Here is a 57,671-nt window from a genome sequence, read left to right on the forward strand (position 1 = left end):
TTAAAGCAAGGTGTAAATTTATGACTTATAATCTATATATAGGTTAGTAGAAAACCAACGCCAAGGTACATTCCTTCACCAAGCCTGTCGGGCTAAGGTTCAGGAACGTCGGCAACAAGAAACGTTATGTGACATTTTAGGTCTATCTGAAATTATCTTGTCCAGTTAATTGTTTTTAGCTATTATAATATAAATAATAGGTCACATTGGTATTTTATTGCTATAATTCTATATAGAATATAGGAAGCGGTTATTAAACGAATAATCATATATTTGAGTTATTAACTGAACTTAATACTCATGGAAAGGAGGGTGATAATAGTGAAAATTAAAATAATTGGTTCGATTATTGGAATAATACAATTTATTATCATGCTATTCATCATAGTAAATGTCTATAAAGGTTCTTTTAGATCTGTAAGTATGTTTATTTTATTATTAATTATATTTCAGGCTGCTTTTTATAATAGGTTATTAAGTAAGAACCGAAAAGTATTGATACAGAAAATAGTAATAATTAATATTTTCCTGATTATTGTAACTTTTGCTTTGTTACCGAAGTATACCTATACTGAAGCTAAAATAATTGCAGAGGACAAGTATAAAAATGAATTAGATTATTTTGTTGAGTTTGAACCATATTACAATAATACTATACCTGTTAGAGCTGATGGTATAGAAGAAATATTTATTCCAAGTAGATTTTATTATTTTTCTTTTGTTCGAATTAATGGTGAGAAAAAACATATTATGATAAATCCTCTGAAAGGCAAGATTGTAGAGTTAGAGGACTCATATTGGAAAGAGTGATTTTATGATTGCATTGTAACAAACATAGCATTTCTCATTCATAACTATGCCAGTATACGCACTAAAAGAAAGTGGAAATCTATGAGAAAAGAATTAATAAGTATCATGGTTATATGTTTCATTGTATTTATTTAATTTGAGTGGATGTAGTTATTTTTCAAAAAAAACTCAATACTATAAGTAAACCAGAAGGAAAAGACTTGTGTATGAATCATATTTAAAGAAAACACGGTTGGTATTGTGGATAAATCTATGCATAAGGATAGTAAAAGACCTGAAACATCACATAACAAAATGTTGCCGTTCGCCTTGGCTGGAGATTCTGTCTAGAAGGGACAATCTATATAGAAAGTGTTTGTTTTGACTAAGAAAATCAAAATATACCGCCAAGGCACATTCCTTCACCAAGCGCGTCGCGCTAAGGTTCAGGAACGTCAGCAACAGGTCACGTTAGGCGACATTTAAAAAAAGACCCCGTTGGGTCTCGTGTTACAATCTTAATATTTGTTTTTTATGAAAAACACGCAGTACAGTGCACAAGGTATTATCTGAACTAAGTGTAAATACTACAACAAATGGCAATGGTGACAATATGCATATTCTAACATTTTCATTGTTTATGCTTTTTTCATGAAATCGTTGAGGCATATATGATACCATAGAATTAAATATATTTCTAATTTGAAGCTTATTTATACCGTCAAGGGAATCTACATAATTAAATGTATTAATTGACCAATTAATTATCATTGTTTACAGAAATACTCCTCAAATTTATCATTGGATATTATTTTGCCTTCTTTTGTTTCTTTTAAAGCAATTTTAATTTCCTTAATAATTTCTGGGTCAAAATTGAAAATTTCATTGTCACTATATTTATTATTGATAGTTTTTTTAACTTGTGGGTGACTCATAACATCTACCTCCTTAAATAAGGTATGCCTCTTGACTAAGTATCTATACAATTATTATAAACGAAAATTGGAAAGTTGTACACCGATTTTTAAAAAAAAGAAAAGACGTCGCCTAACAAAAACTCCCATTCGTTTCGGCATGAAAAGACTGCCAAAACACATTCTTTCTCCAAGCGCAGTCGCGCTATGGCTCAAGAACGTTTGGAGTTAGCAACGTTATCTGAAACGAGATGTTCATGATATTTTAGTTCTATTACTAAAAAGTGGTAATTTGTATTTTTAAATTAATGCAGATTAAGACCATATATATACTAGCAATGTGCGATAAAATGAAAAATTGAAGTAACCTATTGTTTTAATGAGTTTAAAATAATATATTAATTTAGGTGATTGGAGGGTAATAATGAATGATTATACAATAATAAGTGATTATATGGATAACGAAAAATATAGACTAAGCTTTAATAAATTATCAATGGATATTTTTGCATCTAATCCTGAGAAATGGTACGAAAAAAATCTTTACTATAATAAATGTATTTTTTACTCCTATATATATGATGACAAAGTGGTTGCAAATATATCTGTGAATATTATGGATTTAATTGTAGATGGACATAAGAAAACAGCATTACAACTATCAGGTATAATGACACATCCTGACCATAGAAACAAAGGTTTATCCGCATCACTAATTAATTATATTATAGAGAAGTATGAAAATGAATACGATATTTTTTATCTTTTTGCCGAAGATAGTGTTTTAAATTTTTATACTAAATTTGGATTTAAGCAAATCATTGAAGATTCCTATGAATTAGATACCAATCTGATACACAGAACAGAAACCATGATAAAAAATCTTAAAACCGATGATGAAAATGATTGTAACATTATTTTGAGAATTATAGAAAATAGACAACCTGTATCTGAAAAACTAGGGGTATACAATGATCTTTGGCCTCTACATATTTTTTGTATGTATGTATATACCGATGATATGTATTATTTAGAAGATGAAGATACTATAGTAATTGCAAACAGAGAAGATGGCTGCCTTCATATATATGATATAGTAAGTCAGACACTTATTAATCTAGATAGTATTATTGAGAAAATTGTATCTATAGATGATGAAAAAATAGAATTCCATTTTATACCTGAAAGTAACAAATATAATATACTTAAAGTTTCAAAAGAAAGACCAGATGACTGGTTGTTTGTACGGTCTAATAATACTTCATTTAAAGAAATATTGTTTCCATCGACTTCCCAAATGTAATATAAATACAATTATAGGGTTTTTAGCGTTAAGTAAAAAAGTAGAGTTTAGATTCACAACAGTAGATTACTAGGTAACAGGTAATAGCCACAATAGGCTGATGGTTAAGAGATATCGATTAAAATAAGAAGAGAACATATCCCCTCAGATAACAAAAAGGTAATTGTTCATAAGTTATTTGGAATAATCTTTTAAGACGTAGCTGTAAATATATTAATACATAAATATTATAATGCATAAATGCAAAAGTGAGGGAATGTAAAATGGTAGTTTTAAATGGCGGTTCTTATTACCCAGATTCAGAGGAAGTTGATTTGGCGTGGATTTCAAAAATTAGTAAAGATGATTTAATTATGTTTATTCCTGCTGCAACAATTAGATCACAAGAAGAGTATTATAGGTTTTTAAACAAAAAATGAGTTGTTATAATCTTGAAAATATTGAATATGTAAATTTATATACTGAATGGAAAAGAGCCCGTGATGCAAAGGTCTTATATATTGCTGGTGGTAATACTTACAAACTCATAGATATTGTTCGTAAATCTGGTTTGGGAGATTTTTTGAAAAGTGAAATGGATAAACGTATTATTGTAGGGAATAGTGCAGGTGCCGTAGTTCTTGGAAGTGATATTAGAACTACAAATGATAATGATATAATTGGAGTAGATGATACAAATGGAGTTGGGCTAGTAGAATATTCTATTTGTCCACATTATAGCAAGGATAAGGAAGATAGACTTGTAAATCTATCAAAATTTTTACCGTATGGAATAATGGGAATATCTAAAAAATCTGGAGTGGTGATTGAAAATAAAATAACTAGAAAAATTGGTTTGACCAAAGAAATAGGGTTTACTAAGGAAATTGGTTTATACTTAAAAATATAACTGTAATTGTATACAAACTGTCTGTATATCGAGTTTATATGCAAACTAGCGTTAAGACGTAAGCTGAATGGATTTGAATTCAGATGTTGAGCCGATAAAACTATCACCATAATTATATACTAATAGTGATAGTCACTAAAATTGCTCAATTTTTGAAACGAGATTTAGAACGATGCTGTATTTTCCGTTACTATTCACATGTTGAGAAACAATTATTATGGAGTAAGGCTCATATTCTAGGATACCTGGAGTAGGTCTTGCTCAACGTGTAGCGGCTAAACGACCTATAACAAAATGTTGCCGTTCGTCTTGGCCGAATAGTCCTTTGAGGAAGGACAATCTATACAGAAAATGTATGTTTCAAACTAAGAACAATAAGCTGTTCTATAGTTGCAAAGTCTCTTATGTTACCCTTTAAATCTAAGTTTTCATTTCTCCATTCTTTTGCGGTCTTACCAAACAACGCCATATTAAGCACATCTGCTTCATTCGCATAAGTGATTGATATTGCCTTATTGGTTAAGTCATTAGAAATTAAATTCTCTTTTATAGCATCTGTATGCATTTTATAGTTTAATTTAGAAAGCAAACGATTAACGTTCCATTCAAGCGATAATCTACTGTTTTCATCACCTTTTAATCTTTGATAATCCTTTATAATATATAATTTAAATTCTGGTGAAACCCACGAAGCAAATTCAAATGCAATATCTTTATGAGCAAACGTACCACCATATCTACCTGATTTTGAAATAATTCCAATTGCATTAGTTGTTGATATCCATTTTTGTGGTGACAACACAAATACATTAGCACCAGCTTCATTTTTAAACTGGTCGAATTCGACTAGTTTAAAATCCGGATTATTCATCTGTTCCCACAAACCTAAAAACTTTATAGTACTTCTGTTTCTTAACCAATTCTTAACTATATCAGCAGGTGAATCTATATTTTTATATTTTGCAATATCAGTTAGACTAATATAATCATCTTCATTTCCCTTAGAAACAATAGAATCTCTGCTCCATTAGCATTTATATTTGCTTTATACTCTTTACTTTTAGTCATTAGCTCCACCTCACTATTTATCATTTAATAATATTTTACCATAAAACAATTCAGCCTGCTCTACTTTTTCTTTGAAAGCTCAGTCTACTGCTAAGGTTCTAATCCTCATGTTGATTTAGCGATCTTTTTATCCACACTGTTATTGCTAATTTTGAAAATAATGTTAATTTTATGTTTTTTAATTGTCATGTTTTTACAAATACGATTTTATGAATTCTACTCTATAGTCAAATTTCACATCTTTAAGTAGTGAAGACTTCTTGTTTTTTACCATTTTTAGTTCGCCATGTTGGCAGCAGTTTCTCTTGCTAAATGTTGTATCATAGGTGTAGAACCTTTTCAAAAGGTTACTAGGTTGTTGGAATAATGTGGCGTGGTAGCAAGCGTGTTTAATAACTTTGAAAATAGTAGCGTAAAAGGCTTAAACACGGTAAACCAAGTAAATATGCTTCAGCAGGAGAAATAAAAAAGCATTGGCTTCACAAATGCAAATAGCAGTATACTATTAGTTCAAAAAAAGCTTGAGAAATCAATTGATGATTGTTTAAAAAGAACGAAGGCTGAAAAACTTATTGATTTAATCGATGAATTGAATAAAAAATATACTTATATTTAATTCATGCGATTCTTATATTGTGCAACATTTATTATAGAGTTATGATCATCATCTAGGATAACTGGAGTATGTCTTGCATAAAGTATAGTGGGTATTATTATTTAATCGCCAAGGCACATTCCTTCACCAAGCCCGTCGGGCTAAGGTTCAGAAACGTCGGCAACAGGTCACGTTATCTGACACCCATACTCGAGGAATTTCTTAGAGGTCAAAGAAGTGATAAGTAGTTTTGTTTGCTTGACAGAACTCTCATTATTTCGATAATAGAGAGATTATCATTTACAATATAGAATACAATATATGAATCAATAATAAGCATACGATATTTTTTTGATTTTAAATGATAATCTTTTGGAGAAACACCTTTGTATGGAAATTGTGACAAAGAACTTATAGCGTAATCTATCTTACTAATTAATTAAGAGCAGCAGGTGGATTATCAATTGAAATATAGTTTAAAATATTGTAAACATCATCAATAGCTATAGGGAAATATATAACTTTATATAAATTAAGCGCTATATTTACTCTTTAATATTTTCATGAAATCCTCATGTGATACTGTAGGCGCACCATTAGCTTTTTCTGCTTCAGCAACAGCCAGTTTATCGTATAAGTCAATCTTTGCTTGAATTTGTTCAAAATAAGCTAAACTCATAACAACAAGATTACCTTTCCCGTTCTTAGTAATGTAAACAGGTTCAGCATCTTTATGACAAGTTTCAGAAATTTCATTAAAGTTATTCCTTAAAGCAGATATTGGAAGAATTTTTGGCATTATCGACACCTCCTTATCATGATTGTGATAAATAATAAAATTGTTTAGTGTAAAAAAATTATAATAATTGAAGGAGAAAGTATGTAGGGCGTGACAGATAGTATATAATAAGTTTTACAGAATTTTAGTTTATGTAATGAAAATTTACGTAAGCAGCCATAATACGCTACTTACTCCCCACAAATTTATATAGCATGAATAAGTATGAACTTTCTCTGAAGTGACTTGCAATAAGAAACGATAACACTATTAAATTTGATTTAGTAATTCTTCTTTTGCAAATATAAAATCACCGTAAGCCTTCCAGGACGGAAGGCTAGCGAACCCGAAGCAGGATGCTGAGTTTGAGTGTTAGGGGATTTTATATTTTCAAAAGATTAGAATTTCTTAATCAAATTTCTTGTTTAGAGTTCTTATTGCAAGGCACGCAGGAGAAATTTCATACGACCCTATTTATAAGCCCACTTCATTGCTAATCATATCTTTGTAAGTTTGTCTTTTGCATATAAGTCTATGCTTACCTTCACTTACTAAAACTACAGGAGCCTTAGGTATTTTATTATAATTACTGCTCATGGAATATCCATAAGCACCCGTTGAAAGTACAGCCATAATGTCTCCACTATTAACCTTTGGTAATTTTACGCCTTCTATTAATATATCTCCACTTTCACAGCATTTTCCAGCTATGGTAACTACTTCTACGCAAGGTTCATTTACTTTATTTACGAGTACGCATTGATATTCTGCATTATATAAGGCTGGTCTTATATTATCTGTCATTCCACCATCTACTGCCACATACTTTCTGATCTCTGGTATATCCTTTATAGATCCTACAGTATATAAGGTAATCCCAGCATTAGCTACAATTGATCTCCCTGGTTCTATTACAAGAATGGGTTGATTTATTCCATACTCTTTGCACTTGATTTTAGCTTCCTCAATTATAACTCTACAGAATCCCTCTATTTCTTTAGGCTCATCACCTTGATTATAATAAACACCAAATCCTCCGCCTAAATCCAATTCTTCTATATCGTAATTAAACTTTTCTTTAATATTTTTACTCAGTGATATCATTATTCCCACAGCATCTCTATAAGGTTGTAACTCGAAAATTTGAGATCCTATATGACAGTGTAGTCCTGCAAGTTTTATATTTGATAAACTTAGAACGTTGGTTATAACCCCTTCTAACTCATTGTTCAATATAGTAAATCCAAACTTAGAATCAATTTGTCCGGTCTTTATATAATCATGAGTATGGGCTTCTATTCCTGGAGTAATCCTAAGGATAACCCGTTGTATAATACCCTTTTCCTTTGCAGCTTCATTTACTAGTTCAATTTCCTTAAAATTATCTGCCACAAAAGTTCCTACTCCAAGCTTTATTGCCATGTCAATTTCATCAATAGTTTTATTATTACCATGGAAATATACCTTTTCCAGTGGAAAATTAGCCTTATAAGCGGTATATAATTCTCCTCCTGAAACTACATCTAAAAATAAACCTTCTTCTTTTACAATTTCACACATGGCTATAGTTAGAAATGCTTTTCCCGCATATGCTATCTTATTTTTTCCTTTGGAATCTTTAAAAGCACTATAAAATCTTCTACAATTATCTCTAATAAGCTGCTCATCCATTACATAAAGCGGGGTACCATATTCCTTAGCTAAATCTTCCGCATTAACCCCTGCAATACTCAATTTATTATTATCATCCTTTATATTACCAAAAAATTTCATAAAATCACCCCTCTTATTTATAAATTAAATTCCTTTGCAATAAACTGTATAGCCTTTATTTTATCTTCTGTTTTAATAGCACAAGTAATTCTTATTTCTGAAGTAGTAATCATTTTAATTTCTATGTTATTTTCATTAAAAACCCTGAACATTCTAGCTGCTACTCCAGATGTAGTCTTCATTCCAAGTCCCACCAAAGAAAATTTAGTTATGTCCTCGTCAACTATAACATTATTATCTACAATCAGATCACCTATAATCTTTAAACTTTCTTTTAAGCTTTCTTTTGGAATTGTAAAAGATACATTCACTTTACCATCCATAGAAGAGGTTTGACTTATCATATCAATATTAATTCTTTTATATCCTATATTTTCAAAAATAGTTGCTAATATATTTACATCTTTAGGTATATGTTGCAAAGTTACTGCCACATCTTCATCACTTGTCGCCATCCCTGTTACTGGTTTCCTTTCCATATTCACGTTTTTTACCTCCCTAATTAATGTTCCTATAATATTACTATTACTACGGCCTACATATATGGTTATCCCATATTTTTGAGCAAGCTCTATTGACCTTGAATGCATTACCTGAGCTCCCAAACTTGCCAGTTCTAACATCTCTTCATACTCTATTTCTTCTAATTTCTTAGCCGCACTGTATGCTCTAGGATCAACACTATATATTCCGTCAACATCCGTATATATTTCACAGCTGCCTTCTAGCTTCACAGCCAGCGCTACTGCAGTGGTATCCGAACCACCTCTGCCTAGCGTGGTGACATCACCGTCTCCATTTATCCCTTGAAATCCAGCAACTATTACAACCTTGCCTTCTTTCAAACGTGTTTTAATCTTCTTATCCTGAATATCTTTAATTAATGCTTTACCATATTGTCCGCTAGTTTGAATACCAATTTGATGTGCAGTATAGCTTATGGCATCATACCCCAGACTCTTAATTGCCATAGCTAAAAGTGCACTTGAAATGATTTCTCCCGTTGATAATAATGCATCTAATTCCCTCTTATCTGGTTCTTCAGTAATATTTTTTGATAGTGATAATAAATCATCTGTAGTGTCACCCATAGCAGATACCACTATCACTAAATCTACATTTTGCTTTTTTCTATCCACTATACCTTGCGCAATACTTTTAATCTTTTCTGTAGTACCTAAAGAAGAACCCCCATATTTTTGAACAACTACTGCCATAACTTAACCACTCCAATCAATATCTAGTGCGTCTAACTTGTACACCGATTAATTTCACCTTATTAAATAAACTTCTAATAATTCTAGAATTACTTCTACAAATATTTCCACATTGTTTTCAAAAAAAAATAAATGCAGCAAAGGAACACCTTTGCTGCATAAAAATACATGTTTTTATACAAACTTCGTGTACCTTGTAGCTCTCCACTAAAAATCAGTGACAAGTTTACACATGTTATATGCAAACCCAGAAAATATTTTAACATATATTTTCTTCGGCTGTATATCCTTTTCTTATTCATCTTAGCCTGTCAGCTCCAAATAAGTACTCTTAGATACAGCACCTCTACCCTAGGTAGTTTATCTTTTAAATTAATTATTAGTTTAGCACAGTATGATTATAAACACAAGCACCTATTATATCCTTTACTATAATATAATATTTTTACTAATAATAATACACTTTCTAAAATAATTTTAATTTAATACTAACCAATTTCACTATCTCTGAATATTATATATGGATACGATTATATGGAGTGTGATGTTTATCAAAGGTACAGTTAAGAATATTTTCCCTGGTGGCAATACTTCAAGAGGCTTCCATTCCTTCTATAGCTATATAATAAGTCAAGATGAAGCACGAAGAATAATATGCATAAAGGGCGGACCCGGTACCGGCAAGTCCTCCTTAATGAAAAAAATCGGTATATACTTTAATGAAAAAGGCTACAACATAGAATACCATCATTGCTCTTCTGATAATAACTCACTAGATGGTCTAGTTATTAAAGGACTTAATGTAGCAATACTTGATGGGACCTCACCACATGTAGTTGACCCTAAAAACCCAGGTGCAGTAGATGAAATTCTAAACATGGGAGACTTCTGGAATGAGGAAGGTTTTAAGATATATAGGAATAAAATAATCAACATAAATAAAAAAGTAGGCAAAACTTTCAAAAGAGCCTATAGGTTTTTTGGAGCAGCCAAATTAGTTTATGATGATTGGTATACCTATAACAATGAAGCCTTAAACATTAATAAGCTAAACTTACTAAAAGAAAGTCTAAAACAATCATTATTTACTACCTCGCCATCTAATATAGGTTTTGATAGGCATTTATTTGCTACAGCTTTTACCCCTAACGGTATTGTAACCTACATCGAAAACTTATCCTCAGATTTTAAAAATATTTACGTATTAAAAGGCGGCCCTGGTACTGGCAAGACAAATGTATTACAATTTTTATCTGATGAAGCCTTAAAGAGAGGATTCTATGTGGAAATTTTTCATACGCCCCTAATTCCTGAAAAAATTGAACACATATTAATTCCTGATCTAAATGTTGCAATTTTAACCTCTAATGAGATAAATAATCTAGATTTACCAGGTAAAATAATTGACATGAACGACTTCCTAAATAGTAACATTCTTCAAACAAATAAAATTGAAACTCAGTATGATGCAACCGAATTTTATACACTATTAAACAAGGGTTTAAAAGCAATAAAAGAAGCCAAAGGTCTACATGATGAACTTGAGACTTTTTTTATACCAAATATGGATTTTGCTAAATTAGATGCAGTGTACGCAAAAATCATTAAAAAAATTGACGGATACGAACACGACTATTTAAATAACAGATAAATTTTTAAGAGCTGTGCACATGTGCATAGAGCTATACACATGTGCAAAAATCTGTGGTTATCCATAGCTTTTGTCTATTAAAGATAGATGTCATAACCTTTTGAAACCTTGTCACAATATGTTATAATATTAAAATAGTCAAGTTAAAATAATTGGAGGCAAACTAATGGAAAAATCAAAAGTATATTTCACAAACTTAAGAACAAAGCCAGGGCACAGTCTACTCACTAAGCTTCAAAAACTAGTAGTAGAAGCTGGTATTAAAAATATAGATTTTACTGATCAATTTGTAGCTATAAAAATCCATTTTGGCGAACCAGGAAATCTTTCCTACATAAGACCAAATTATGCTGCTACAATTGTGAAGCTTATAAAAGAGCTTGGCGGCAAACCTTTCCTAACTGATGCAAACACACTCTACTCTGGAAGAAGACATAATGCTGTAGACCATATTGAAGCTGCTATGGAAAATGGTTTTAATCCAATTTCTGTAGGATGTAATTTAATTATAGCCGATGGTTTAAAGGGTGGAGATTACAGAGAAATTCTAATAAACCAAAAACATTGTAAAACTGCTAAAATAGGTTCAGCAATTGCAGATTCTGATATAGTTATTTCTATGACTCACTTTAAAGGTCATGAAATGACTGGCTTTGGTGGTGCATTAAAGAATTTAGGTATGGGGTCAGGTTCAGTAGGTGGCAAGCTTGAAATGCATTCCGCTTCAAAGCCATTTATGAAACATAGTAAATGTGTAAGCTGTGGAGTCTGTATAAAAAATTGCCTACATGAAGCAATTTCCTTTGATGAAAATAAAAAAGCAACTATAGATTATGATAAATGCATAGGCTGTGGTCAATGTGTTGCTGTATGTCGTTTTGGCTCTGCCACAATAAAGTGGAATGAATCTGCTGATAGTGCCAATGAAAAGATTGCAGAATATACCTATGCAGTTATTAAAGATAAGCCTAATTTCCATATTAGTTTTATTATGAACGTTTCCCCTAATTGTGATTGTTCACCAGAAAATGACGTGGCAATCATTCCAGATATAGGTATGGCTGCTTCCTTTGACCCAGTAGCCTTAGATCAGGCTTGTGTTGATATGGTTAACAGTGCAACTGCATTAACTTCAACTGAACTCTCCGATAGACATTATCATGAAGGACAAGATAAATTTTCTCATATACATCCAGATACAAACTGGAAAGTCGGTCTAGCCCATGCAAAAGCTATCGGCATTGGTACTGATGAATATGAATTAGTAATAGTGGAATAAAAAAAGTGCTATAAAACTAACAAAAGGAGAAAGTGATGCTGATATCACTTTCTCCCTTTTTATAAACTTAATATTCAACGTTCCTTAACGCTAGCCCTTTTGTTTTCGCCATCAACGTATATTTAGACTCTGTTTTTTCAATTAGAAGTGTCTCTATATCCTCTAACGTAAGCTTTCCTTCACCTATATCTAAAAGACTTGCTATAACAATTCTTACCATATTCCATAAAAAATCATTTGCATTAATTTCTATTTCAATCATACCATTTTTTTCTACTATATTTATATAATTAATTGTTTCAGTAGTGGATTTAGTATTATCTGTTAAAGTAGCAAATCCTTGAAAGTCATGATGTCCAACTAAAGTCTCTGCTGCAATTCTCATTTCATCGATATTAAGTTTGTCCTCACTGTGATATACATATTTTCTATTGAATGGATTTCTGAGTTCATTGTTATTTATTTTGTACACATAAGTTTTTGATTTTATGTTATATGCTGCGTGAAATTTTTCACTTGCTTCTTCCATAGATTTCGCCACTATGTCTCGTGGTAAAAATTCATGCAAGAAGTCTAACATAGCTGTTATACTTAAATCACAATTAGTATGAAAGTTCGCCATGTAATTTTCAGCATGCACTCCTACATCAGTTCTCTCACAACCATCAACCTGAACCATTTCTCCTGCCATTTTAGACAAAACACTTTCTATTTTACCTTCCACAGTTAGTTCGTTATCCGCTTGTTTTTGGTATCCTTTATATCTACTTCCATCATATTCTAATATCATCTTTATATTTCTCATATATATCCGCCTCTTACTAATTTGATTATTCATATTTTAAATTTACCCAATGAACACTTTAATTATATCATATATCCTTGTTTCATAAGGTCTTAATTTTATACTTTTGCTAACCTCGCCTTCTACCACATAGTTCGATAGTAACAATTCGGTTCTTTCATACTCAATATTCCTTGGAAACTCGAATATAGGTTCATTCCCAAAAAAATTAGCTATAATTAATACAGTCTTATCCTCTAATTGTCTTAAATAAGCATATATCTCTGCGTGCTCTCTACTAATTTCCTGGAAGCTTCCATACACTAACACATCACTTTTTTTTCTTAAAGCGATTAATTTTTTATAGTAATTCAATATTGAATTGGGGTCATCTATTTGCTGCTCCGCATTAATTTTACTATAGTTCGAATTAATTTTTATCCAAGGCTTACCAGTAGTAAAGCCAGCATTTTCACTATTACTCCACTGCATCGGTGTTCTTGAGTTATCCCGGGAAGTAAATCGAAGTCCTTTTAGATAATTTTCTTCACTTACTAAGCCACTTTGGACTAAATCCTTATGTTTGTTAAACGCTGCCACATCTCTATAATCTTCTAATTTAAAATCCCAAGCATTGGTCATTCCTATTTCGTCACCATTGTAAATAAAAGGAGTCCCCCTTTGAGTCAGTTGAAGACAAGCTAACATTTTTGCAGATTCTTTCAGATAATTTTTCTCGTCACCAAGTCTTGATATGGTTCTTGTAGTATCGTGGTTTGAGTGAAATAAGGGACACCACCCTTCTTCCTCTGGTCTTACTTGCCATCCAGTCATTTTTTCCTTAATATCTTTTATTAAGTTAATAGGTTTTCTTTCCCAATCCTTTTTTCCTCTGCCTACACTATGCATATCAAAATGAAAAGTAAAATCTAATTCACTTTTATCTGTTCCTGTATAAATATAGGCATTTTCATGATTTATTCCACCAGTCTCACCAATTACCACATGATATCCAGTGTTGAATACATCTTTTCTTAATTCCTTTAAGTATTCATGCACTTTCGGTAAGTTTTGTACATATTCTATAAAATTTCCATATATATGTCCTTCTTCTATTTTTCCATTAGGAAATGAATGATCTTTTTCTAGATGATTAATAGCATCCATTCTAAAACCATCAACACCTTTATCCATCCAATATTTTATCATACATTTTATTTCTTCTCTTAATTTTTCATTTCTCCAATTTAAATCAGGTTGTTTTTTCGAAAATATGTGAAGGTAATATTCTTCTGATATTTCATCGTATTCCCAAGCACTTCCACCAAAAAACGAACCCCAATTGTTTGGTGGATTGCCCTCGCTTCCTTTATTCCATATGTAATAATCTCTGTATGGATTGTCTTTGCTTTGTCTACTCATTTTAAACCAAGGATGCTCATCGGATGTATGATTAATTACCAGATCCATAACCAACTTCATTTGTCTATTATGAAGTCCACTAACCAAATCATGAAAATCCGTAAGCGTTCCAAATTCATCCATTATGTCTCTAAAATCGCTGATATCATATCCATTGTCATCATTAGGTGACTTATTTATAGGATTTAAGTATAATATATTTACTCCAAGGTCTTTCAAATAATCTAGCTTTTGTATTATTCCTTTTAAATCACCTATTCCATCACCATCAGAATCCTTAAAACTTCTAACGTAGACCTGATACGCCACTGCTTCTTTCCACCATTTTCTATCCAATTTTATCACCCTCTTAAATGTTATATTTTATTAACTATGCGTAATTGTTATTTCTGTAGTGAGTTGGTGAAACCCCTACTATCGATTTGAAAGTTCTACTAAAATGGCTTTGGTCATAAAAACCTAATAAAATTCCGATATATAAAATACTTTCATCTGTACTTAGTAGTAAGTTTTTTGCTCTATCTATTTTTATTTTTTGCACGTATTTCATTACTGAAATACCCATATTTTTTTTAAAGCAATCGCTTGCATAACCTACAGAAATATTTAAGTCCCTAGCTAGCTTATCAAGAGATGAGTGATTTTCTATATTAACATGTATGTATTGTAACATTTTATTAATCATAAAATTATCCGTGACCTCAATATCATTTATTAAAATATTAAAATATGCTATAGCCATGCTAATTTCTAATTCTTGTAACTCCATTAAATTATTAATAGCTTGGATTTTATAATAAAATTTATTATAAAGTGGATGGAGAGCACTTTTTGATACACCATTTTTTATAATCTCCTTAGTGTATATAGCATTCCATATAATTAAATCACTTTTTTTATTACGGGTTGTCTGCCCATTTTCTTGTTCCTGCTTATGTTTTTCTTTTAAGATGTACAACACTTTAGGTATGTTTTTTGATTGAATTAAAAAGGATATATCATTATTAAAAATATAAATATCAGATTCAAAGGTTTCTATCATTATTTCACCTCTCAAATATAAAAAAAAGTTCTAATGCAATTTTAACATTTCTAAAAATTAAGGTCAATAATCTGACGCATTAATTATTAAAAGTCACATTAAATATATACATATTTAATGAGTTATATACAATTACACTAAAAATCATTATGCTATAATTGCACCATAAATAAAAGTGAGGTAGATAAAAATGAACAAACATGCAATATATCATATTACTGAAACGCCTTATGCCTATGGTAAAGATTTAAACACTCTAGTTTTACGTATAAGAACGGCAAAAGACGATATTAAAAAATGTAATTTATATTATAAAGATAGATACAACTGGGTGGATCCATATGATGTTAAAGAAATGGAAATAACTTCACAATCTGAATTATTTGATTATTACGAAACAATGGTATCCGTTGAAAAAAACAGATATAGGTATTACTTTGAGCTAATTGATTTAAATAACAACACCACATATTTTGATGAGAGAGGTTTTAGAACTAATTCACTAGCCGAAAATGAGCAAACAGCTTTTCAATTCGCCTATTTAGCACAAGGCGATTTATATGAGGAAGCTACATGGCTACAAGAGTCAGTTGTATATCAAATTTTCCCAGATCGTTTTTGTAATGGTAATGAAAGTAATGACCCAAAAAATATTACACCCTGGGGAGCCCCAGTAAAAACTAAATCTGTATTTGGCGGAGATCTGCAGGGAATTATTGATAAATTAGATTATTTAGATGACTTAGGTGTTAATTTAATTTACTTAACTCCAATATTTAAATCCACCTCAAACCACAAATATAACACTGCAGATTATTATGATATAGACCCACAGTTCGGAACTTTAGACACAGCAAAGGAATTAGTACATAAATGTCATGAAAAAGGAATGAAGATTATTTTTGATGCTGTCTTTAATCATTCAGGAAGTGACTTTTTTGCCTTTGAAGATTTACTAGAAAAACAAGAAGCTTCAAAATATAGTGATTGGTATTTTGTAAATAGCTACCCAGTTAGCACCAATAATATAAACTACTATACTTTTGCAAATGACGTAAAAAATATGCCCAAGTTAAACACTCATAATAGTGAGGCAAGAGAATATTTATTAAGTGTTGGAGAATATTGGGTAAAAGAAATAGGAATTGATGGTTGGAGACTGGATGTTTGCGATGAAGTTGATCATGATTTTTGGAGAGCATTTAGTAAAATAGTAAAAGCAGCTAATAAAGATGCAGTTATTGTTGGCGAAATAATGCATGAAGCAAATTCCTTCTTAAAAGGAGATCAGATGGACAGTATAATGAACTATCCTTTCAAATCTGCACTAGTAGATTTTTTTGGAAATAGAAGTATCTCTGTAGAAGGATTTAACGATATATTATCCTCTAATAGAACTCTTTATATGGGTAGCATCACGAGGCAACTCTGGAATCTACTCGGTAGCCATGATACTAAAAGATTTTTATCTGAATGTGACAATAACGTAGACAGAATGAAACTTGCAATTGCTTTTCAGTTTTGTTATCAAGGCGTTCCATATATCTATTATGGAGATGAAATTGGTCTTAATGGTGGTGATGACCCTCAATGTAGAAAATGTATGGTTTGGGATGAAAAGCATCAAAATACGGAACTTCTTAAGCTTTACAAGACTATGATATCTATTAGGAAAGACAATAAAACTCTAATTTATGGAGGTTATAAAAAACACTATTGTAAAGACAATGTATTAGTTTTTGAAAGAAGTTATGAAGGAAAATCTCTTTTAATTGCTATAAATAATAGCGATACAGAGTCCACTGTCAATATCGATTTAGATGAAACTCTTGTAGATATATTCACTTTAAAGCACACTAAGTTAAATAATGGGTTAATTTTACAACCAATGGGATTTAAAATATTTAAATTATAACTACAGTTCAAAAGAGAGCTCCAATTATACAGTTGAAGCCCTCTTTTAGTTTTATAAATGTTATAATGAAGTAAGAAATTGAAGAAATAGGAGGTGGCGGTGGTTATTTTAGAGATAAAATATATAAAACAAATAAGGGCAAATATCTTATTTTGATAGGTAAAAATCCTAATATGAAAATTGCATATACAAAAGTAACATTGGAAAACAAGGAATATAAAATTAGTATCCCACAGCAGGAATATTTTATAGCCTATTGCACAGTTCCAAACGAAACACAAAGTATATATCCTGAGACTAGAAACATCAAATTTTATGATAAGAATGATATTGATATTACTGATGAAACGTTCAAAGTTTTATTAAGCAGCCTATAATATTCTTGAAGTAAAAATTAAGAGGAGCCCAAGTGGCTCCTCTTAAAATTTTTCATATTATAGCACCATTACTAAACTATCGAATTCCAAGTTTTAGGTTTATTTTTCTTATACTGCTATCAAGTATGAATTTCTCCGAAGTGACTTGCAAACGAAACGCCGAAAACATTAGAATTTCTTAACCAAATTTCCAGTTTCAAGTTAGTTTGCAAAGCACGCAGGAGAAATTTCATACCTCCCCACCCTAGATTATTGGTTCATGATTATTCCCAGAAAATCCATCCACCATTACATCCAATCTATCATCATTGTCTTCCTTTATTTCTACTGGTTTTAATTTTTTTACAGTCCCAACAGGCTCAATTAATGAAAGTTTATCGCCACGTCCTGATATAACCCACAATACTTTATAACCTTTTGGCATCACACCTAAAGTTTCTTCACCCTTTCCATCTGTAAAATATATTAGTATATTTGTATCAGTACTATTTACATACTGAATCACCGGTGTAAACTTCGTACCACCACCAGTAATACTACGTTCTCTTACAGAATTCGCTGATTTCACCTTGTATGATTGCCTTATTTCTGTATCACATTCAATAAGTGTTATTTCATGCTTATAAGTTTTTACAATATTAAAAACTTCCTTTATTGCGCCATAAAATTCCTCATCGCTTATGCTACCACTTATATCTATAGCGATGGTGATTTTAGCTATATGCCCCCTAAGTTCCCCTCTTAAATCTAACCTATTAGGTTGACGTCTGCTCCTACGTGTAATAGTCTTTTTTCTGTCACCTTCTAATGTTCCCATTAACTTTTTCAAATACATATTCCAAGGAATTTCAGAACTCTTACTCTTTAATCCTTCAAGAATACCCTGCAAAGAAAGAGGAACAGAACCCTTTTCGCAGGTTTCTAGCAATTTTTCAGTAAAATCTTTAAGAGTAGCATCATCTACCTCCGTAGACTCTTCCCACAAATCATGAGTACTTGAAACATCGTATTCTTTTTCTATGTCAATAACTTTAGATTCATCCACTTCACTTTCATCTTTTTCCGAGAGTAAATTTAATGCTGCTTGAATTGTATCCGCATAATACTCCATAGTCATATAAGGCTTTAACTCTAAACTATACTTATGGTTTATTCCAGCCAAAGTTGTAGCATAAGGTGGTAGATAATCTAAATGCTGATTCACAACTATATCCATTGCCATATTAATAGCCAAGTTACTATATTTTGTTTTAAGACTCCTTGCACGATTTAAGTGAAATGATAATATGTGATAAATCTCATGTTTTATAGTGCTTTTCATCTGATCCAAAGGGAGATTTAAAAATATATAGGGATTAAAGTAGATCACATACCTAGATAGCTTAAAGTTAACAGCTGTAGGTGAGGTTATATCATACTTTAATTCCCTAGACATCTGAAGTAAAAAATAGCCGAAAAAATTTTCCTTATCCTCTATGAGCATAAAATTTAATTGTTCCAGGAGTTTAAAGAAATCTTCTGTAAAATTCTTTGGCATATCTTCAATTGTTTTCACATTAGAAATTTCGTCATAAAGTGCACTTTTAAGAATTTCAAATTTTTTTCCCACGATTTCACCTAGCCTTTTATTTCATTGTAAGACTTAAAATACAGTTCAACAAAAGCCTCATTTTCTATACATAACTTATAAACTTTTTTATGGCTTTCTTTAATATCTTGCATAATACCTACACCTAAGTCCACAGGATATATCTCTATAAATTGTACAAACCTTTTTATATCAAAACTTAAAAGTTCCTTATTTTCCAGTGCACTCAAAATATTCTTTGCTATCAAATATAATCTAGTATGACTTTCTGTTTTAACCTTTTCTCTTATATCTTGTGACAATTTTTCAAAAGCAAATACCTCTTCATAAGAAATAAGTGGTTTATTATTCTCCTGTGAGAAAGCCAAAAACTCATGAGCTATTCTACTTCCTAAATTTCCTTTTAATATGTTTAAAAATACTCTTTTTGGAATTGTATCTTTATTTTTCTTATAAATCTTATAGCTCTTAGAAACCCGTTCAAAGCTCCTAGGAGTTGCTTTTAATTGCTCTTCCTTTTCGCTGCTATGTAAATATTCTGGAAAAGTGGATATAAACTCTATAACTTTTCCATCTATATTATTCTGGGTAGCCCAGCTTAGCCAAGATTTCGAATCACTTTCCATATATAGCCAAACAAATCTATTTTCTTGTGCTGCATCCATATCAACTACTTGATAATCAACATCTTCTCCATACTTACTAGAGGGGTTCATGGCAGCTGTAATTTTCACTTTATCATCCAGCTTATATCCATTAATATTTCTATTTAATATAAGATTCATAAGTTCCTGTTGCACCGTATGCTCACAACGATTTATTTCATCAATAAATAAGAGAACCTCTTTGCCCTCATGTATTAAATTATCTATTTCCTGTAACTTTGTGTGAATGGCATAAACAGTGCTTTTTTTAGTAGTAACCTGCCCTGTAACATTTTTCATACTATAATCTTCAACTGTTGGCAGTCCGCCTATTTCTCCTTCTTTCAAAAGGTTTCCATCTATAGTAACTAAGCTCCAACCCTTTTTTTTAGCAAGTTCTTTAGCTAATGCAGTCTTTCCTATACCACTTTCCCCTACAATTAGAGGTACTTCATTAGTTTCTATAACGAGCTCAACGCTTTGTAATGTATCTTTAAAATTCATTTTCTATCTCCTCTTACATCATTTTAAGTTTTTCATCAACTGCTATTTTTTTACATACTTTACTGCCATATTTATAAATAAAAATAATTTTGTCCGATGATATATTCCCATATTTCTCATTTATGCTTTCGCAGTTTATAAAGTCTCTTACATATTTCTCTGAAACATCTTCTTTAGATAAAACCTCTCTAAAAGCAGCTTCCACCGCCTCTATATGTAATTCATTGTTAAAATATTTCATTACCAAAACATTGTGTTTTAAAAACAATATTTTTTTATTTTCATCTATGTTTAAAATAAATTTTATAGCAGATTCATTTTCAGAAATAGCCAATATCTCTGCACTTAGACTTGCATTCTCTATATATCTTAAACAAGAATAATTTCTTTTTATAGCCAAAAGTTGTATTTCTTCAATTGGGTTATCTATATATTTTATAGAGTCATAATCTTTTTCTATAGCTAATCTTTGAAGTTTAATACTTGGACTTTCAGAATATTTTATTGCATATCCCTTTTGCTGAATACCTATTTTTATAAGTTCTTCACAAGGACTTTTAATAATCCCCAAAGTATTCCATATCTTTGATACAACATATTTTTTCATATCATAAGTTGGATTTTCTATAAATTCAATTGACCATGGGTTACTTTTTATTGCCAAATCCTTCATTTCTTTTGTAGGATTCTTAATATATCGTAACATTGCCCCATCTTTCTTTATAGCTAAAAGTTTCAATTCATCGCTAGGGTTATCAATATTTTTTATAATAATTGGATTAACCTCTATCATTTGAATAGCCTTTTCTTCTGTCATAAAACTCCACCTCTTTACTAATCATTTGAAATAATTATACCACACAAAAAAAGAGATATTTCTATCTCTTTTTATAAACGAACCAAAAATTTTTAATTCATAATCCAAGGTACCGTTGCCCCGATTTTTACACCTATCTTTTCGATAGGTGGGTGTTCTCAGAGATGCTTAGCAGTCCTTGCCAATTCAAAATTGGACTTATAGGCCTATTCCACACCACGATCTTGAACTCCCGTATAAATATTGTAGGTTGAAAATAAGAGCTTCACGAATATCTCAGAAATAAAAATTTTTGAAAGTGTTTCATATCTACTTGTTAACTTTATTATATCAGATTAAAATTAAAATTCAATAGTAATTTGTGGTTTTTTATTTATTTTTTTTTAGGATTATGTGGACTAGCACTGCATTTTTTTCATAGTCTTCAATATAACAGTATCTGTAACACTCATACCATCAACAGATAAAGTTCCTAAATTTTTAATTGTATCTTCTGCTGTTTCTGCAACAATTCCGTTTCTTCCAGGTACAATACAATTATGCATAGCCAAAACTGCTGATTGTACAGCAACTGATGCTGAAGTCGAAAGCTTAAGTGAACAACCTTCCTTTGCACCATCACATATCATACCACTAGTGTTTGCAATAGTATTCTTTATAACTCCATCTATTTGGTCATAATTCGCACCCATAAGCCATGCTATAGCTACACCCGAACCAGTTCCAGCTGCAACACCACAAGCACACATTGCAGATAATCTCCCTATATAATATTTTATATAACTATTTACAATATGACTTATAGCAACCGCCTTAGCTAATTTTTCATCATCTACCTTGAATTTATTTTTATATGCAACAATAGGTAAAATCGCTGTAAGTCCATTGTTTCCACTACCATTACTACTCATAACAGATAAATTCATTCCCGACATTCTAGCATCACTAGCCGCTGCTGTTAACATCATTGCAGCAGTCATTAAATCCTCTGACAAAATTCCTTGCTTTATGCTTTTTTTAATGCCATACCCAACTCCCATTCCCAGTTTTTCATTGAGTCCAGCCATAGCTGCAGTTTCATTCATAACTATTCCCTCTAACATAAATGCAATATCTTCATGTGGAATCTTTTCAATCTCCGCTATAATATCTCTTATTTTCATATCATACAAATCATTTTTTTCCTTGTAAGTACCCATGTCTTCTTTTTTTAAATCCACAAGAACTTCTCCTAATCTCTCTATATAAGCAAATCGATTATGTTTTCCACTAATAATCACTCTACAATTACCACTATCTGTTTTAAGATTTACTTCTATATAAATTTTCTCATCAGTATCTTTAATATCCAGTGACAATTTTCCACTATGCACAAGCTCTTTTGCAAATTGCACCTGTACTTCATCAATGCCCCCAAGTACTCTTAAATCATTTTCGCTTTTCCCACCTACAAAACCTAAAGCAGCTGCAATATAAAGACCGACTTCCGCAGTATTTGGTATACCCACTGACAATCCATTTTTATATATGTTAGGACTAACGAAAATTTCAGCACTTACTATATAATTAAAATTTATTAACTCTTTAGCCTTTGCACATGCAAGTGCAACAGCGACTGGTTCAGTGCATCCCATGGCAGGAACGACTTCTTCTCTAAGTGTTTGAACTATAAGATTTCTTAATTTCATAAGATCACTCCTCTAAGTATTATCTAATATATATTAGAGCAAGTTCCATGCCAACAATTTCACACTTAAAACAACGCTTTCCACACTATCTCTTCTCAATATGAGAAAAAACAAAATAGAACAGTATCATAATGAGAATTAATTCTCATTATGATACTGTTCTATTCCATATTCTTTTAGTTTTCTATATAGTGTTGCTCTACTTATTTTTAACGCCTCAGCAGCCCTTGTAATTGACTGCTTGCTATGATCAAAACAATCCAGTGCCTTTTGAATTTCCCTTTTTTCTAGTTCTTTTATAGGTATAATTCCTACATCCTCACAACACTCTGATATAATTTCTGAGCTCTTCATCCTTTTAGGCAAATCTATAGATTTTATAACGTCATTACCACACATATTTACAGCATATTCTATAGTATTTTCCAGTTCACGTACATTTCCTGGCCATCCATAATTCATGAAAATCTCTAAGCAAATATCATCTATTTTATTTATATGCTTTCCTAACTTAGAATTACATTTATCCAAAAGATAATCAACAAGAATTACTATATCCTCTTTTCTATCTCTTAAAGGCGGTATAATAAGAGGAATTACATTTAACCTATAAAATAAATCTTGCCTAAATTCACCTTCCAATACTTTTTTTCCTAAATCCTTATTGGTAGCTACAATAATTCTTACATCAATAGGAATGGACTCTTTTCCACCAATCTTCTCAATAACATGTTCTTGTAGTACCCTTAGCAGTTTAGCTTGAAGATGAATTGGCATATCCCCAATCTCATCCAAAAATATTGTACCCTTATTGGCAAGTTCAAACTTTCCTGCCCTACCACCTCTTCTTGCTCCTGTAAACGCACCATCCTCATATCCAAAAAACTCACTCTCTAGCAAGTGTTCTGGTATAGCCGCGCAATTTATCGGAATAAAAGGTCCCTTAGATCTATTACTATAAAAATGAACAGCCCGTGCAAATAGTTCTTTCCCAGTTCCACTTTCTCCCTGAATAAGCACAGTAGAAGTAGATTTGGAGGCTTTTTCTGCTTGTTCTTTAACCTGTTCTAAGCAGTAACTATTACCTATGATACTGTCAAAAGAAGTAACAATAGTCCCTGTAGTAATTTTATTTACTGTTTTTAATAAATCTGAAATATCACTAAATGTACATACTATACCAAAGCTTTTATCTAAAATACTAATAGTCTTTGCATCAAAAACCCCTCTAAAACTATGGTTACTCCCCTTATAAGTAAATTCTCTATTTTTTAAATTCTTATGATTTTCAATAAGTGTGTTAAAATCTAAGCTTCCAATAAGATTCTTTATATTTGTACTTAAAATCTCATTACCCTGAAGATTAAATAACTCTACCGCTTTAGTATTATAATGAATAATATTTCCCTTGTGGTCCGCTGCTATAATTCCTCTATCTACAGAATCGATAACTATTTCAAGTTCTTTTGCCAAAAGCTTTATATGCTCTGTATTTTCCTGTTCTGTTAGCTTTGCTGAAATTAAATCTGCCATTCTATTCAAGAAATTCATTAAGTTTGTTTCATTATTTATAATAGCATTTCGCTGTTCTTCTTCAAAAGCAATAAGTCCAATTACTCCAACAGTTTCATTACCTACATTAATTGGGCAACAAACCTCTGCAAGTTCTTCGCAATTTTCAATATTTTCGCACTCTGTGCAGATAAAATGTTTTCTAGGATTTTTTATAATAAGACTTTTCCCCTGGGTTAAAGCAAATCCAAAAGCTGATTTTTCATTCACTTTTTCAGACAAAGAATTTTTATATCTTCCGGTCCCTGCTATTCTAATATAATTATGGTCTACAACTGTCACATCTACACTTATAACGCTAGCTATTGCCTCAGAAATCTTCTGAACATTTGAAACTATTTTTATTAAATCCATACTTATCATCCTTTTTTTGGTGCCACCCCAATTTAAATTGGGAACCTACATGGCAAGTGGCAAGTTTATTTGTTAAATAATATAGCTATTAATTTAATTGTAATTCAACTTTGGAAGTTTAACAACTAATTAATATATTTCAACTAAAATACGTAACATTAATACAAATAATATTTTTGGAGATAATACTATTGAAGGAAGGTGCTATCATGGATGAGGGTTTAATAGTACTCGTAAGAGGAATAATCGGTTTTTTTACTTTACTTATATTTACTCGTATTCTCGGAAAGCAACAGGTTAGTCAGCTGAATTTTTTTGATTATGTAGTTGGTATAACTATAGGTTCCACAGCCTCAACTCTAACTACCGACTTAACTAGTAGCGCATGGTCTCATTGGGTAGGGTTACTTACTTGGACTGCCTTATGTTTTATTTTACAATTATCAACTATTAAATCAAAAACCGCTGAAAAATTTCTTGATGGTGAACCCACAATTGTTATTGTAAATGGAAAAATACTTGAAAAATCCATGAAAAAATTTCGTTATACTATAGGAGACCTTCTAGCCCAGTTAAGAGATAAAGGAATTTTTGACTTAAGTGAAGTTGCTTATGCGGTGCTTGAAAAAGATGGTCAATTGTCTATTCTAAAAAAGCCTGAATTTGATTCAGTTACATCAAAGGCCCTAAATCTTAAAACTCCCACCGCTGGTATTGATGTTGAATTAATTTACGACGGTTCTATTTTACAAGACAACTTAGATAGTATTAATAGAAATAAAAAGTGGCTCATGACAAATTTAAAAAAACAAGGTATTAAGGATGCAACTGAAGTGTTTTTAGCCACCTATAATACCAATAATGGCTTATTTATAGATCTTTACGAAGACGGGTTAGAGGATAATAACAATTAAAACATAAAGGGGTAGTCTGAACTTATGAAAAAATTTATATCATATACTATACCAATAATTACTTTAACAGTATTTATATTATTAATGCTTAGTGGTAATTATTTTTTAAAACCTCGTAATTCTTCAGAAGATGTGATTGCTTTTGCCCAAACTTCTATAGAACATGCAAAAGCTGAAAAGTGGGATATGCTTGATCAAGATATTACTAGTATTGATGCAGCCTGGAAAAAAATCATACCACGCATTCAATTTAGTGTTGAAAGAGATGAAATATATAATGTAAGTTTAAATATAGCCAACCTTCGTGGCTCCATAGCTAGTAAGGATAAGGTAAGTACGATGATAACATTATATGAAATTATAGAAAATTGGCATGAACTAACACGATAATTAATAACTTCTGTACTATTACACCTTTGAACACATATTTCTAAAATAACAATATTATTGTTGAATTGAACTTTTTTTCTTGGATTATGCTAACAAAAGTATATATTGCGAAGCGAACGCATTCAAGCAATATATACTTTACCTTATAGCATAATCCAAGAAAAAATTTTAGTTCAACTTAAAATGACTTTTTTACCACAACATGAAGTTCATGTAGCGCCCTAGTTGCCATAACATATCTAAGTTTATCCTCTTGTTTATATTTGCCCATACTACCTGGTTCATCTAACGCCATTATAACAGCATCAAACTCAAGACCCTTAGCAAAATATGATGGAATTACAACAATTCCACTATGATACACTGCATTTTCAGTATTTATAATCTTAATACCAGCAATGTCCCGAGTTATATCAAATACTTTTTCTGTTTCTTTTATATCTTTACAGATAATCGCAACATTCTCATAACCCTTACTTTTAAACTGCTCTGTCTTTTGAATAATAAAACTTTTAAGTTCATCCACATTACATATTGAATTTTGCGTCACTTTTTCACCATTTCTTACTATTGGAACAATAGGATCTGAATTTAAATATTTATTAGCATACTCCATAATTTCTACAGTAGACCTATAGCTAGTTTTCAGTCTAAACTCTTCAACATTTAATTCTGGAAGTATATTTTTTATATCAAGCATAGGAATATTCCCATCATACGGAATCATTCTTTGGTTACTATCTCCAACTATAGTTAGTGAAGTGCACCCCGTTAATTCCTTTATTACCAAGAACTGTAATTGATTATAATCCTGTGCTTCATCTATTACTACGTGTTTTATTTCCTCAGAAATTTTTATTCCCTCTAGCTTAATTTTGATATACAAAATACCGGCTAAATCATTTTCAGTTAACCTTTTATATCCATTTACTTTGTTATATAACTCCACGCAGTTTCCATTTTGTATCCAAGTAAGGTTTCTTTTTAATTCTATCATCGCTTTAACAACTTCTCGAATTTTAATTCTTCTATTAAAGTCCAAGTTATTCACTTTGAAATCTCGTTCTTCCTCAGTTAAGGACTGCACAGCTTTTTCATATTCCTTTTGTATAGCTCTAACTTTTTCATCCCTAGCATTGCTAATTTTAGAATAAATAATCCTTTTAATTTTCTTACTTCTTCTAAAGAGTGGCATAGTTTTATAATGATAGTGGAACATTTCAGTTATGTCTTCTTTAGATAATATTTTTTGTTCCATAAAAATCAAATCTTCTATTTTAAAGTAATCAACATCTAATTTTTCTATTGCATCATCAAGTAAATATTTATATTCTTTAGAATTCTTGTACATAATATCTTGTGCAAACTCACTTTCGCCACTAAGAACTTTTTCCATGTATTCTTTTAGGCTCATCACTTCGTCAATTTCTAAAATATCGAAAGCAAAGTCTCTAAAAGTTGTTTGCTTAACTCCTGATTCTCCAAGACTTGGAAGCACCGTAGATATATATTCCATAAATACATTATTAGGACCTAGTATCAAAACCTTATCTTGGAGTACCTTTCTATAATTATAAAGCAAATAAGCAACCCTATGAAGCGCTATCGTGGTTTTACCACTGCCTGCCACTCCATCCACTACAATAGTCTTAATTCTTGGTTGTCTTATTAAGTCATCTTGTTCTTTTTGTATTGTCATTATTATATCTTTTAGCTTTTCAGAAGCATTACTACTAAGTACCATTTGAAGTATTTCGTCCTTTATATCCAAAGCTGAGTCAAACATGCCCATAAGTTTTGCTTTTTTTATAATATACTGTCTTTTAGCTAAAATATTCACTAGTATTTTTTCTTTAGGAGCATCATAAGAAGCCTCACCTAAAGCTCCGGTATAATAAAGTGATGCAACTGGGGCTCTCCAATCTACTATTAATGGCTCAAATGTATTTTGTGGAGTAACTCCAAATCTACCTATATACATTTTTTCAATACCAAGATCCTCTTCTGAAAAATCAATTCTTCCAAAATAAGGTGAAGTCTTAAGTGCTGTTAGTTCTTTAAGCCTTCTATCAATAGTTTTAAAGGCTTCTTCCATAACATATCTCTCATGATCAAAATATTCTATAACCATATCTTCATCATCTCTATAGTCTTCAATTACTTTTTTTCTATAATCTAAAATATATTGTAATATCTCTTTTCTCTTTTCTATATAATTAAGAATTTCTTCACTAATAATTGCACTAGCACTCTTTAATTTTTCCTCTTCTATATTAAATTCCAACTGCTTCTTAAGTTCCAATTCTATGAGACTAGCATCCATATTAAATTCATTAGTATTCAAACCTGTCACCCCGTTTAAATCATTTTATTTTTTATAAATTTCACAATATTTATAAAATTTCTTGCCATCCAATAATATCGCAAATTCCAAGTCCTGGTGAGTCATTAACAGTTATCTTATTTCCGATAACAGAGGCTCCACCAATTACTGAATCTTTCTCAAAACATAACATAGTATCTAAATCCGCCTTAACCATATTAGACCTGGACGCTGCAAAACTAGCTGCTGCAGTTATGCCTATTCTACTTTCCAGCATACATCCCATCATGCATCTTATACCCATGTTTTCTGCCATATTATATATCTTTATTGCATTATTTATTCCTCCACACTTCATAAGTTTTATGCTTATAAGGTCCGCAGCTCTTTTTTCAATTATCTTAAAGGCATCTGATGGGCCAAAAACTGATTCATCTGCAAGAATTTTTGTTTCCACGTTATCTGTAACATATTTTAGTCCATCTATATCCCAAGCATTAACTGGCTGTTCAACAAACTCAATATCCAGATCCATATCTTCAAACTTTCTAATAATGCTTACAGCTTCCTTTGGTCTCCAACCTTGATTAGCATCTACTCTTATTTTTATTCCTTTCCTAACTGCTTTTCTTACTGCTTTAACTCTCTCTATATCATGATCTATATCATTTCCAACTTTAACCTTTAAATAAGTATAATTATCCATTATGGCTTCTAAAGATTTACTTACCATTTGTTCTACTGAACCATTTGCTATTGTGATATCTGTAGTTAATGTAGTTTTATATCCCCCCAGAAATTTATAAAGTGGAATTCCATATTTTTTACAAAGCAAATCATATATAGCCATATCAACGGCTGCTTTAGCACTATTATTTGCATAAATAGAATTATGGATTACTTTCATAATTTCTTCTAGATTATCAATATCTAAACCTAAAATATCATGTTTAATATAATTTATTGCGCCCATAATTGAATACTCTGTTTCACCTGTTATTAGAGGCGTTGGGGTTGCACTTCCGTATCCTATTTCCCCTGTATCTGTAATTATCTTTAAAACAATTTCATCAGAAAAATTAAGAATTTTCTTTCCTATTTTATATGGTCTTAACAGCGGAGTATTGATCTTACCCATTTTAATATCTTGTATTTTCACAACTATCCCTCACTAATACTTTTATATTTTTATATTTATAGTTCAATATTTGATTATACCTCTATATCCTATTTAATGCTATGAATTTTTATAAATTTTAGACCTATATCTTTTAATAAAAGATATAGGTCTAAAATTTACTTATTTATTATTTTGCTAGTTCATAAAGTGCATGAGCATATATTTTAGCATTTTTAATTAAATTATCTATTGTTATATATTCATTTCTTTTATGAATAGTATCTGGTTCTCCTGGAAACATTGGTCCAAAAGCTACAGTGTTAGGCATTTCTTTAGCATAAGTACCTCCACCTATAGATATTAATTTAGCTTCTTCTCCAGTTTGCTCAGTGTAAACTTTTTGAAGTGCTTTAATAATTGGACTATCTGGTGAAAAGAATAATGGTCCTTTATGTTCAAACTTTTCTATTTTTATTCCAGTTGATTCTATTCTACTATTAAATGGATTCATCATATCTTCTAACTTGTTTGTTACAGGATATCTTAAATTTAAAGTCATGGTAGCAGAATTTTCATCCATATTTACTACTCCAACATTAAATGATAATTTACCTGAATTTTCATCTTCCAGACAAACACCAAAAGACTCTCCATGTATTTCCATACCAATGTTTTTATTTAAAAATTCTACAAATGATGAAACATCATTTGATCCAAGGTCCATAGTTCCAAGGAACGCAAATAGTTGCATTATAGCGTTGGTCCCAAGCTCTGGTAAACTTCCATGAGCTGCTTCACCTTCAGATTTAATTATCACCATACCTTCTTTAACTTCTGAAGTAAGCTTATAATTCATATCTTTTGCAAAAGATTCTAATTCTTTAACTATATTTTGTGTATCCACAGCTACAACCCCAGCTTCGCAATATTCTGGTACTATGTTAGCTACTGTGCCACCCTTAATATATTTTATTTTATTTTCACTTTTATTCTTATTATTAAAATCTTTAACAATATTAAAAATAGTTATGCCCTTTTCTCCGTTAATTATAGGATAATCTGCATCAGGTGTAAAACCAGCAACTGGTGCTTTTTCTCTATCTAAGTAATATTCAAGCTCCTTACTTCCTGTTTCTTCGTTAGTTCCAAATAAAACTCTAATTCTTTTAGAAATAGGAAGTTTAGCATCTTTAAGTGCTTTGAGTCCATAAAGCGTCGCCATTATAGGCCCTTTATCATCTGTAGTTCCACGTCCATACATTTTACCCTCGTGAATTTCCGCAGCATAAGGTGGATGAATCCAACCGTCTCCTTCAGGAACAACATCTAAATGGCCTAATGCTACAACATAATCTTCTCCTTGCCCGTACTCTGCATATCCAACATAACCATCTAAGTTAACTGTATGAAATCCTAATTCTTTTGCAGTGTTTAAAGCACATTCTAACGATTTAGATACACCTTCGCCAAAAGGCATACCCGGTTTTGGTTCACTCTCTACACTCTTGATTCTTATTATTTCCTGTGTAGATTTAATAATATCTTGTTTCATAGCGTCAATTAAATTATTTAATTCCATAATGTTCTCCTTCCATTAATAACCTACATTAGTAGTTAATTTATAGTATAACATATCATATCATTCTATATTTTGTTATTTTCAAAAGTTATCCAACCACTTCTAGATAAGTACCTAACAAACATAATTAATTTATCAATAGACTCTTGCTCAGTGTCATGAAATTTCCCCATCATGGTTTGAGCTATATCATAAACAGTATTATTTCCATCACAAAGTTGCCATACCATAGAACTCCGCGGGTCAAGTTCTATATCATTAATATTTGATTTTTTTATAAGCCATCTCATTAATTTTTCTATATGCTTATTATGGTGAAAAAATAGTTTTACCTTTTCATCGTTTACTTCCCAATGTTCAATTTTTCTTAGTGGTCTATAAAGCAAAAAATTTTCTTGTGCTTTTTCTTTTTTTTTGTTTTTAAACATACCTATCACCTACAAAACAGTTAAGAGCCATAACGGCCCTTAACTTATATTTTATTTTTATTATGTCTTAATTTAAATAATATATACTATATGTTATTAAACAGCAGTTTTGTCTATTTTCGAAGCAAACAAGTAAATCCATAATCCTAATGCAAAGAACATTATTATAGAAAATTCATTACTTGAGGCCAACCCTTTAAATAGTTTAGCTCCAAATCCTATGTCAAGGCCTATCGTCGCAATTGCTGCAACAACTATACCCATTAGTGCATCTCCTGCAACCAAGCCTGATGATAGTAGAATACCTTTTTCCACTTGGGTCTTTTGTCGCTTCTCATCTTTCTTAAATCTCTTTTCAATTGCTAACCTAATAATACCGCCTGCTAGAATAGCTGAACTTAAATGTATTGGTAAATATAGTCCAAGTGCAACTGGTAGTATTGGAAGTCCCGCAAGTTCACAAAATACTGCAATTGCTATTCCAACATATACAAGAGCCCATGGAAGATCGCCAGTAAGCACTCCTTTTATAACCATCGACATTAGTGTTGCTTGAGGTGCAGCAACTTCTTTGCTACCTATACCATATGTGTTATCAAGCATTAGTACTACTGCCCCAACTACCGCTGCCGATGCAACTATCCCTAAATACATACCAATTTGTACATTTTTAGGCGTACCACCAATAACATAAGTTGTTTTTAAACTTTGTGCAGTACCACCAGCAACAGCGATAGCAACACAAACTATACCACCTATAACAACAGCTATAACCATTCCACTGTCTCCAACTTTACCTGTAAGCTTCAATATTGTTGTTACAAATAATAATGTAGCTATAGTCATTCCTGAAACTGGGTTGTTTGACGCTCCAATTATACCAACCATTCTAGCTGATACAACTGAGAAAAAAAATGAAAATACAACTACCATTATTGCACCAATTATACCAACGTTTATTATTGGTAATAACCATGAAAGTAAGAATACTAATACTGCTGACCCAATAACCCAAGTTAGTGGTGCGTCAACTTCTGTTCTTTTTTGAACTTTTGAACCAGCTGCTCCAATACCAGACATAGCTGACTTAAATGATTTTATAATAGTTGGAGCCGATTTCCCTAGACTTATAAATCCACCTGCTGCCACAGCTCCCGCACCTATATATCTTATATAATTACTCCAAATTTCCCATCCTCCCATTTCACTTATAATTTTAACTGATGGAAATAATGGTGCTTGAAGTCCATTTCCAACATACATTATTAATGGCATAAGTCCAAGCCATGCTACTACAGCACCACCAAACATATACATTGAAACTCTAAGTCCAACTATATAACCAACACCCATAAGGGATGCTAATGTACTAACTCCAAATATTGTTCCTTGGAGCGGCTTAATTGTCCATTCAGCTTCTTCAAGCCAGAATTTAAAACCGCCAGAAAATATCTTATAAGTTGCTCCTGCTATAAGACCTGTTAATACTGTCTTAAATCCTGAACCGCCCTCACTACCAGTAACAAGAACTTCTGCAGCTGCCATACTTTCTGGATAAGTAAGATTACCATGTTCCTCAACTATTAAGAATCTCCTCAGTGGTGAAACAAACAATACTCCTAAAAGTCCTCCAAGAAGTGTTACAACAACTATAGTAGAAAGTTTTAATTCCATTCCATAAAGGAGAATTGCTGGAAGTATAAATATAACTCCACCTGCAATGGATTCGCCCATTGCAGCAATTGAAGCTACCATATTGGCCTCTAATATATTATTTCTTTTAAATAAGCCTTTAAGTAATCCGGTTGCCAAAATTGCTCCAGGAATACCAGCTGAAACGGTTAGCCCAACTTTGAGTCCTAAATAAGTGTTTGCTGCTGCAAATATCATTGCAAAAATCATACCTATTATTAAAGATATTGCAGTTGTTTCTGGCATTGCTTGACTTGTTGGTACAAAAGGTAAATAATCGTCACCTTTAATACCACCGTAAGCTGTACTAGAAAGTTTTTTATTTTTATCCATGATATATCCTCCATTTCTCAAATATTCTATTAATATATATATTTTGTTTAATAAAGCTAAAAGATACTAATTAATTTTTTCCAATTTTTCTTATTAATCAGTAAAATAGTGTTTTAACCCATTACTAAATAATTTTCAAAAAAAAATTAAAATAGCAGAAGTGTAAAATTTCATTTTACACTTCTGCTATTTTTTTATTTTAATTTTCCAAATCTACTAAAAGGACTAATTACGATCCTTGCTTTTCCCATTATATCACTCTCATCTATAAACGGTTGTTCCCAATATCTTGCATCTTTAGAGTTTGCTCTATTGTCTCCAAGAAAAAAATAGCTATTTTCTGGTATTTTAAATTTTATTCCTGCTTTCCCACCTGGATATAAAACATAATTCTCATCTGTTTTTGTTCCATTTATATATACTGATCCATCTTCTTTAATATCAATTTCATCATTTGGTAGCCCAATAAGCCTTTTTATTAAATCTTCCCCTGATTCATCATCACCTAATTCATCAGAATGAAATACTACTATATCACCGTGATTAAGTTTGTTTTTATTATGGATCCTTGTTACTAAAATCTTATCATTTAAATTTATGGTTGGTAGCATAGATCCCGTTGGCACCGTTACATTAAAGAAAATAAGCTTATTTATAATAAACGCTATTATAATAGCTGCAATTATAGGCAAAATCCAATCTTGAAATATTTTTTTTATAGTAATCATTATTATCCCCTCTCAAATCTAGTACATTAATATTTTATCACAATATTTATAATATATCAGTATTTATATTTATTCTAAATAGATAATCAGTAAATTCATGATAACTTTTAATTAAATAAACACCCCTCATTTACGTGGCACAAAAAAAATCTAGCATTTATTATCATGCTAGATTCTCTACTATTCTTGTTTACGCTTAGAAAAATGTTCCATAATCTTTGCCCAAATACGCTTTGTTTCAACAAATTCACCATAATGTTTCTCCACATTTTTATTATATTTATCTAGTTCAGCTAAGACATTCATAAACTCTGGCTTTCCGAAATAAGCACAGATTTTAGGTAGTGTAATACTGAGTTGTTCTCGCATTTCTTTAATTTTTTCAGCGTAGTGATCTGGCTGAGTTATATATAGTAGTAATGGCTTATAACGAACCCATCCTATACATGCATTATAAAAGCGAGTTTTAATCTTTTCTGAATCAGCTTTTATAAATTTCAATTTAATCGGGAGAACGCCTTCCAAAAGATGATTATATGTTGAAAAGCCATCGTGAAATGTGTAACATGGCACTCGCATAACTTTTCGCTCACTTAGACAGGTACTTAAAAAAGTATCCTCCCCTCTAGCTCCCGGTGGATTATAAAAAGGAAAAATACGTGAAGGATTAGTAAGGTTAATACATAGATTAGCCCCTGATATAAATTTGGAACGGTTTATTTCCTCCACCTCTATAGCACCATCTCTAGTAAGTACCTTTGTATCAGCATAAGTTACTCCACCATTCTTCATAACGTCTTTAAGTTTATCCCAGTTAACGATATCGTTACTAATAGCTTCAATAAAAGATCGAAAATCACCTTCGGTCATAGTATCGTTAAATTCCATATATGGAATAGGCGATATATATCCACAATGATTTCCGTGAGTAATATCTGCTTCAGTAATATATTTAAGATGTTGTGCCAAAACGTGTTGCCCTCCCCAAATTGCAGTATCCCTAGTATTAGTAACTGCCATAGGGTATTCATCGTCGTCAAGAAAAACTAAATAATCCATATTATTCTTTATAGCATTATATAATACAGCATTACGTTGAGCTGCATACCCCTTGCCAAAAATCATATGAATTTCATCGGTATTTAACACGTTTTCTTGTATTAGATAGTCAATCTCTTCATTTATTTCAACACTTCCTATAAATATGCTACTATCAATGTTCTTGATTAAATCTGGATGTATGTTAGTGTAATCCGTTGCTTTAGTTTTATGATAAAAAAGATCATATGCCACAAAAAGATTCAAACTAATCCTTTTGTCTGCTACCAAGCCAGATTCTTTCCAGTTCTTGATGTTAGTTCTCAGAACTTTTTGAAAACTCTTTCTACCAGTTGCAAACCCTATTGCTACTTTAATGTCTTTATCATTCTGCATTTAATCACTCCTTATTCAGATAAAATTCATATAAAATTATTGCTATGTTATCATTATAGCATAAATAATCCATTAAATCCTAAAAATAGAGGCTATAGTTAAATCAAAATGCCTTATGATACTCTCCCAATACCATTTCAATTTCCTCCTCTGTAAGGGATCGGTACTGACCTTTTTTAAGCGATTCATCTAATATTAACCCTCCAATGGAGACCCTTTTTAAATACACCACATAACAGCCTACTGCCTTTAACATACGCTTCACTTGGTGCTTACGCCCCTCTGAAATAGTAAGATATCCAGAAACAATAGGCTGGTTATAATAGTTTGAATCTAACATTCCGCATTTTTGTACTTCTATTTTTGCAGACTTCGTTTGCATTTCATCTTTTCCCATGTATATTCCTTGTTCTAACTTGATTCTATCCGCCTCATCTAAAAAACCCAAAGCCCGAAAGAAATAAGTTTTTTCGACATGTTTTGATGGGTACATTAATTGATGTTCAAATTCACCATCGTTAGTAAGCAGCAACAATCCTTCTGTATCTTTGTCTAACCTTCCAACATGAAATACTCCATTCATGTTGACATCATCAAAAAAATCAAATACTGTTTTATTAACAGTATCCACTCTTGCAGTAATATAGCCAGCTGGTTTATTAAACATATAATATACCTTTCCAGTATAATCAACTACTTTTGAAAGATACTCAATAACATCATCGCTTTCGTTAATTTCTATTGTAGGTTCTCTTATCACATCTCCATTTACCTTAACCATACCTTCTTTAATATAGGTCCTAACCGTTTTCCTCATTCCAACTGATGATTCTGATAAAAATTTATCTAATCTCATATTTCATAACTTCTCTTCCTCTTTTAAATTATTACTGTAGCAAAGTTCACCTGATATAATTATAACATTCTATCTAAAATTAACAAAAAAATTTTATTGAGTATACTTTACATTCCCTATATATTGTAATATGATTAACATGCAATATTATATTAAAAGAGGTGTCTCATGGAAATACAACCTGTAAAACGCAATAGGTCTAGGATGAAAACACGACTAAAAAAACGCAATAAAATTATAACGGTTATTATAATTTTCCTTGCTCTATATTTTGGTATGTCAATATATTTTAACACTCATTTTTATTTTGGTTCTACAATTAATAACATTAATGCTTTTGGCAAAACCGTAGAGCAATTAGATAGTGCACTAGCATTAAAATGCGATGCATACACTCTAGAACTTATAGAGCGAAATGGTGTGACTGAGCAAATTAAGTCTGCTGATATTGGGCTTAAGTATAATGGAAAGGAAAAAATTCAAGATTTAAAAGACAAACAACAATCTTTTAGGTGGATTAAAGCAATCTTTAACACAAAAGCTTCGAAAATAGATGGCATTGTAACCTATGATGAAAAATTATTGAAAGAACGTTTTGATAAGCTGTCTTGTTTTGATAGCAAAAAAATAATTGAACCTAAAAATGCTAACTTTAAATATTTAGATAAGGTCTATGTGATTGTAAATGAAGTTATGGGAACTAAAGTAAGTACGAAGCCTTTGTATGTAAATGTAGTAAATGCAATTCAAAGCGGGAATACAACAATAAATTTGGATAAGAAAAATTATTATATAAATCCAAAATATACTTCAAGTTCCAAAGAAGTTATAGACACTAAGCTTTTACTCAATAAATATATAGCTTCAAAAATCACTTATACCTTTACTGGAGGAAAAGAAATTTTAGATGGTTCTATAATTTATGATTGGATAGCAGTTAATGAAAACCTTGAAGTTTCATTTGATGAAACTAAAATGAAAAATTATTTAGCTAAAGTGAACGATAATTATGACACATATGGCAAGCAAAGAGAATTTGCTACATCATACGGAACAACGATAAAAACTAGTGGCGGCGATTACGGTTGGTTAGTTAATCGTAAAGGAGAAGTTGCTGATTTAATTATGACTATAAAAAAGGGACAAACCATTGCCAAAGAACCACTTTATCTCCAAACCGCCATAACTCATGAAATTAATGATATTGGAGATACCTATGTGGAAATTAATTTAACTAAGCAGCATATGTGGTTTTATAAGAAAGGTAAGCTTATAGTAGACGGAGATGTTGTTACAGGTAATGTAAGCAGAAAATTTCAAACACCGGTAGGTGTTTATAGCATATTATATAAAGAAAGAAATGCCACATTAAAGGGAGAGGGTTACAGTACTCCTGTGGCTGTATTTATGCCATTCATTGGTGGAATTGGCATACATGACGCAACTTGGAAAAGTGAATTTGGCGGAAACATATATTTAACAAGGGGTTCTCATGGTTGCATAAATTCCCCACCTACTTTAGCGCAAAAAATATTTGATAATATTGAAGCAGGTACTCCTGTTGTTTGTTATTAGACTTGCCAGGTGGGTGGCCCCACTTTCATTGGTGTTGCACCAAATCTAAACATATATCATAAGATAATTTTAGAATAATATAAAAGGAATAACAATATGTACAATGTTTATGAACCATATCCTTATTACATTAACACACCAATGTATACCTATAATGATGAAACGGGGCTAAGTTCAGGATTTGATTTTTCGCGATCTGCAAATGATGATAGTTTAATTCGGTTACAGGACTATGGTCCAGAACCGTTTGTAATTAATATTTCAGAGGCTACCAAACAAAATAATACTTATCGCAGCGTTTTATGGACAGGAAGCCATTTCCAGCTTACCTTGATGAGCATCAAAGTTGGGGAAGACATAGGTTTAGAAATTCATCCAAACCTTGATCAATTTATACGTGTTGAAGAAGGTGAAGGACTTGTTAAAATGGGTGATAGTAAATATAACCTAGATTTCCAAAGAAATGTTTATGATGATTTTGCTTTCATCATACCTGCTGGTAAATGGCATAATCTAATTAATATAGGTGATACCCCATTAAAATTATACTCTATTTATGCACCCCCTCAGCATCCACGCGGTACAATTCATATAACTAAAGCAGATGCAGAAGCTGCTGAAAAGTACCGCAACAACTACTATCAAAATGAACAAAGTGATCCTAGGCAAACCAAAGAATTTACCATAATTGAACTTGCTCAGTATGATGGTTCTATGGGAAAACCTGCTTATGTAGCAGTTAATGGAATTGTATATGATGTAAGTGACAATTCAAAATGGAGCGGAGGTAAACACTTTGGCTTAACTGCTGGAAAAGATTTAAGCTCACAGTTTGAAAGTTGCCATGGAGCATCAAACATACTATCTAAGCTCCCTAAGGTTGGTGTGCTGAAAGGGTAAGTAAAATAAATCTATAAAATAAAATGAGATAGCTTATAAGCTATCTCATTTTATTTTTAAAAAAACTCCCTCAAACTCTCGTCTGAGGAAACATAAAACACATTTTAATTTTCAACATGCCACTTGCCACGTGGGTGGCACCGCTCTATCCTCGCAACGCACTCAACATGTGCCGTTTGTGGGAACATATCAACTGGCTGAATTTCCAAGGTCCTATATCCCAGTTCGTCTAAAATCCCCAAATCCCTGGCTAAAGTTCCTGGATCACAAGACACATAAACTATAGTTTTAGGTCCCATACTACTTATGGCTTCTAGAAGAATTTTATCACAACCCTTTCTTGGTGGATCAACAACCACAACATCAGCTTGTACTCCATCATTAATAAGCTTTGGAATAATCTTTTCTGCCGCTCCAACTATAAATTCTGTATTATGTATATTATTTTCACTTGCATTTATTTTAGCATTTTCAATAGCTTCTGGTACTATTTCTACGCCTAATACCTTTTTAGCCGCCTTAGATAAAAACAGTGATATAGTACCTGTACCACAATAAGCATCAAGCACCACTTCTCCACCGCTTAAATTTGCATACTCTAGAGCTTTACTGTAGAGTATTTCAGTTTGAATTGAATTAACTTGAAAAAACGATAGTGGCGATACTTGAAATTTGAATTCTCCTATATAATCAGTTATAGTATCTTTTCCCCACAATGTAACGCAGCGTGACCCTAATATTACATTTGTTTTTTCACTGTTTATATTTTGTACTATACTAACAAGCCCTTGAATCTTTTTAGTCATTATAGCTATAAATTCTGCGCTATGTGGAAGCTCCTTACCACTTGTAACCACTACCACCATTATTTCTCCTGTTTTAGATCCTTTTCTAATCATAATATGGCGAAGTGACCCTGTATGGTTTTCCTCATTATAACTTTGTATATTAAATTCACTCATCCACTCTTTTGTAAGTTTTACCACAACATCTGCTACTTTATCTTGAATATGGCAAGTTTCCATATTTACTATGTCATGACTCCTCTGGGCATAAAATCCAATACGCACCTCTCCATTTTTATTAGATACCGGTAATTGAACCTTATTTCTATAATTATAGGGATTCTCCATTCCAAGAGTAGGGTGTATTATAACCTCTTGTAATTTTCCTATTCTATTAATGACCTCTTTTACTCTGTTAGTTTTAAAATCCAATTGCGCATTATAATCTATATGCTGTATATTACAGCCTCCACAGCTTTTATATATACTACAAATGGGCTCGACTCTGCTAGGTGATGATTCAATTACCTCTAATAATTTACCAAAGGCAAAATTTTTAGAAATTTTAACAATTTTTATTTTCACCTTTTCTCCTAGGATTGCACCGGCTACAAAAACAGTAAAATTGTCTATCTTACCTACCCCTTCGCCCTGGTATCCCATGTTATCTATACTTATTATATAATCTACGTTTTTCTCGACTGGGATAACATAATTATCAAATTTTCTCTTACTTTTCATATTTCCTCTCCTCCAACTTTTACTTATAACTATTAATCTACATTATAAACTACCACAGATAAATCAGTGGTAGTGAATAAAGCCTTTACTCCCACCCTTGAAAAAGTGAGATTAAAGGCTTTTCTTGTAAATATAATATTAAAATAACTTATTTACACAATTTTTTAAAAGTATCACAACGTGTTTTTACATTATCTAATTCCCTTACCTCTTCAATTAAAACATTTTTCGCTTTACATATTTCTTCCACATTATGAATACAATTTATAGCTTCACATCTAACCCTTGGATTCATTACTATGGATTCATTATTAAATACTTGTTTAAATTCACCCACTACATTATTATTCAGTACATTATCTAATGCATTCTTTAATCCCTTATGCGAAAAGGTTTTACACCTTGTTGACTCGCTACTATTAGCAGTTAATCCTAAAACATGAATAGTAATCGCAGAGCATATCCCAGATATGTTGTTAACGCAATCTGTTGCATTACAGCTTAGTGTACCCTTCATGGTTATACCTCCCATTATTTATTATATTATTTTATAGCTTACAATTTATTATACTATAAGATAAATATAATAAACAGGAAAATACTTTACCTACTCTTTAAATGTCTCACATTCTGTTCTTCCACTAGTAATAGCACCGATTCCACTGATCATAACATTATCAGCAGCACACAAATTACTTTCATTATGCATACAACTTGTGGCATTACACCTTATACTTGGACTCATCATTATAGATTCACTATTAAATACTTGTTGAAATTCGCCAACTATATTGTTATTCAGTACATTAGCTAATGCATTCTTTATCCCCTTTTCAGCAAAAGTTTCACACTGCGTTTTCTCGCTACTATGAGCATTTGACCCAAAAACATTGATAGTACTCGCTGAGCAAATTCCAGACATATTATTAACACAATTTGTTGCAGTACAACTTAAAGTTCCACTCATGTACATCACTCCTTACATTTATTTTAATTATAGTTTGTAAGTTTAGCTTTTTTTATACTAAGAATATAACAATTAAGGTAACAGCTGCACAATAATTTTAAAAACAAAAAAAAATAGCACCATATAGGTGCTACAAAATAAATCAGTTGCCAAATTGTTTTACTTGTATTTATAATTATAACCATAAATGTCTTAATTATACATAGCTCAAACAATCGCTTTATTTAGTGTTAGCTCTACCACTATACACAATTCCTCTAGATGTATTCATTGTTATAAAGGAACCAGTTTTAATAATATCAAATGCTCCCTTTGCATTATATATTATTGGAATTTCTTTTGTTGTGCATATGATAAGAACATTCGCACTAGGTTCTCCTTCTTCCACAATAATTCCCGAAACCCTATCTATTATATCCAGATAATCATTGGTTAATTTTTTCACTACTAGAATGTCGCCATCGCTTAGAGTGTCATTAGCTTCTTTTATATTTTTTGCATAATGAGCTGTTCCATAAGCTGCTTTACTTATATTACCTTTACCTTGAAGTAATATATTACCAACAATATGAACCTTCATCATATTTGTGCTACCCACAAAATTTACTGGAATTCCAGCAGCAATAACTACTAAATCTCCTTTTTCTACTATCCCTGACTGCAATGCAATTTTAACAGATTTATCTATAAGCTCATCTGTAGAGTTAGATTTTTCTGCACATATTGGAATTACACCCCAGTTTAATGCCAGACTTCTAGCAACTTTTTCATAAGGAGTAACTGCTATAACAGGGCATTCCGGTCTATAAGTAGAAACTTTTCTAGCCGTATTACCACTTTGAGTTGCCGTAATAATAGCAGAAGCATTTAGCTCCATAGCTGTACTGCAAGTAGCTAAACTAATAGCATTTGGTACGTTAGGAACATGTTGTTTTCTTTTTTTCTTTAAATTTTGCGCATAATCAAGAGCATCTTCAGCACTTTGTGCTATTTTAGACATTATCATTACTGTCTCTATTGGATATTTACCACTAGCAGTTTCACCACTAAGCATTATGGCATCTGTACCATCAAATATAGCATTTGCAACGTCCGAAGACTCTGCTCTTGTTGGCCTTGGATTTCTCATCATAGAATCTAACATTTGAGTAGCTGTTATAACTGCCTTTCCAGCAACGTTACATTTTTCAATAATCATCTTTTGTACAATAGGTACTTCTTCAGTAGGAATTTCAACTCCTAGGTCTCCTCTTGCAACCATAATACCATCAGAGAATTTAATAATATCATCGATATTATTAACCCCTTCTCTATTCTCAATTTTAGAAATTATTTGTATATCTTCTCCGCCATTTTCATTAAGTACACGTCTTATATGGAGTACATCAGCAGCTTTTCTTACAAAAGATGCAGCAACAATATCAACTTCTTCCAAAGCTCCAAATTTTAAATCTTCAATATCTTGATCTGTAAGCGCAGGCAAGTTTATTGAAACTCCAGGCACATTAACACCCTTATGATTACCTACCATACCAGTATTTGAAACCTTACAACTAATTCTTTTTCCTTTTATTTCTTCAACTACAAGTCCAACTAATCCGTCATCTATTAAAATAGTATCATTGACTTTAACATCTTTATATAAATCATCATATGTAACTGAGCAAATAGTTTCATCTCCAACAACTTCCTCACCACAAACAACTGTAAATTTTGCGCCTTCTTTTAATTCAACTTTACCAGCAGCAAAATTTCCCGTTCTTATTTCTGGGCCTTTAGTGTCTAGTATTATAGCAATATGCTTGTTTAATTCTGCTCTCAGTTCTTTCACTAAATCCATTCTTACCTTATGCTCTGCATGATCTCCATGAGAAAAATTATGCCTTGAAGCATCCATTCCAGCATCAATTAAACTCTTTATAATTTCCCTATTATCACTAGCCGGTCCTACTGTACATATAATTTTTGTTTTCTTCATAAATTACTCTCCTTAATAAAAAATTTTTTTATTCATCATTTGATAAGTTATTTTAAAATTGCCTTAGTATTTGATTTAATAAGAAAGAATCTTTGATATTTTATAAAGTTCCTCATCAAATACTCTTGGCATGTCTAGTGCGGTATTAATGTCTTCATCAATTATTTTACCATCTCTCATACCAATTACTCTTCCTGATTTACCTTCTATAAGTACTTCTACTGCTGCTACTCCCATTTTTGAAGCTAGCATTCTATCAAAGGCACTTGGACTTCCGCCTCTTTGAATATGTCCGAGTATTGTGGCTCTTGATTCAATTCCTGTTATTTCTTCAACTTGCACTGCAAGCTCATTTGCTCCACCCACACCTTCAGCAAGTATTATTAGATTATGCATTTTCCCTCTTAACTTACCTTCAAATATAGTTTTGCATAAACTATCGATTTCATACCCTATTTCCGGAATTATTACACTTTCAGCTCCGCCACCAATTCCAGCATGTAAGGCTATATCTCCACAATTTCTTCCCATTACTTCAACTACACTAATTCTTTCATGAGAACTTGAAGTATCTCTAATCTTATTTATAGCATCAAGTACTGTATTTAAGGCTGTATCAAAACCTATAGCATATTCAGTATAAGCTAAATCATTATCTATTGTTCCTGGTATTCCAACAGTTGCAATACCCATTTCTGATAGGAGCTGTGCACCTGTGAAAGATCCATCTCCTCCAATTACTACAAGGCCGTCGATACCAAATACTCTTAGCACATTAACTGCTTTTTTTCTTCCCTCTTCAGTTTTAAATTCTTCGCAGCGAGCAGTTCTAAGGATAGTTCCACCTTTATGAATTATATCTGATACAGAGTGTCTATTCATCTCAAAAATTTCACCGTTTATAAGTCCGCTGTATCCTCTTTTTATACCCATAACTTTTATGCCTTTATAAATAGACATTCTAACTACTGCTCTAAGTGCTGCGTTCATTCCTGGCGCATCTCCACCACTTGTTAATACCGCAATTGTTTTCATAAATATTCCTCCTTTTGTTATCTTTAGCATAAAACAATTATAAATTCTTATTTTCTCATTGCTTTTTAAGGTACAAAACAATTATTACTAATTTTAATCCTTGTCCCACAGGGCTAAAATCCGTCCCACTATGGTTATAATAAGCCCCTATCATATGAAAAATACCACAGATTAAAAATACTCTTATACTCTATATTCTATACAAAATCCTCGAAACATTCAATGTTTTATGCGAATAAATAATAAGTTTTTATGGACTACCATACCATTATGGCGTTGTAAACCTTTCAATGGCTAAAAACGAGAGAAATATATTTCTCCCGTTTTTATTTGTAAAATGGAAGCCTTTATTGTATTTTTATGTTGTTTTTTCCGAATAAACTTCTTAAAACTTCCATAGTATCTAATTCTTCACTTAGCCATAGTGCTTTATCCACAGCGTACATTTTTCTTGGTTCTTTTGTACAAAGAAATACGGCAGTACTTCCTCTATAAATGGACAAGTTCTGCTTTAGCTTTTTTAGTGCATCACTCATCATAGTTTCATTTTCTATTAAGATATAAATTTTTTCACTATTAATTTTCAATAGTGGTTTAACATCTTCACATAATATCTTTGGTTGTTCCTCTTCTCTAATACTTACTCGACCTTTTATTATAACTATTTCATCCTCTTCCATTAAGGATTTATACTTTTCAAATGTCTTCGGAAAAACTATTACTTCTACACTAGCATACAAGTCTTCTAAATTAATAAAAGCCATCATATCATTGTTTTTAGTCATTTTTTTAGAAACAGATGATATTATGCCACCGATAATAACTTTATCACCATCTTGAAGTTTAAAGCTATCACTAAGTATTGTGTTACCTTCTTCAAGGCTTTCATCTACAACAATGTCAGATATTCTTGTATCCGTCTGTATATTTAGAGTCTCTTCATATTCATCTAATGGATGACCAGATAAATATATTCCTGTCATTTCTTTTTCCATAGCTAAAAGATATTTCTTTTTAAATTCTTTAATATTAGGATACTCAATTTCGAAATTATTATAATCATTTTCAAAATCTAAAAATAAATTTATTTGTCCGGTGATATTTCTCTTCCTATCATTATTTACTCCATCTAGCACTTTTTCATAAATCGCCAAAAGTTGAGACCTATGGATCTTAAAATCATCAAAAGCACCGGACTTAATAAGGCTTTCTACTGCTCTTTTATTTACGCAAGAAGTATCTATTTTATTGCAAAAGTCCATGAATCCTGTAAACTTACCTTTTTCTTCACGATTTTTCACAATACTGTCTATTACATTTACTCCTACGTTTTTCAGAGCTGTAAGGCCGAACCTTATAGTATCACCTTTTACAGTAAATCCTGCGTAACTTTCATTTATACTAGGCGGTAGTACTCCAATATTTATTTGTACTGCATATCTAGTATAAAATGCTATTTTCTCACTAGCACCCTTTACACTATTTAGCATTGCAGCTATAAATTCTGTTGGATAATAACACATAAAGTAAGCTGTTTGATAACCTACAACTGCATAAGCTGCAGCATGGGATTTATTAAAAGCATACGACGCAAAGTCCATCATTTGATCAAATATACGGTTTGCCGCCGCTTCTGTAATCCCATTTCTAAGGCATCCCTCTACTTCTATATTTCCATCGGTGTCTACAATTCCATTGATGAAATTATATCGTTCTTCTTCCATTACTTTATGTTTCTTTTTAGACATAGCACGGCGTACAAGGTCAGATCTACCCATAGAATATCCAGCAAGTTTTCTAACAATATCCATAACTTGTTCTTGATACACCATTACTCCATAAGTAACACCTAATATTTCTTCAAGCTTTGGAGTTTCATATTCCACCTTATCTGTACTATTTTTATTTCTTATATAACGTGGAATTTCAGCCATAGGACCTGGTCTATATAAACTTATTCCCGCAATGATATCTTCTAAATTATCAGGTTTAAGTTCCTTCATAAAGCTAGTCATCCCTGCCGATTCAAGTTGGAATATCCCTACAGTTTTACCTTCGCCAATCATCTTATAGACATTGTGATCCTCTATATCTAAATTATCTAAGTCTATAGCCACTTTCCTATTATCTTTTATAAAATCCACACAATCTCTCATAACTGTAAGTGTCCTAAGGCCTAGAAAATCCATTTTTAAAAGACCAAGTTCCTCTAAGGTTCCCATAGGAAATTGTGTTACTATCATCTCATCATTTTTCTGAAGAGGAACATACGTTACTAATGGCTGCGAGGCAATAACCACTCCTGCTGCATGAGTAGAACTATGTCTTGGAAGTCCCTCTAGTGCTTTTGCTATATCTATAAGTGCTTCAACGCGTTCATCATCCTCGTATAATGCATTGAGCTCGCCGTTCATTTCAAGAGCTTTATCTATAGTTATACCAATTACACTTGGAATCATCTTAGCAATTCTATCTACCTCTGCATAAGAATAACTCATAGCCCTCCCCACATCTCTTATACAAGCCCTAGGGGCCATTGTTCCAAAGGTTATAATTTGTGATACGTTGGACTTGCCATACTTCTCCACTACATAATCAATGACTGCTTGGCGTCCTTCATAACAAAAATCTGAATCTATATCTGGCATTGAAACCCTCTCAGGATTTAGAAAGCGTTCGAAAATCAAATTATATTTAATAGGGTCTATCTTAGTTATTCCTAGAGAGTAAGCTACTATAGATCCTGCCGCAGAACCACGACCTGGCCCTGTTGGAATATCATGTTCTACTGCAAATTTCATAAAATCCCATACTATAAGAAAATAATCTACAAATCCCATTTGTCTTATTATATCAAGCTCATATTGGAGTCTCTCTACATACCCCTTTGCATCTTCATTCGATTCGGCTATTTTATTTATACTATCTATAGAAAATCCTGTTTCCTCAGCCTCACTAAATACCTTATATAGCTCTCCCATACCCTTGTAACAGTTTTCTTTTAGAAATCCATAAGGATCTACCCCTTCTGGTAACGGAAACCTTGGAAGCTTAGATACATGAAATTCGTAATCAAAATTACAAGACTCTGCAATCTTCACTGTATTCCTTAAGGCATCTTTAACATAAGCAAAGGCTTTTTCCATTTCCTCCGGAGATTTCAAATAAAATTGATCAGAAGGGTATCTCATTCTATTTTCTTCATCAACAGTTTTTGCTGTTTGAATGCAAAGAAGCACATCATGTGCCTTAGCATCCTCTTGATTAATGTAGTGAGTATCATTAGTACAAATTAGAGGGATTCCAGTTTCCTCGGACATTTTAATTAAAAGCTCATTTACCTTAAGTTGATCCTGCATACCATGATATTGCAGTTCTAAGTAAAAACCATCTTTGAATATTTCTCTATACAAGAGTGCTATTTCCTTAGCTTTTTCATAATTATCATGAAGAAGATAACTCTGCACCTCGCCACCAAGACAAGCACTACTAGCGATTATCCCTTCACTATGTTTCATCAAAAATTCATGATCAACCCTTGGTTTATAATAAAAGCCTTCAATGGAAGCCGCTGATACTATCCTCATCAAATTTTCGTACCCCACTTCATTCTTGACTAGGAGCACTAAATGATGAGTTTGATTTTCTCTATCTGCTTGCTTTATTTTCATGGATTTAGCTGCTATGTATATTTCACAACCAATAATAGGTTTAATGCCTTGCGCCTTTGCCTGTTTATAAAATTCAACGCATCCGTACATCACTCCATGATCTGTTATAGCAATACTCTTCATGCCTAGTTCTACGGTTTTAGAAATAAGATCTTTGATTTTTCCTGAGCCATCTAGAAGACTGTACTCTGTATGCACATGAAGATGTACAAAACTCCCTAAATCCTCACTCTCTAATTCTTGTTGCATATTTTTCACTTCTCCTCAAACCATAAATTTACATATTATTTTTTATAAATTTTTGCTGAAATCATTGCCTTTGCTACAGGTTCCTTATTTTTATTATACATACTAATTTCCACTTTAGAAAAGCTTCTTCCCTTATCAAGAATTTCTGTATATATATCTATATCGCTACCAATTTGTACAGGCTTTAAAAAATATGTAGATATACTATCCACTGAAATATTAATATTATTATTTTGTCTGAGTGCCATTATCCCCATAGTTGATAACAACATGTTTAGCGAGCTCCAAGAGGCTGTTCCAATAGGGTCTAACATTTGAGGAATAACCTGACCATAAAAATGTAGCCTCTCTCCCTCTTTCTCGCAACTAAAACTGTTTAGAATAAGATCTTCTATAGTTTCGGCAACTTGAGGTTGCCTCATCGCAAACTCCATCGCTCTTATAACATGTTCTATAGTTAGAATCCCCACTACCTTCTTCTTTTGGACCACAGGACAAATTTTAATTCCATCCCACCCCATAATATGAGCGGCATAAGCTACAGTGGTTTTAGGAGTAACGCTTATAGGGTACTTATTCATTATTTTAACAATTAACTCATTATCATCGTTGTGTCCTTGCAAATCTTTTAAAGTAACTATTCCAATGAGCTTCATGTTCTCATCTAACACCGGATATCTCTCATGATTAGTTTCTGTAATTATTTGTCTTAGCTTAGCCACAGTATCGGTCCCCATGAGACACGTAACATCAACATCCATAACATCTTCCACTAAAATAATTTCCTTTTTAATCATACTTTCATAAATAGCTTTACTTATCATGCTTGCTACTGTAAATGTGTCATATGTTGAAGATAATACTGGTATACCTTTTTCATTTGCTAATCTCTTAATTTTTGCACTACAATCAAATCCTCCAGTAATAAGTACTGCAGATTCATTTTGTAGGGCAAGTCGTTGTACCTCTTCACGGTTTCCAACAATAAGTAAGTAACCTGGTCCTATATATTTACTTATGTTTTCTACATTCATAGCACCTATTATAAATTTATTTAAGCTTTTGTTTATCCCTACATTTCCACCTAAAATTGTTGCGCCAAGAATGTTAGTCACTTGCGCATAAGTTAAGCTTTTAATATTTTTCTTATCTACCTTATCCACTCTTATTGTTCCAACTCTAGGTATAGTGCTTACAATCCCCATGTTTTCAGCTTCTTTTATAGCTCTATATACTGTACCATCGCTAAGACCAAGTTCACTACTTACACGCCTTACTGATATTTTTGTTCCAACTTTTAGAGACTGGATATAACTAATAATCTCTTCACACTTTGACATAAGATTTAGTACCTTCCTTCGCTTCTTAATTCTTCAGCAATCTTTTCTATCCTTCGGAGTCTATGATTAACTCCAGATTTCCCTACTGGTGGCTCAAGTATTGCACCAAGTTCTTTTAATGATTCATCTGGGTACTCCATCCTCAGTTCTGCAATTTCCCTTAAATTTTTAGGAAGTCTCTTAAATCCTAATTCCCTTTGTATTAATTTAATACTTTCTACTTGTCTTACTGATGCATTTACCGTTTTACTAAGATTTGCAGTTTCACAGTTTACAATCCTATTTACATTGTTTCTCATTTCCTTCATTATTCTTACATTCTCCAGGAATAATAATGAAGTATGTGCCCCAATTATATTAAGCAGGTCAACAATCTGCTCACCCTCTTTAATGTAAATCACATAACTACTTTTTCTTTGAATTATTTTTGCAAATAATCCATAACTATTAATAAGCGTACACAGTTCCAGTGCATAATCACTGTCATGCGTAACAAATTCCACATGATAATTTTTCTCTGGATTACTAATACTTCCGCCGCCTAAAAAAGCCCCTCTTATATACTTACGCTTACATTCTTCAGCATCAATCAGCCTGTCTGGTATAGTATAATCTATGGAAAAGAAATTACCATCCTCTAGTACTGCCACTTCCTTTAAAAGCTCTTTAACTCCCATTTCTTCTGTAATTATAACCACATAAACATTGTTTTTCTTAAGAGAATTACTTCTCTTAACCAAGAGTCTTGGATGAATAAAAAAATGTTCCTTTAATAATTTAAAAATCAGTCGTGCTATTGCTGGATTTTCAGTAGTTATTTGGAAATTAATTTGCTTATTTGACCCAAGTCCAATGGTTCCACTAACCTTCATTATTGCAGCCAGTTCAGCCATGGCTTCTTTCTTACTCATTTCTGTAAATCTGCAAATTTCATTTTTAACCTTAGACGAAAATGACATTATTCTACTCCTTATTATCTTTATTTTCCTTAAACCGTCGAGATAAATAAAAGTAATCTATTATTTTCTTTTTATCATAGAATAACTTTTTCTCCATAATTGTTTCCACTAAAACAGCTGCAAGTTTTTCTTCATCATGTCTTACATGCCCTTTTATAACCTTAATGAAATCACTCTTAATTACCTTTATACCAAGCTTTGAAATTTCTTTTTCGTTTATATTAACCATAATAGAATTATCTTCTAGGTATAAATTTTCTAAATCAATACTTATTTTTCCTGTATTTACTAAAACGCAATCAATAGCTTTAAAGTGTGCATGCTTATTAATGGCCTTTATATGGTCTTTAACACCATAATTATCACTTTCGCCTGGTTGAGTCATTATATTTGAAATATAAATTCTTAAGGCTTTTGTTTTGTGTAATGCATCTCTTATTTCCTTTACTAGTAAATTCGGAATAATACTAGTATATAAACTACCAGGTCCGAGTATCACTGCATCCGCTGTACTTATGGCTATTAATGCTTCCTTAATTGCTTTAGCATCTTTAGGTTCTATAAAGACCTCATCAATTGTACTATTGTATTCTATAACAGCTTTTGGTATATTAGATTCTCCACAGATTACTTTTCCATTTTTAAGCTTTGCCTTTAAAATCATATTATCTAGTGTGACTGGAATAACCCTTCCTGTTACAGCTAGCACCGAACTCATTTTCTGAACAGCTTCTTCGAAATTATTTGAAATTCCATCCATAGCTGCTAAAAACAAATTACCAAAACTTTGGTTTTTTAATCTTCCATCTTTAAATCTATATTGCAATAATTCCTCTAGTAGTGGCTCAGTATCTGCTAAGGCCAAAATACAATTTCTAATATCCCCTGGAGGGAGAATACCTAAATCCTCTCTTAAAACTCCTGATCCCCCACCATCATCTGCTACCGTAACTATTGCAGTTATATTACTGGTATATTTCTTTAAACCCCTTAGCATGGTTGATAAACCAGTGCCCCCTCCGATTACTACAATTTTAGGTCCTTTCATAAGAATCCTATTTTTATATACTGGATCTTGAAACTTTGTAGGATCAATAGTTACATCTAGATTGCCTGCATTTATTAACATTATAATATGCTTAATAACTTTTACTAAAGCTACATATATCATTAAAGAACCAAGACCTATTAATAGTATGGAAAACCCTATTTGCCTTGGATAAAAATATTCTTTATTTATAAACTCAATAATTCCAAAAATCGTGAAAGTAAGTCCGAAAATCCCTAAAACAATCCACCTTTTTATGTTAACTGAAATCCTCAAAAACCCACCAAACATCATAATTTATCTTTACCTCTATTTACATCTTCATATATATCTCTGTGATCTATATTAACCTTATATCCACTATGCTCTAATATTGCATAAATTTTATTAGCTATAGCTACAGATCTATGTCTCCCACCTGTGCATCCTATAGAAACTATAAGTTGCCTTTTTCCTTCTTTTTTATAATTAGGAATAAGATATATTAACATATCTTGAAGCTTATCTATAAATGTTTTAGTCCCTTCAAAATCTAACACATAATCTCTAACAGGTTTATCATTACCTGAATACTGCTTAAGTTCAGGAATATAATATGGATTAGGCAAAAACCTAACATCAAATACTAAATCTGAATCCACAGGTATTCCATATTTAAATCCAAAAGAAAGCACAGTTATTATAATATTAGTCTCTATTTGACCTTCCTCACCGTAAAGATTATTTATTTTTTCTGTTAGCTGCCTTGCCGAAAGTTTAGTAGTATCAATTATATGGTCAGCCCGTTCACGTACATCCTTAAGTTTTTTTCTTTCAGAAGCAATACCATTTAAAACTCTTCCCTCTGGTGCTAGTGGATGTTTTCTTCTTGTCTCTTTATATCTTTTAATTAGCGCCTCATCTGAAGCCTCTAAAAATAAAATCTCATATTTATATCCTTCATTTTTTAGAAAAGTTAAGCTTTCAAATAAATCATCAAAGAATTTTCCGCCTCTAATATCTATAACCAGTGCTATTTTATCTATATTTCCATTAGTTTGATAACACGCCTCTGCAAATTTAGGAATTACTGTAGGTGGTAAATTGTCCACACAAAAGAATCCTAAATCCTCGAGATTTCGAATAGTTTGTGTTTTACCGGCACCTGATAATCCTGTCAATATAAGAAATCTCATTAAAAACCCTCCTTAATTACATTCTTTAATTATAACACAACTGCGAATAATTAGGCACAAAAAAATGCACAGAAGCTTAACTTGCTGTGCACCATAAATCTTATTTTTATTATTAATCTTCTCCCCAAATCTTTACTTCAGTGTAAAGTTTCACGCCAAATTTTTCTTCAACTTGATTTTGAACAATAACAATCAAATCCAGAATGTCCTTTGCACTTGAATCTTTTCTGTTGATAATAAACCCAGAATGTTTTTCAGATACCTGAGCATCGCCAACGCAAGTACCCTTTAACCCACATTCTTGTATAAGTAGACTTGCATAATGCCCCTCCGGTCTTTTGAATGTACTACCTGCTGATGCATATTCTAGTGGTTGTTTATCACTTCTTATTTTTGCAAGATGATCCATCCTTGCTTTTATAACTTCTTTGTCTCCATATTGAAGGCACAGAGTAACACCCACTACTGTATGACCATGTTTTAGAACTGCACTGCTTCTATATTCAAGCTCCATTTCGTCTTTAGCTAAAGTTAATAGTTTACCATCATTATCGATAGCTACCACACTTTCCATTACCATAGACATTTCACCATCATAAGCTCCAGCATTCATAGCTGCCGCACCACCAATGCTCCCTGGAATTCCGCTTGCAAACTCCATGCCTTTAAGCCCTTCGCCTAAAGCACTCTGCGCCACATCGTAAAGCGTTGCCCCACTTTCTGCAATTATTATGTTCCCTTGTACCTGAATTTTATTAAGCTTGGATAGTTTTATAACTACTCCTCTAATTCCACCGTCTTTTACAAGCAAATTAGATCCATTACCTATTAAATAATATTTAACTTTATATTCTTTACAAATCTTTATTACAGCTGAAACTTGATTAATGTCTTCTGGTGTTACTAAAATATCAGCTGGTCCACCTACTTTAAAATAAGTATGAGTTTTCATTGGTTCATCTAGCTTTATGTTTGCTCTGTCTATTACTTCCTCTAATTTTTTAATTAATTTTGCGTATAGCTTCATAATCTACTCCTTGAAAACATTAATATTTTTTTAAGTAATCTTATATTTTACGATATAAAATTATAGCTCCTTTATTTTACCCTTTTCTTTAAGATAATTCAACAGTTTAATTTCATCGCTATTCATTATTAATTTCTCAGGCATATTAATTTCTTCTAAAAGTTTATTCACAAGGTCAAATCCCCCTATGTCAAAGCAAGTATGAGCGTCACTACCAATAATTATCTTAACTCCATATTCCTTGCAAAGCAAAGCAATTTTCTTACAATTAACCTCGCTCCCCGCTCTCGATCCTTTAAGAGAACTATTGTTTAGCTCGATTATAATATCTTTTTCCAGCGCTTTTTTTACCATAGCCTCCTGATCGATTGGGAAAACCGGATTTCCACTATGTCCCATAATATGAACATTGGGATTATCCATGGCCCCTAAAATTGCGCTAGTATTCTCCTGTACGGTTCCAGGTTTTACACATACATCATGTAAACTTGCAATTATAAAATCTAACTTTTCCCCAATATAATCCGGAATATCAAGCTTTCCCTCATAGTCCATTATATTAGCTTCGCAACCTCGTAGTATTAGAACTCCATCTATTACTCTAGGTATCACTCTTATATTACCAAAATAAAACATATGTGGTCCCCCTGGCATATTAGGACCATGCTCAGATGTTCCGAGTATTTTTATTCCCTTCACTTTCGCCTCTCTAACATTCTCAAGTAAAGTAGTATATGCATGACCACTTACTATAGTATGTGTATGTACATCCACTACATATTTCATATGCGTACCTTCTTTCGTTATTTACTGTTTTTAAAATATTCTAAAACACACTGCGCCGCCTTAATATCCATTGAAGGCGTCATCATGAGCTCCGTGCTACTTGCACACTTTATATTATCAATGCTACCAAACTTCTTTAAAAGCTCTCGTCTTCTCTTTTCCCCTATATTTGGTATATTATCCAATATAGAATATAGCGTTCTTTTATCTCTCAGTGTTCTGTGGTAAGTAATGGCAAATCTATGCACCTCATCCTGTATCCTAGTAATTAAATGCATACTTTGAGAATTGCTTTTCATAATCAGCTCTATATTATTATATATTAAACCTCTGGTTTTGTGCTTATCATCCTTTACCATCCCACAAACAGGTATATTAATATTGAGACTATTTAAAACTTCTAATGCCACATTAACTTGTCCTTTGCCGCCATCCATAAGAATCAAATCGGGAAATACACAAAATTTACCCTTACTTAATTCTAAATGTCTCTCTTTTATCTTTTCTACTTCCTGGAGACCACGAATAAATCTTCGCTCTAAGATTTCTCTCATACTATCATAATCATTAGCTCCTATAACAGACTTTATTTTAAACCTTCTATAATCACTATTTTTAGGTTTCCCATTTTCAAAAACTACCATACTCCCTACAGAATCCACTCCCATAATATTCGAAATGTCGTAGGATTCAATTCTCTCTGGTATTTCATCCAGATTTAATAACACTGTAAGCTCCTGCAATGCTATTTTATGAATTTCCTTGTCGTGCATATCCTTTAGCTTAAATCCTTCTAGTGTTATCTTAGCATTATTTTGTACCATGTCTAACGTTTTTTTCTTTTCTCCCTTTTGAGGAACTTTAATAGTAACCTTCATTTCTTTTTTGTCACTAAGCCACTGCTGCAAAATTTCTCCCTCATTTATAAAAGGCACATATATTGTTTTAGGAATAAAGGCTGTACCCCCATAAAATCTCTTTATAAAGCTCTCTATAAGTTCACTACCTACCTCATCCGCTGAATCATCTAAAATAAAATGTTCCCTTCCTGTTATCTTACCGTCCCGAAGGAAAAACACCTGCAGGCAAACATCTTTTTCATGAACATATATATTAATAAAATCTTCATTTTCACAATTTCCTATTATAATCTTTTGCTTATCATTTATTTTATCTATAGCCATTATTTTATCCCGAAATAGTACCGCGCTTTCAAATTCCAAGCGGTCCGATGCAATTTCCATTTCTTGCTTTAGACCATCTCTTATATTTTTGTCTTTACCTGTAAGTAAATCCACTGTATTTTTTATTATTTTTCCATAATCTTCTTTACTTATAAACCCAGCACAAGGGGCTTTACATAATCCAATATGATAATTTAAACAAGGTCTAGTATTGGGCAGTTCCTCTTTTATAGTTCTCTTGCAGGTTCTAAGAGGAAATACTTTTTTTATAAGCTGCATAACACTATATACTGCTGCCGAATCCGTGTATGGACCAAAATATTTACATCCATCACTTGCAATGTTTCTAGTTACAAAAACTCTTGGGAATTCCTCATTTATAGTTATCTTTATAAAAGGATAGTGCTTATCGTCCTTTAACAAAATGTTATATCTAGGACTATGTTTTTTAATAAGATTACACTCAAGGATCAGTGCCTCCATTTCTGAATCCGTTACTATATACTCAAATTCAGCTATATTTTTCACCATAGCCCTTACTTTTTCAGAATGACTCTTAGAACTTTTAAAATATTGTCTTACTCTATTTTTCAATATTTTAGCCTTACCTACATATATTATTTCACCAAGATTATTTCTCATAAGATATACCCCTGGTGCCTCTGGAAGAATCTTTAGTTGATATTCAAAATCAAACACATTCAAACCCCCCTTTTTAATGCATGCTAAGTTGTAAGTCTTTTGTTATTTATCACAGTAAACTTGGCAATACATAAACTGTATATACCAGCCCAAATGCCATAATTAACCCTTCTATAATCCTACCTGTCTTAGATCCAACCTCATATGTATATGGGAACTTAAATTTTTTCTTTAAAAACGGATAAAATAGTGGCACCCCCATTTTAGTAAACATATCTCCCATTAAATGAGATCCAAATCCTATAGTAAATGGATATACAAGTGGCGATATAGAATATTTATTACAAGTATATCCTATCATAAGCATAAATAACATCATTCCTGTTAAACTATGCAGGAGTCCATTTCTGTGAGTGGAAAACCCAATAATTATAAAGGATAGTGCCAGTGCTTTAAGGGCGATCTCCTTAGTATATAAAAAATCAAACCATAACATTATTATCCCCAAACAAACATACATAGTCACTTTAGTATTTTTATTTTTAAATGGTAATATATACTTATTAATCATACTCTTAGGTGAATCTATATCGGGAAGTATTGAGGCTAAAATAACCACAATCAAACCAATATAAGTAAATTTCCCGGGCAATTTATTACAAATTGCTACATACATTATGCCACCGATACCCGCATGAGTCTTGCCTGTCATTTATAGTCACCTTCTTTATTTCGTCATCACCTATGGTGTTAGTTTATTCTACAAAATATAATACAGCCAGATATTATTTTCATATCTGACTGTATTATATCACTATTATGCACATACGTTCGTATATTATAACTTTT

At 31.9% G+C, this 57,671-nt stretch carries 50 protein-coding genes, 1 other RNA gene, 1 pseudogene and 1 riboswitch (1 of these 53 running past the window's edge); of the genes and pseudogenes, 13 read left to right on the forward strand and 39 right to left on the reverse strand.

The genetic code is table 11. The annotated features are described in order from the left end of the window. Nucleotides 1-321 precede the first annotated feature (321 nt). Nucleotides 322-810 carry a hypothetical protein gene (locus ACREWB_RS11650; RefSeq protein WP_431547610.1) on the forward strand — a complete coding sequence of 163 codons (489 nt, stop codon included), beginning with the start codon at nt 322-324 and terminating at the stop codon, nt 808-810. 489 nt (nt 811-1,299) lie between these two features. Here ACREWB_RS11650 and ACREWB_RS11655 read toward each other — a convergent pair whose 3' ends face one another. Then, nucleotides 1,300-1,560 carry a hypothetical protein gene (locus ACREWB_RS11655; protein ID WP_431547611.1) on the reverse strand — a complete coding sequence of 87 codons (261 nt, stop codon included), beginning with the start codon at nt 1,558-1,560 and terminating at the stop codon, nt 1,300-1,302. Continuing rightward, a complete protein-coding gene (locus tag ACREWB_RS11660; protein ID WP_431547612.1) occupies nt 1,557-1,724 on the reverse strand; it encodes a hypothetical protein in 168 nt (55 codons plus the stop codon). The genes ACREWB_RS11655 and ACREWB_RS11660 overlap by 4 nt, the downstream gene beginning before the upstream one ends. 403 nt (nt 1,725-2,127) lie before the next feature. On the opposite strand from ACREWB_RS11660, the gene ACREWB_RS11665 reads away from it, so the two are divergent. The 3 genes from ACREWB_RS11665 (at nt 2,128) to ACREWB_RS11675 (ending at nt 3,895) form a co-directional block, all read left to right on the forward strand. Beyond that, a complete protein-coding gene (locus ACREWB_RS11665; RefSeq protein ID WP_431547613.1) occupies nt 2,128-3,006 on the forward strand; it encodes a GNAT family N-acetyltransferase in 879 nt (292 codons plus the stop codon). Nucleotides 3,007-3,269: 263 nt separating this feature from the next. Then, nucleotides 3,270-3,425, forward strand: coding sequence for a hypothetical protein (locus tag ACREWB_RS11670; protein WP_431547614.1), 156 nt, complete (start codon nt 3,270-3,272; stop codon nt 3,423-3,425). Next, nucleotides 3,422-3,895, forward strand: coding sequence for a Type 1 glutamine amidotransferase-like domain-containing protein (locus tag ACREWB_RS11675; protein ID WP_431547615.1), 474 nt, complete (start codon nt 3,422-3,424; stop codon nt 3,893-3,895). The genes ACREWB_RS11670 and ACREWB_RS11675 overlap by 4 nt, the downstream gene beginning before the upstream one ends. Nucleotides 3,896-4,235: 340 nt before the next feature. On the opposite strand, the gene ACREWB_RS11680 is transcribed toward ACREWB_RS11675, so the two are convergent. The 5 genes from ACREWB_RS11680 to ACREWB_RS11700 form a co-directional block, all read right to left on the reverse strand. Then, complete coding sequence (locus ACREWB_RS11680) at nt 4,236-4,907, reverse strand: KilA-N domain-containing protein (protein ID WP_431547750.1); 672 nt, start codon at nt 4,905-4,907, stop codon at nt 4,236-4,238. 880 nt (nt 4,908-5,787) lie between these two features. Next, the gene (locus ACREWB_RS11685) at nt 5,788-5,994 is read right to left on the reverse strand and encodes a type II toxin-antitoxin system RelE/ParE family toxin (protein WP_431547751.1); all 207 of its coding nucleotides are present in this window, start codon (nt 5,992-5,994) and stop codon (nt 5,788-5,790) included. Between the two features lie 96 nt (nt 5,995-6,090). Next, nucleotides 6,091-6,357 carry a type II toxin-antitoxin system Phd/YefM family antitoxin gene (locus tag ACREWB_RS11690; protein WP_431547616.1) on the reverse strand — a complete coding sequence of 89 codons (267 nt, stop codon included), beginning with the start codon at nt 6,355-6,357 and terminating at the stop codon, nt 6,091-6,093. Nucleotides 6,358-6,810: 453 nt separating this feature from the next. After that, nucleotides 6,811-8,109, reverse strand: a complete 1,299-nt coding sequence (gene lysA / locus ACREWB_RS11695) for a diaminopimelate decarboxylase (protein ID WP_431547617.1) — start codon at nt 8,107-8,109, stop codon at nt 6,811-6,813. Nucleotides 8,110-8,126: 17 nt separating this feature from the next. Continuing rightward, nucleotides 8,127-9,326 carry an aspartate kinase gene (locus ACREWB_RS11700; RefSeq protein WP_431547618.1) on the reverse strand — a complete coding sequence of 400 codons (1,200 nt, stop codon included), beginning with the start codon at nt 9,324-9,326 and terminating at the stop codon, nt 8,127-8,129. Nucleotides 9,327-9,515: 189 nt separating this feature from the next. Next, a riboswitch (Lysine riboswitch) is annotated at nt 9,516-9,683 on the reverse strand. 187 nt (nt 9,684-9,870) lie between these two features. Here ACREWB_RS11700 and ACREWB_RS11705 point away from each other — a divergent pair. Both ACREWB_RS11705 and ACREWB_RS11710 read left to right on the forward strand, forming a co-directional pair. Beyond that, a complete protein-coding gene (locus ACREWB_RS11705; RefSeq protein ID WP_431547619.1) occupies nt 9,871-10,977 on the forward strand; it encodes a PRK06851 family protein in 1,107 nt (368 codons plus the stop codon). Between the two features lie 166 nt (nt 10,978-11,143). Beyond that, complete coding sequence (locus ACREWB_RS11710) at nt 11,144-12,256, forward strand: DUF362 domain-containing protein (protein ID WP_431547620.1); 1,113 nt, start codon at nt 11,144-11,146, stop codon at nt 12,254-12,256. A gap of 67 nt (nt 12,257-12,323) precedes the next feature. Here the strand turns inward: ACREWB_RS11710 and truA are convergent, their stop codons facing one another. The 3 genes from truA to ACREWB_RS11725 are packed head-to-tail and all read right to left on the reverse strand — an operon-like array spanning nt 12,324 to nt 15,504. Then, entirely contained in the window at nt 12,324-13,061 is a 738-nt protein-coding gene (gene truA, locus ACREWB_RS11715; RefSeq protein ID WP_431547621.1) for a tRNA pseudouridine(38-40) synthase TruA, read from the reverse strand. Nucleotides 13,062-13,103: 42 nt separating this feature from the next. Beyond that, on the reverse strand, nt 13,104-14,798 hold the full coding sequence (locus ACREWB_RS11720; protein ID WP_431547622.1) for a glycoside hydrolase family 13 protein: 1,695 nt from the start codon (nt 14,796-14,798) through the stop codon (nt 13,104-13,106). Between the two features lie 34 nt (nt 14,799-14,832). After that, nucleotides 14,833-15,504: a helix-turn-helix domain-containing protein gene (locus ACREWB_RS11725; RefSeq protein WP_431547623.1), complete on the reverse strand. Its 672-nt coding sequence runs from the start codon at nt 15,502-15,504 to the stop codon at nt 14,833-14,835. 190 nt (nt 15,505-15,694) lie between these two features. On the opposite strand from ACREWB_RS11725, the gene ACREWB_RS11730 reads away from it, so the two are divergent. Beyond that, on the forward strand, nt 15,695-17,419 hold the full coding sequence (locus tag ACREWB_RS11730; protein ID WP_431547624.1) for an alpha-glycosidase: 1,725 nt from the start codon (nt 15,695-15,697) through the stop codon (nt 17,417-17,419). A gap of 152 nt (nt 17,420-17,571) precedes the next feature. After that, complete coding sequence (locus ACREWB_RS11735) at nt 17,572-17,796, forward strand: hypothetical protein (RefSeq protein WP_431547625.1); 225 nt, start codon at nt 17,572-17,574, stop codon at nt 17,794-17,796. Nucleotides 17,797-18,040: 244 nt separating this feature from the next. On the opposite strand, the gene ACREWB_RS11740 is transcribed toward ACREWB_RS11735, so the two are convergent. The 6 genes from ACREWB_RS11740 to ACREWB_RS11765 form a co-directional block, all read right to left on the reverse strand. Further along, the gene (locus ACREWB_RS11740; RefSeq protein WP_431547626.1) at nt 18,041-19,405 is read right to left on the reverse strand and encodes a vWA domain-containing protein; all 1,365 of its coding nucleotides are present in this window, start codon (nt 19,403-19,405) and stop codon (nt 18,041-18,043) included. 8 nt (nt 19,406-19,413) lie between these two features. Next, the gene (locus tag ACREWB_RS11745) at nt 19,414-20,532 is read right to left on the reverse strand and encodes an ATP-binding protein (protein WP_431547627.1); all 1,119 of its coding nucleotides are present in this window, start codon (nt 20,530-20,532) and stop codon (nt 19,414-19,416) included. Nucleotides 20,533-20,545: 13 nt separating this feature from the next. Then, nucleotides 20,546-21,349 (reverse strand): hypothetical protein, encoded by an 804-nt coding sequence (locus ACREWB_RS11750; protein WP_431547628.1) that lies wholly within the window; start codon nt 21,347-21,349, stop codon nt 20,546-20,548. 97 nt (nt 21,350-21,446) lie between these two features. Continuing rightward, nucleotides 21,447-21,635, reverse strand: a non-coding RNA gene (gene ssrS, locus ACREWB_RS11755) — 6S RNA. A 112-nt stretch (nt 21,636-21,747) separates the two neighbouring features. Further along, nucleotides 21,748-23,037, reverse strand: coding sequence for an L-cysteine desulfidase family protein (locus ACREWB_RS11760; protein ID WP_431547629.1), 1,290 nt, complete (start codon nt 23,035-23,037; stop codon nt 21,748-21,750). A gap of 138 nt (nt 23,038-23,175) precedes the next feature. Beyond that, nucleotides 23,176-24,963 carry a sigma-54 interaction domain-containing protein gene (locus ACREWB_RS11765; RefSeq protein ID WP_431547630.1) on the reverse strand — a complete coding sequence of 596 codons (1,788 nt, stop codon included), beginning with the start codon at nt 24,961-24,963 and terminating at the stop codon, nt 23,176-23,178. 209 nt (nt 24,964-25,172) lie between these two features. On the opposite strand from ACREWB_RS11765, the gene ACREWB_RS11770 reads away from it, so the two are divergent. Both ACREWB_RS11770 and ACREWB_RS11775 read left to right on the forward strand, forming a co-directional pair. Beyond that, complete coding sequence (locus ACREWB_RS11770; protein ID WP_431547631.1) at nt 25,173-25,877, forward strand: DUF421 domain-containing protein; 705 nt, start codon at nt 25,173-25,175, stop codon at nt 25,875-25,877. A gap of 24 nt (nt 25,878-25,901) precedes the next feature. Then, nucleotides 25,902-26,267, forward strand: a complete 366-nt coding sequence (locus ACREWB_RS11775) for a DUF4363 family protein (protein WP_431547632.1) — start codon at nt 25,902-25,904, stop codon at nt 26,265-26,267. Nucleotides 26,268-26,445: 178 nt separating this feature from the next. Here the strand turns inward: ACREWB_RS11775 and ACREWB_RS11780 are convergent, their stop codons facing one another. The 8 genes from ACREWB_RS11780 to ACREWB_RS11815 all read right to left on the reverse strand — a co-directional run bounded on the left by ACREWB_RS11780 (nt 26,446) and on the right by ACREWB_RS11815 (nt 36,760). Next, nucleotides 26,446-28,611: a HelD family protein gene (locus ACREWB_RS11780; RefSeq protein ID WP_431547633.1), complete on the reverse strand. Its 2,166-nt coding sequence runs from the start codon at nt 28,609-28,611 to the stop codon at nt 26,446-26,448. A gap of 49 nt (nt 28,612-28,660) precedes the next feature. Continuing rightward, nucleotides 28,661-29,749, reverse strand: a complete 1,089-nt coding sequence (locus ACREWB_RS11785; protein WP_431547634.1) for a dipeptide epimerase — start codon at nt 29,747-29,749, stop codon at nt 28,661-28,663. A 148-nt stretch (nt 29,750-29,897) separates the two neighbouring features. Beyond that, a complete protein-coding gene (gene pepV / locus ACREWB_RS11790; RefSeq protein ID WP_431547635.1) occupies nt 29,898-31,289 on the reverse strand; it encodes a dipeptidase PepV in 1,392 nt (463 codons plus the stop codon). A 65-nt stretch (nt 31,290-31,354) separates the two neighbouring features. Further along, nucleotides 31,355-31,717, reverse strand: a complete 363-nt coding sequence (locus ACREWB_RS11795) for a PqqD family protein (RefSeq protein ID WP_431547636.1) — start codon at nt 31,715-31,717, stop codon at nt 31,355-31,357. Between the two features lie 96 nt (nt 31,718-31,813). Continuing rightward, nucleotides 31,814-33,745, reverse strand: a complete 1,932-nt coding sequence (locus tag ACREWB_RS11800; protein ID WP_431547752.1) for an OPT family oligopeptide transporter — start codon at nt 33,743-33,745, stop codon at nt 31,814-31,816. 191 nt (nt 33,746-33,936) lie between these two features. Beyond that, nucleotides 33,937-34,470 carry a signal peptidase I gene (gene lepB / locus ACREWB_RS11805; RefSeq protein ID WP_431547637.1) on the reverse strand — a complete coding sequence of 178 codons (534 nt, stop codon included), beginning with the start codon at nt 34,468-34,470 and terminating at the stop codon, nt 33,937-33,939. A 180-nt stretch (nt 34,471-34,650) separates the two neighbouring features. After that, on the reverse strand, nt 34,651-35,904 hold the full coding sequence (locus ACREWB_RS11810) for a hypothetical protein (protein WP_431547638.1): 1,254 nt from the start codon (nt 35,902-35,904) through the stop codon (nt 34,651-34,653). A 103-nt stretch (nt 35,905-36,007) separates the two neighbouring features. Then, nucleotides 36,008-36,760: a pseudouridine synthase gene (locus tag ACREWB_RS11815; protein WP_431547639.1), complete on the reverse strand. Its 753-nt coding sequence runs from the start codon at nt 36,758-36,760 to the stop codon at nt 36,008-36,010. Between the two features lie 168 nt (nt 36,761-36,928). Between ACREWB_RS11815 and ACREWB_RS11820 the strand changes: the two genes are divergently transcribed. The 3 genes and pseudogenes from ACREWB_RS11820 to ACREWB_RS11830 all read left to right on the forward strand — a co-directional run bounded on the left by ACREWB_RS11820 (nt 36,929) and on the right by ACREWB_RS11830 (nt 39,235). Further along, on the forward strand, nt 36,929-38,335 hold the full coding sequence (locus ACREWB_RS11820; protein ID WP_431547640.1) for a L,D-transpeptidase family protein: 1,407 nt from the start codon (nt 36,929-36,931) through the stop codon (nt 38,333-38,335). A gap of 96 nt (nt 38,336-38,431) precedes the next feature. After that, nucleotides 38,432-38,959 (forward strand): annotated as a pseudogene (locus tag ACREWB_RS11825) (cupin domain-containing protein); the annotation flags it as partial. A 63-nt stretch (nt 38,960-39,022) separates the two neighbouring features. Beyond that, a complete protein-coding gene (locus tag ACREWB_RS11830) occupies nt 39,023-39,235 on the forward strand; it encodes a cytochrome b5 domain-containing protein (protein WP_431547753.1) in 213 nt (70 codons plus the stop codon). Between the two features lie 104 nt (nt 39,236-39,339). Here ACREWB_RS11830 and rlmD read toward each other — a convergent pair whose 3' ends face one another. From rlmD to ACREWB_RS11905, 15 genes are all read right to left on the reverse strand, one after another. Next, entirely contained in the window at nt 39,340-40,761 is a 1,422-nt protein-coding gene (gene rlmD, locus ACREWB_RS11835; protein ID WP_431547641.1) for a 23S rRNA (uracil(1939)-C(5))-methyltransferase RlmD, read from the reverse strand. 148 nt (nt 40,762-40,909) lie between these two features. Beyond that, nucleotides 40,910-41,278, reverse strand: coding sequence for a DUF1540 domain-containing protein (locus ACREWB_RS11840; protein ID WP_431547642.1), 369 nt, complete (start codon nt 41,276-41,278; stop codon nt 40,910-40,912). 90 nt (nt 41,279-41,368) lie between these two features. After that, nucleotides 41,369-41,728 (reverse strand): DUF1540 domain-containing protein, encoded by a 360-nt coding sequence (locus ACREWB_RS11845; protein ID WP_431547643.1) that lies wholly within the window; start codon nt 41,726-41,728, stop codon nt 41,369-41,371. A gap of 220 nt (nt 41,729-41,948) precedes the next feature. Continuing rightward, nucleotides 41,949-43,706, reverse strand: a complete 1,758-nt coding sequence (pyk, locus tag ACREWB_RS11850; RefSeq protein WP_431547644.1) for a pyruvate kinase — start codon at nt 43,704-43,706, stop codon at nt 41,949-41,951. Between the two features lie 75 nt (nt 43,707-43,781). After that, complete coding sequence (gene pfkA / locus ACREWB_RS11855) at nt 43,782-44,741, reverse strand: 6-phosphofructokinase (protein WP_431547645.1); 960 nt, start codon at nt 44,739-44,741, stop codon at nt 43,782-43,784. 347 nt (nt 44,742-45,088) lie between these two features. Beyond that, entirely contained in the window at nt 45,089-48,661 is a 3,573-nt protein-coding gene (locus tag ACREWB_RS11860) for a DNA polymerase III subunit alpha (protein ID WP_431547646.1), read from the reverse strand. Nucleotides 48,662-48,696: 35 nt separating this feature from the next. Then, a complete protein-coding gene (locus ACREWB_RS11865; RefSeq protein ID WP_431547647.1) occupies nt 48,697-50,001 on the reverse strand; it encodes a DRTGG domain-containing protein in 1,305 nt (434 codons plus the stop codon). Nucleotides 50,002-50,006: 5 nt separating this feature from the next. Further along, complete coding sequence (gene whiA, locus ACREWB_RS11870) at nt 50,007-50,960, reverse strand: DNA-binding protein WhiA (RefSeq protein ID WP_431547648.1); 954 nt, start codon at nt 50,958-50,960, stop codon at nt 50,007-50,009. Nucleotides 50,961-50,964: 4 nt separating this feature from the next. Continuing rightward, entirely contained in the window at nt 50,965-52,302 is a 1,338-nt protein-coding gene (gene mgfK, locus ACREWB_RS11875; RefSeq protein ID WP_431547649.1) for a gluconeogenesis morphogenetic factor MgfK, read from the reverse strand. Beyond that, on the reverse strand, nt 52,299-53,183 hold the full coding sequence (gene rapZ, locus ACREWB_RS11880) for an RNase adapter RapZ (protein ID WP_431547650.1): 885 nt from the start codon (nt 53,181-53,183) through the stop codon (nt 52,299-52,301). The genes mgfK and rapZ overlap by 4 nt, the downstream gene beginning before the upstream one ends. A 112-nt stretch (nt 53,184-53,295) precedes the next feature. Beyond that, nucleotides 53,296-54,210 carry a UDP-N-acetylmuramate dehydrogenase gene (gene murB / locus ACREWB_RS11885; RefSeq protein ID WP_431547651.1) on the reverse strand — a complete coding sequence of 305 codons (915 nt, stop codon included), beginning with the start codon at nt 54,208-54,210 and terminating at the stop codon, nt 53,296-53,298. Between the two features lie 60 nt (nt 54,211-54,270). Then, nucleotides 54,271-54,996, reverse strand: a complete 726-nt coding sequence (locus tag ACREWB_RS11890; protein ID WP_431547652.1) for a phosphatase — start codon at nt 54,994-54,996, stop codon at nt 54,271-54,273. A gap of 17 nt (nt 54,997-55,013) precedes the next feature. Next, nucleotides 55,014-56,879, reverse strand: a complete 1,866-nt coding sequence (gene uvrC, locus ACREWB_RS11895; RefSeq protein ID WP_431547653.1) for an excinuclease ABC subunit UvrC — start codon at nt 56,877-56,879, stop codon at nt 55,014-55,016. Nucleotides 56,880-56,931: 52 nt separating this feature from the next. Then, nucleotides 56,932-57,534 (reverse strand): metal-dependent hydrolase, encoded by a 603-nt coding sequence (locus ACREWB_RS11900; RefSeq protein ID WP_431547654.1) that lies wholly within the window; start codon nt 57,532-57,534, stop codon nt 56,932-56,934. A 135-nt stretch (nt 57,535-57,669) separates the two neighbouring features. Then, nucleotides 57,670-57,671, reverse strand: a 2-nt sliver of a protein-coding gene (locus ACREWB_RS11905; protein ID WP_431547655.1) for a peptidoglycan D,D-transpeptidase FtsI family protein. 1,426 nt of this gene lie beyond the right edge of the window; just 2 of its 1,428 coding nucleotides fall inside the window; its start codon lies off the right edge, out of view — the gene reads right to left on this strand; the stop codon is cut by the window's right edge — 2 of its three bases fall inside, at nt 57,670-57,671.

The sequence above is a fragment of the Clostridium sp. genome (genome assembly GCF_050717635.1).
Lineage (GTDB): Bacteria > Bacillota > Clostridia > Clostridiales > Clostridiaceae > Clostridium_AD.

Coding starts and splice junctions, on each gene's coding strand:
- ACREWB_RS11655 (WP_431547611.1), bottom strand. CDS start 1,560: ATGATAATTAATTGGTCAATTAATACATTTAATTATGTAGATTCCCTT.
- ACREWB_RS11660 (WP_431547612.1), bottom strand. CDS start 1,724: ATGAGTCACCCACAAGTTAAAAAAACTATCAATAATAAATATAGTGAC.
- ACREWB_RS11665 (WP_431547613.1), top strand. CDS start 2,128: ATGAATGATTATACAATAATAAGTGATTATATGGATAACGAAAAATAT.
- ACREWB_RS11670 (WP_431547614.1), top strand. CDS start 3,270: ATGGTAGTTTTAAATGGCGGTTCTTATTACCCAGATTCAGAGGAAGTT.
- ACREWB_RS11675 (WP_431547615.1), top strand. CDS start 3,422: ATGAGTTGTTATAATCTTGAAAATATTGAATATGTAAATTTATATACT.
- ACREWB_RS11690 (WP_431547616.1), bottom strand. CDS start 6,357: ATGCCAAAAATTCTTCCAATATCTGCTTTAAGGAATAACTTTAATGAA.
- lysA (WP_431547617.1), bottom strand. CDS start 8,109: ATGAAATTTTTTGGTAATATAAAGGATGATAATAATAAATTGAGTATT.
- ACREWB_RS11700 (WP_431547618.1), bottom strand. CDS start 9,326: ATGGCAGTAGTTGTTCAAAAATATGGGGGTTCTTCTTTAGGTACTACA.
- ACREWB_RS11705 (WP_431547619.1), top strand. CDS start 9,871: ATGTTTATCAAAGGTACAGTTAAGAATATTTTCCCTGGTGGCAATACT.
- ACREWB_RS11710 (WP_431547620.1), top strand. CDS start 11,144: ATGGAAAAATCAAAAGTATATTTCACAAACTTAAGAACAAAGCCAGGG.
- truA (WP_431547621.1), bottom strand. CDS start 13,061: ATGAGAAATATAAAGATGATATTAGAATATGATGGAAGTAGATATAAA.
- ACREWB_RS11725 (WP_431547623.1), bottom strand. CDS start 15,504: ATGATAGAAACCTTTGAATCTGATATTTATATTTTTAATAATGATATA.
- ACREWB_RS11730 (WP_431547624.1), top strand. CDS start 15,695: ATGAACAAACATGCAATATATCATATTACTGAAACGCCTTATGCCTAT.
- ACREWB_RS11745 (WP_431547627.1), bottom strand. CDS start 20,532: ATGAATTTTAAAGATACATTACAAAGCGTTGAGCTCGTTATAGAAACT.
- ACREWB_RS11750 (WP_431547628.1), bottom strand. CDS start 21,349: ATGACAGAAGAAAAGGCTATTCAAATGATAGAGGTTAATCCAATTATT.
- ACREWB_RS11760 (WP_431547629.1), bottom strand. CDS start 23,037: ATGAAATTAAGAAATCTTATAGTTCAAACACTTAGAGAAGAAGTCGTT.
- ACREWB_RS11765 (WP_431547630.1), bottom strand. CDS start 24,963: ATGGATTTAATAAAAATAGTTTCAAATGTTCAGAAGATTTCTGAGGCA.
- ACREWB_RS11770 (WP_431547631.1), top strand. CDS start 25,173: ATGGATGAGGGTTTAATAGTACTCGTAAGAGGAATAATCGGTTTTTTT.
- ACREWB_RS11775 (WP_431547632.1), top strand. CDS start 25,902: ATGAAAAAATTTATATCATATACTATACCAATAATTACTTTAACAGTA.
- pepV (WP_431547635.1), bottom strand. CDS start 31,289: ATGGAATTAAATAATTTAATTGACGCTATGAAACAAGATATTATTAAA.
- ACREWB_RS11795 (WP_431547636.1), bottom strand. CDS start 31,717: ATGTTTAAAAACAAAAAAAAAGAAAAAGCACAAGAAAATTTTTTGCTT.
- lepB (WP_431547637.1), bottom strand. CDS start 34,470: ATGATTACTATAAAAAAAATATTTCAAGATTGGATTTTGCCTATAATT.
- ACREWB_RS11810 (WP_431547638.1), bottom strand. CDS start 35,904: ATGCAGAATGATAAAGACATTAAAGTAGCAATAGGGTTTGCAACTGGT.
- ACREWB_RS11815 (WP_431547639.1), bottom strand. CDS start 36,760: ATGAGATTAGATAAATTTTTATCAGAATCATCAGTTGGAATGAGGAAA.
- ACREWB_RS11820 (WP_431547640.1), top strand. CDS start 36,929: ATGGAAATACAACCTGTAAAACGCAATAGGTCTAGGATGAAAACACGA.
- rlmD (WP_431547641.1), bottom strand. CDS start 40,761: ATGAAAAGTAAGAGAAAATTTGATAATTATGTTATCCCAGTCGAGAAA.
- ACREWB_RS11840 (WP_431547642.1), bottom strand. CDS start 41,278: ATGAAGGGTACACTAAGCTGTAATGCAACAGATTGCGTTAACAACATA.
- ACREWB_RS11845 (WP_431547643.1), bottom strand. CDS start 41,728: ATGAGTGGAACTTTAAGTTGTACTGCAACAAATTGTGTTAATAATATG.
- pyk (WP_431547644.1), bottom strand. CDS start 43,706: ATGAAGAAAACAAAAATTATATGTACAGTAGGACCGGCTAGTGATAAT.
- pfkA (WP_431547645.1), bottom strand. CDS start 44,741: ATGAAAACAATTGCGGTATTAACAAGTGGTGGAGATGCGCCAGGAATG.
- ACREWB_RS11860 (WP_431547646.1), bottom strand. CDS start 48,661: ATGCAACAAGAATTAGAGAGTGAGGATTTAGGGAGTTTTGTACATCTT.
- ACREWB_RS11865 (WP_431547647.1), bottom strand. CDS start 50,001: ATGTCAAAGTGTGAAGAGATTATTAGTTATATCCAGTCTCTAAAAGTT.
- whiA (WP_431547648.1), bottom strand. CDS start 50,960: ATGTCATTTTCGTCTAAGGTTAAAAATGAAATTTGCAGATTTACAGAA.
- mgfK (WP_431547649.1), bottom strand. CDS start 52,302: ATGATGTTTGGTGGGTTTTTGAGGATTTCAGTTAACATAAAAAGGTGG.
- rapZ (WP_431547650.1), bottom strand. CDS start 53,183: ATGAGATTTCTTATATTGACAGGATTATCAGGTGCCGGTAAAACACAA.
- murB (WP_431547651.1), bottom strand. CDS start 54,210: ATGAAGCTATACGCAAAATTAATTAAAAAATTAGAGGAAGTAATAGAC.
- ACREWB_RS11890 (WP_431547652.1), bottom strand. CDS start 54,996: ATGAAATATGTAGTGGATGTACATACACATACTATAGTAAGTGGTCAT.
- ACREWB_RS11900 (WP_431547654.1), bottom strand. CDS start 57,534: ATGACAGGCAAGACTCATGCGGGTATCGGTGGCATAATGTATGTAGCA.